The following is a 57671-nucleotide window of genomic DNA, read 5'->3' on the forward strand; positions in this document are numbered from 1 at the left end:
ATCGCTTGCCATTGTTCTTTCGTTCGACGCTCTCTGCGCATAATGTCTCCGACTGATCATCAAAAACGACATTGTGCGGTGCTAAATATGAACTGACGAGATGGTCTTTGCTAGACGCTCACAATAGACCTTTATAAAGAAGCATTCCCTGAAGCGAGGAAAGTGCCTAAATGGTTTCTTAAGTATACGTTGAGAAATGGTAAGGTCGGTTTTAGTGCTTTGTATGCTGAAGATAAGTGGATTGGTCTTATTTATATAACGGAATATGAGGATATTGTATTTATCCAATCAATTGCAATATTAGAATCTTGCCGTTCAAAAGGCTTTGGTAGTCAAGTACTCGAATCCTTCAAAAATGAACATTTAGATAAAAGGATAGTTTTAAATATTGAGGTCATAGATAAACAAGCAAATAATTATCAACAAAGAGTTAAACGTAAAGAATTTTATGAAAACAATGGTTTTTTACCTTCTGGTTTTATAGTTAAAGAACCAGGCGAAAATCTTGAAATGTTAATTTATGGTTCAGGTATTACTAAAAAAGAAATAGAGTATATGTATAAAAATCTTTTCGGAAGCATCCTAGGTTTGTTTATAAAGCCAGAGATCACAAAGATTTTATAAGTTTTGGTTTACCGTACTCATAACAAATCAATTCTGCACCATAAAAACAGTTGGTTTTACTCCTGCATCGCTAATTTTAATCAACTATTTTTTGCCATAGATTGAAGCGATATGTTTGCGCTTAATTTAGCGATACATTTTTTAAGGATATAAAAATGAAAGAAGAACCTATAATTTATGACAGATTTTCATGTGATAATTGTTCTGATAAAAGCAACCTTAACTTCGACTTCACAATGGCTTTTCAGCCAATTATCAACTGCAAAACTGAGCAAATTTATGGGTATGAAGCCTTAGTTCGAGGTTTAAATAATGAATCCGCATTTTCAATAATATCTAAAGTAAATGATGATAATCGTTATTTGTTTGATCAACGATGTCGAGTTAAGGCGATAGCACTTGCATCCGAATTAAAACTTGAATCAATACTTAGTATTAACTTTCTACCAAATGCCATATACAAACCCGAGCGTTGTATTCGAACGACCTTAGATGCGGCCAAGAAGTATAATTTTCCATCTGAGAAAATAATGTTTGAGTTTACAGAAGTTGAAAAAATTGAAGATAGTCATTTCGTTAAAAGCATAGTTGAATATTATATTAAATTAGGTTTTAAGACTGCAATTGATGATTTTGGTTCTGGTTACGCAGGTTTAGGGTTGTTAGCTGACTTTCAGACTAATATAGTAAAGCTTGATATGGGACTCATTCGCAATATTGATAAAGATCACGCTCGCCAATCAATAGTAAAAAACTGTTTAAATATATTTCGTGACTTAAAAATTACCCCTTTAGCGGAAGGTATTGAGACTAAAGAAGAATTCACCTGCTTGCGAGATTTTAGCATTGAATTAATGCAAGGGTATTTATTTGCTAAACCTGGTTTTGAAAGTCTGCCAAATGTAGATTTCAGTAAATTTTAATTTAGTGTATGAATTTAGCAAATAAAACAAGTCATTAAAGCGGGACAAAAAAGCAGTACCACCAGAAATGGTACTGAAGCTATCAACAGTATTAGGGCGAAGCCCAGAAAGTTGGCTTAGCATGCAAGACAAGTATGAACTTTGGCAAGCAAAGCAGAGCATTAATTTAGATAACGTGCAGCCAATAGATCTGCATACCGCCTAACAATCTGCCGCAGTCACTCGCAGGTTCGCTGGGACACAAACAGGCAGGCGGCTTCGCCATTATAGCCTGTCAGTTTGTGTAGCAAATTCGGACGTCAGGCATCCTAGAGACCACAGTAAATCAGTCCGAAGCCTCTACGTAGTTCTTCAATGCCTCAAGGCGGTTATCCCACTTGCGTTCCAATTGTGAAATAAAAGACTGAGCGATTTGGAGGGTTTTCGTGTTTAACGATACCTGTGTTTGCCTTCCACACTGCTCAAGATGCACAACATTCGCATTGACCAGAACCTGAAGTTGTTTTCTCGCCCCCTGTCTCGTTATCCCCAAATTCGTTGAAATATCTCCAACAGTGCTGGTTGATGTGACAGAAAGTCTTTTCACGATTTCCAGTCGAATAGGGTCGCCTAGCGCTTTGTAAATCGTTGCTTCAATCATTTACGAAGCTTCAATGTACTTTTCTAATCGGCCAAGCATGAAATCCCAACCACCGGAGTTCTGCTTAAACGAGGCTTCCATCAGTTCTGTTGGGAGGTCTGCAAAGCCAGATTCGGTTAGGGTCACTTTGCACGTTGCATCTGTCAGCTTGGTGATTCGGAACTCAACCAAGGTATTGGGAACGGTTAGTACATCTCCCAGAAAGTTGTTGGCACCGGGCACCCAACGATATGCGAAATAATCATGAGGTTGTGCAGCAATGATGCAGATTTGAGTCTTGCCATGATCACCGAATCCAAAGATCGGTTGTTCCCCCGTGTTATAGCTACCTTCAAGTGTTTCAGGAAACCACTTTGTTACATGTTCTGGATTGGCTATTGCCTCATAGGTGCGTTCTATCGAAGCGTTCATCGTTAATTCGCGTTGTATGATGTTTTGCATAATGACCTCAACCGGCAAGATTTTGAATCAGTGTGACGAGTAGAGCACAGCGATCACATAAATGCAACCAATTGGTTGCATTTATATGGTGAGAGCTACCATGAGATACTGGCTAACTGGCTAACTGGCTAACTGGCTAACTGGCGAACATAGAGTTAGTCTGCGGTTCTAGAGGGTTGGGGAAGGGGATGCCTAACAAATCACAGAAGAATTATGGGGTCAGAGTACATAATTCCGGATTAACGGGATTAATATATACCGACCCCTTTTTTCTTTTTTCGCCTCGCTGATCTTCATAATAAGCCACTACATGAAGTTCTTTGTGAGTATCTAATCCTAAAAAAAATTATGCTATGTTTGTTCATGTTAGTCTCCAAATTGATTGAGTATTGAATAAACTAATTATGGTTCCGGCCGGCGCTCCGGTGGATTTTTTAACTAATCCACGAAAATGCGGAGGCTAGCGTTAGCAAAGGGAGTCATTGTGTCTATATACCAAGGAATGTAATTTGAAATCAAAGTACTTTTTAATCGCTCTTTCTTTGTGTTGTCTGAGCCAAACCTTAAAAGCTGAAGGTATAGGTTATGACACCGTTGCAGTTGCTATTGAGCAATTGAAGCAAAAAGACGGTACCCAAACCTCAGTGCAAGGCGGCTGGACAATCATTGAGGACTCACAAGACACTAGCATGGTTTTATGGTCGTTTACTCCAGACATTCACCCAGCTCATCCAACAGCGGTTAAACGAAAGGTGGTAGAAAGAGACAATAAAATCTATATCCATATGACGGCGCTTTGTCAGGCAGAGCAATTTGCTTGCGACAAGCTAATGTCAGAGTTCGAAAAGCTAAATAAACAGATCATGGGTAGTGAATAAAGGATAAAAAACAGTGTTGTCATTTAATCTGCAAACGGCGCACATTAATCAACAGCGACTGTTTTTCTGGTTAGCAGAGCGTTATGTTCTTCATTTAGTCAGTCAGAGGTTCTATTGAAAAATTCCAAAGACACTATTTTAACCCTAGCGACTTTTTTGATTTTGGTTGTAGCTTTTTATCTTTTAGGGTTTTGGTTAATTTATCGAATGGGTCAAGCGACACCACTAATGTTGTCAGTTGGCGCTGCTACATTGGTAACTTGCCTTCTAAGAAAACGAAATTTATCGAGCTTAGGTTGGCAATGGGTTGAGTGGAAACATCAACGTACAAGCTATCTTTTGCCATTTATTATTGCGCTTATTTCCTATTTAATTATATGGGCGTGTGGCTTCGGTGAATTTTATAATGTTGAATTTCTGTCCAAGCAAAAAGAAAGCTATAACTTAGGTCATTGGAATGATCTTGCTATATTTCTTTTTCATTGCGGATTGATCGCGACTATTAGTTTTATTGTTTCATTACCGTCTATTTTAGGTGAGGAGATTGGTTGGCGTGGCTTTCTGGTGCCAGAACTTGCTAAAACGATGTCTTTTACTGGTGTTGGAGTAGTAAGTGGGTTTATTTGGGCATTATTTCACTGGCCTCTAATTATTTTAGGGTTATATGGTAATGACGTAACTCCATTATATTATCAGCTGTTTGTGTTCTCAGTTTTTATAACGGCTACAGGGGTAATTATGGCTTACTTTCGTATCAAAACTAATAGCCTTTGGCCTGCGGTTATTTATCATGCTAGTTCGAATATATTTATCCAAAAGTTATTCACACCTATTACAATAACAAACACAAACTCTGCTTGGTATATGGATGAGTTTGGAGCTGTCATAGCAATTGTAGCAACTTGTGTGGCTTTATATTTTTTAAGAAAAGGTAATGCTGAATTTAAGTTAGTCAGAACATAACATGCGCTTTAACAAAGAGCACAAAAAGCTTGGCTTGCGTCACTTCGTTCCTAATTTTAGCCAAGCCTCTTTCGCCTGCTAGGCGGGCGTTGTTAGTTTTCTGAGTACATATTTCCTTTTTTCAATGCTATTGTCTTAACAGAAATAGGAGATAAATATGTCCTATATTGATAAAGATGTCTTTGATGATGCACTCGCGCTATCCACTAACGAGCGCGTCGCTTTGGTTGAAAGGCTTTTAGAGAGCTTGGATGCGCCTAATGAAGAAATAAATGCAATGTGGTCTGAAGAATCTGATCGCCGAGTACAGGCATACGAGAAGAAGAACGCTTTCTCAAAACCAGTTTCAGAGGTCATGAAAAAATATAAATTAAGACTGAGATCTTAGATATTGCAGAGCTTGAATTAGACGATGCTTTTAAATTTTACGAGGATATCTATCTGGGGTTAGGGAAAAGGTGAGTGAGTAGTTTGAATCAACCTTGCATCGCGTCAAAATCAATCCTAAGGCGTGGCAGAAACTTAGTAAATTTACTCATCGGTGCTTACTCAATCGTTTTCCTTATTCAATCGTCTATCAAGTTAGGCCTGAGACTATTCAAATAATAGCTGTTTCATGTAATCATCAATAACCTAATTATTGGATTGAGCGGATTACAAACTAACAAACAAATGTTGCGGACACCAACTCACTGGCTGAGGCTTATTCTTCGACAAGTTTAGCCTACAAGTTTGTGCAGTAAATACGGGGCGTTAGCTGCCCATAAACTAAGAGGAAAATTCAAAATGGCAATTGAAAAGAAAACTTATCGAAGTGGCCCGTTCAAGGATTTTATTGCACAAGGTACTAGAGTTGGAAATATTCTTTATATGGCAGGACAAGTTGGGATAGATAGTAACGGTTCTGTTCCATTAGACATTGCCGAACAAACAGCTATCGCTTATTCAAATATGAAGGATGTTTTATCACAGTTTGGGGCGGATATGAGCAATATTGTTGATGAAACCTTCTTTGTTACTAATATGGATGAATTGATGGGAAACGTTGAAACTGTTTATGGACAAAGGGAATCAGCATATGGCGGTATGCCCGAAGTTAGTCAAACAGTTGTGCAAGTAGCGGCACTTGTTCAGCCTGAACTCAAAATTGAAATTAAATGTATTGCTCATCTTTAGAGTGGGCATCTAACAAAGCAATTCAAGGGAACACTGCCAAGAGCAGGCTGCGCTGCTTAATTGCTTGTCATCCCTATCAGTCATGAGCGAAAATCGGTTTAAAGAAAATAGAGAGCACCGCTTTACGATTAGCAAGCCTTCGTTAGATGATCCTGTGCTTGTTGTTTGTCCGAAGTGTAAAAGTAAGTCGTCAGTCGTCCCGCACGGAGAAGACCAAGTTAGGTGTGCCTGCTTTACCTGTGGTTACACTGTTTCGAAATCTACAAACCAACGCTCTTTTTACTGGCATAGCGAAAATCCAACCGATGGTTATTTTGGTTTTGAGCTTTGGCTGCAAACTGGATGCGTAGGGCATTCTCTCTGGGCATTTAATCTTAAACACCTCGAATTTCTCGAATCATATGTTGGAGCTACTCTGAGAGAGCGCAAGCCGCATGAAGAGTGGGGTTGGAGTAATTCATCCCTTGCGAGTAGGTTGCCTAAATGGCTCAAATCTGCCAAAAACAAGGCTCAAATACTGGTGGCTATTAGTGAGCTTAAGTCGAAGATATAACAGGGGGTGCCAACCTCATCTGCCCGCGGGCTGGATCGCCTTTTCGGTATTTTGTTGTGTTTTACGCTAGGCTAACACCGCCAAATACCTACATTACGGCGTTATGCCTCTGGAGAGATTTATGGATAAATACCTAATCACCAAAGAAGAAATTGAGAAATTTGAAGGTATATCTAAAACTCATTTTCTGAACGAAAACGCGAAGCGGATTAATAAATCCCTTGGAGATCTCACCGGTTTAACTGGATTTGGCTTTCATATCATTGAAATTCAGCCCGGTCATGAATCGACAGAGTTCCATAAGCACTATCATGAAGATGAGTGCGTCTATATCCTCGAAGGTGCGGCCGAAGCTCAGGTAGGATCGAAAATATATTCAGTGAAAGCGGGAGATTTTTTAGGTTATCGAGCTGGCGGAGAAGCTCATGCCCTCAGAAATACCGGTGATTCAGTATTAAAGTGCATTGTAGTTGGACAGCGCCTTGATCATGATGTGGGGGATTATCCAAAATTAAAGAAACGTATTTATCGTCAGAAAAATATGCCGTGGAATATTGTCGATATTGACAATATTGCCGAGCCCAATGCAGGCAAAAAAGTATAACAAATTGCAGCCGTACCTAACGTCGGTGCCGGACGCCCGTGCCTCGTGTTGCTTGCTGTAACGCTACCACGAGGGCTCCCGTCATTTCGTTTTGTACTTTAGCCCCTTCCTTGGGGGGAGACATCAGATTTAACCAGCATATAGCGTTTTTACTTTTCATTATTGCGGTCGTTTATAAACCTAGTAAACGAAATTCCTACGATCACTAATGCAAAAAATAAAATATGTAACCACAGTTTTGGACCAACCTGCGTGTTTAAATCAGACAAAGAGGATATTGTCGTGAGTTGACCGGTAGTTATAAATTTTACGACCCACTCATTTGCTGGCGTTGCGATGAGTGTAGTTACCCAGCCTAAAACGATTATTTGTAAAAAACTAACCAAAATAGAATGATTGATATTGTAAATTGAGAGTGAAATAAAAGTATAAAATACTGAAACACCTATATGTACAAGCCAGGATAAAGTCATCGCAATAATTGCACTATAATTACCTATTTCCATATAAGCAGTTGCATGTCTAGACGTTAAGGTAAGCATCCCAAATAAAGGTTGGATTAAAATAAATGCAATACTTGCAAAGATTCCAATAAAAAATGTGGTGATTAAAGTATTAAGATTCATTTTTAGCTCGATTCAATTGTGTTTAGAAGATTACTAGATAGGCTTTATTTGTTATTTATTTCAAAATTATTTACTTAATGAAAAAAAAGCCTGCAAAACGCTTATGTTTTATGGGTAAATCGGTTTTAAATGTAGAGCCTTACAAAGCTTTGGTGACTTAGTTGCGGTTTAAAATTAAAACCATACGGATTTGGTGCAAAAGCGCTGACAAGCAGTTTATTAAAGGTGTTATTAGTATGAATAGGCACTAACTATGGATCCCAAACAGCAAGCATCGAATTATGACAAAATTGCAGAGCATTGGAACAGCGATCGCTTTAACAGAGAAAATGGTATTTCTCAGCACCAAAGAGCGCTTAACTTTGCCCCAAAAGCGGGAAAGGCTATTGATATAGGCTGTGGTAGTAGCGGTCGTATAATCGATTTACTGTTAAAGCATGGATATGATGTTGAGGGGCTAGATCTTTCAGCCGAGATGCTAAGACTTGCTAAAATAAGACATCCCGACCTAAAATTCCATCATGCAGATATTTGCAACTGGTATCCGTGTGATAAATACGCATTCATAACCGCGTGGGATAGTATCTGGCATGTTCCGTTAGAAAGCCAAACAAAGGTAATTAGTAAGCTTCTTGAAAATCTGGAAGTGAATGGTGTGATTATATTTACCAGTGGTGCGGTTGATGAGAAGGGGGATGGAAGCAATCCATTTATGGGTCAAGAGTTATATCATGCAGCGCTTGGCATACCTGCAATTTTGAAGTTGTTGGAACGTCACAACTGCGTATGTCGACACCTGGAAAATGATGACTTCCCTAACAAACATTTATACGTGGTCGCGCAAAAAGGTGCCTAACAATGGCATAAACTCGCTGGGACCTGGGACAAAATACGCAGGCTTTCGGCGCTTCGCTCGGTATTGTAGTTTAGGTATTTTTGCAACTATGTAGAGCGTTATAGCGGATAAGGCTTTCAGATGATTGTTTAGTGAAAAAGTGGCGTTTTCTGGTGTTTATTCCGAATAAACTACTGCTTTTATCCGCATTCTGTCTGCGATTTATTCAACTTGCAATTATGTTCACCCAAACTAGTTTTATTAAAACCAGTTCACATTAATGTTGATCAATAGTTGCAGTTTTCTGGCGGTTTGGTTTAGTCTGGGGTAATAATTTCACCCATGTTGTGGTGTTATTTGCTTGTGGCGGCAAAGCCACGATAGTGAAGAGTACTAGAGTAGAGCAATAACAAACCTATGTTGCTGGCACCAACGTTTGGTCGGTGGTTTTTTCATTACCAAGTATAGTCAGCAAATTTACGCAGTTTAATCTGGGCTTTATACATCTAGAAGGAACTATTAAATGAATAAGACTTTATTAACCACCCTTATATTCTTTTCAATCTCTGCAACAACTGCGATATCGAAAGAGGTTTTTTCAGTATCATCGAAGGACAGGGGGATTACCGCGTTTGACTACGTTGTAACGGAAGTGGAACAAAGAGAAGGCGTTTCAATTTTAAACATTCCTAAGTTTCAAGAACGCTCGGCTCAAGCATCCCGTTGGTTGATGTGTGTCTATAGTGAACTGGCAATATCTAGAAACGCCGAATATTGGTCCAGTATTTACACGGATAATAGCGGGGATAAAGTCACCGTTGTTTTGCCGCAATCAGGTTCTCTACAAGACAAAGCTTTTACTGGGATCGACTTTTTGGGCACTCAACCCAAAATTACTCCGGTTGCAATGTTTAAAAAGTTTTGTGGTCTTAAGTGACCCGATGAATAATAAGGCGTTAAATGCGTTCCCTAGGGTCACTGGCACACGAACATGCGGCGGCTTCGCCGTTATCGCCGTATATTTGAGTCAGTTAGGGTAAAGTGAGGGATTCGCATGTTAGTTAAGTGCTTTCAGTTTCTTGGACTTTTATTTCCTGTCGTTGTCATCGCTACTGGTGAATACTTTTTACAAGATTTAACGCCAGAGACGCCACTTTACTCAGGTGCCGCTTCTTTTATGGGAGTTGTAGGTACAACTGTATTCGCTTTTATGATCTATGCTGTTACCGTAATTCCAACGTCTTTAATATTGCTTACAAAAAAGAACAGAGAATATTTTAGATTTCAATCTATCGGCTGGCAGACGATTATGTATTTTAATTGGGCGATAATCGTTTTTTGTGGCCTCTATGTTGTTATATCTGCATCGTTTGGGTTTTTTAATACAGGTTTATAGGTTTTGTCTGCCTGTCTTTAACAATAATCTAGGTAAAAAGAAACAATAGCCCGTAAGTAACAGGTCACAAACCAAGTATGCGAGACAATGATCTTCCCCAGTTTTAGTGTATATCTCCTCATCAGTCTATGCTCGTGGGTCAACAACTGTTAGATTGTTGCCTTTATAGACTTAAAACGTAATTGAATGAGTTAACTCGTAGAGGTATCGAAATGAAAAAACTAATATCATTAAGTATCATCCTATTTTCGGCATCATTTTTTGCAACTGCTTCTGATGGTTTAGTTAAATATGAAAGTCATTACTCGGTAAAAGAAACGGCTGACCGCTTTGAAAATTTAGCAAAAAGCAAAGGGTTAACCTTGTTTGCAAGGGTTGACCATCAAAAAAATGCTAACGGCGCGGATCTCGAATTACGACCAACAGAAGTTATCATTTTTGGTAATCCTAAAGTTGGAACGCCCTTAATGCATTGTGCGCAAGATGTCGCTATTGATTTACCTCTGAAGGTAATGGTGAGTGAGGACGCAAATAATAAAGTTTGGTTATCGTACAATAACCCAAGTTATTTGATGGAGCGCCACAAAATAAAAGGCTGTGATGAAGTCATTAGTAAAATCTCAGGCGTATTAAGTAAATTGTCAAAGGCAGCGATAGCCAAGTAAAAATTATTAAAGTTTTAAAGGGGGCAGAGTAAATTCCTGAATTTGACACTGACCCCTTTTATGTTTCTATTTATTGTATTTCAACCTAACAGACCTAAACTTGCTGACTGGTTTAGCATTGCTCGCGGTATTGCCTGGGGTCTGTGCTGGTTGTTAAGGGTAGCGGATGGGCATTCCAGATTACTGCTAAGATGGATTTTTGCGACATTTCTGCTATACCATTTCTATCAATTCAGTTCACCGTAACCTTGAACAATACTTGCAGTTTTCTGGCAGCTTAGTTTAGTCTAAGGCAGTAATTTTACCGTATTTTTACGCCAACAGTGTGTGGCAGCAAGACTACGATGGTGAAGTGGAGTAGGGCAATAACAAACCTATATCGCGGATGTATACTCGTTGATTGAGGTTTATTCTTCGCCAGGTTTAGCCAGCAAGTTTGTGCTGTTTATTTGAAACTTTATATAACTCAAAGAGGATTTTAATGGAACTAAGGATTGCTTCAGAAAAAATGATTAATGGGATTTCTACCAGAACCAATAATGCAGTTGAAATGAGCCCTAATGGGAAAATTCCCGCTTTATGGAGTTCATTTGATGCAACTATTCCTGTTGATTATAAAAATGGCGAGCGAGTATATGGGGTTTATTACAACTACGAGTCAGACCATAACGGAATGTTTACTGTCCTAGCTGGTTTTGATGGTCAGTCAATTCCGTCTAACCCTGACATTGAACAAATCATTATTCCAAAAGCAAAATATTTGGTGTTTAGTCACAAAGGAGAAATGCCTCAAATCGCAATAGATGCTTGGACAGAAGTTTGGGAATACTTTTCCAATGGACATGCTGAGCATCAAAGGTTATTCACGACGGACTTCGAATTCTACCCAAATGGTAATGAAATTGAAGTTCATATTGCGGTGAAATAATGACATAACAAGGGGTAAGGGCTTTTATTCCAGAACCCTTCGCCTCTGTCTGATTTGCCGCGACTCAGTCTAGCGCCTTAGTGCGTTAAAATTCACTTAAGTACGCCGATTAGGCTTGGCTGTTGATGGCTCCCAATCGCGCACGGTATGTTTGAGTCTGTTGTAATTTCTTGTGCTATTCCTGTAAGGTCAGATCCTCGAACCGCTCTATTGGCAACCCTTCCTGTAACCGGTAGTAAGTATCTTGTGCTAGGTAATCGGCCCAGACGTCGTCGGCCAGAGTACGTAAAGCTTTAGTGGCTTGCTGCTTGTCTGAGTCTGTGATTTTCACTTTGGCGGCGGCTGGTATCGGGCTTTCTTGCTTTTGGACGCAGGCGCTCAGAAGCAATACTAATATGGAAAAACCAAGCAAAAGATGGCGTTGTATGTTCATGGGGGGCAACTCCATTTACAGAATTGGGGTTATTTGAAGAGGTCTGCCAGTTTTCGCACTGTCAGCCCTCATTGTTAATTACCGCTTGTGAGGGGTAATGCTTCCTTAAAAACTATAACTGCAAAAGGCTAATGAGCAAGTATATGAAGAATTAATGTTATTTTCTCCGCTCTGTGAGCGCTGAATTTTTAACTAGATCAATTTGATTAAATAACCAATTGTCTAAGTTTTGTATGGCGTGTCAGTTGTCAACTTTAGGGGGAGATAGATCAATGAGCACTCACTTGGAAGGTTCCCATTAATTGCTGTAGGCGGCTAGCGGTGGTATTCACCTGTTCTGAACTCATGCTCAATTGTTGAATAGAGGTCGCCATGGCTTCTGTCACTTCTGTGACTTGTTGCGCAGTTTCACCGTTTCGTGCACTGTTTTGCTCTATTACACCAATGGTCTCAAACATTTTTTCTACAATGGCATGTAACTCAATATTTTCGCCTGAAGCCGCTTCTGTTAATTTTAAACTTTGGTCCACATTTTTAACCCCGGATTCCATAAAGTTAACGGCATGCAAAGTTTCTTGTTGCAAGCCTTGGATCATAGATTGAATATCTTTAGCTGCTTCAGCTGTTCTTCCCGCTAAGCCGCGCACTTCATCGGCTACCACGGAAAATCCTCGGCCATGGTCACCAGCTCGAGCGGCTTCAATGGCCGCGTTTAAGGCAAGTAAATTGGTTTGATTGGTGATATCGGTGATCACCTCAATAATGTTACCAATTTCCCCCATCCGCGAGTCAATAGATTGCACACTGGCAGCTGTGTTCTCAACGATATCGCGTATCGCTTGTGTACCGGCTCTGGCGTTTCGTAGTCAGACTTGGCTTTTTCAACTACGCTTGCCATAGATTGTTTCATATCTTGTGCGGTATGGGAGGCTTGCAAAATAACGTCGCGCTGTGTCTCAATTAATTCTTGCATGCGTAACATAGAGTCGTGCACTTGGTTTGAGCTGGAATACGCTTCTGCATTCTTATCCAGCATATCATCATTGGTTTTGCGAACATCGTGTGAAGCATGGATCACTTGTCCTACGACGGAGTCTAAATTATCGATAAAGCTGTTGATCCAACGGCTCATATCACCTGTTTCATCCTGCTTAATTCCGGCTTGATCCAGCCTCTGGGTTAAGTTACCTTCTCCTTCAGCTATGGTGCGGATCACCGACGTCATTTCGTTCAAGCGGTTTGATAGTTTATTGGTGGAAAACATGGCAAATAAACCACCGCTGAGTAACACGCCAGCGCCGGTGATCAAACTACTGGTCATCGACGACAAGTCGGTGTATTGGTGCAAACCAATATTCAAACCAACCACTGATGCGGTCAATGCGAAGTAGGTTTTCAGTAATGAGAAACTAATAGACCGACGTCGGTAAACTTCTTCTAGGTCGCCTTCACACATCATGCCCCATGTATCTAACGAACCATGTAGGTTAAAGGTAACGCCTTTACCAATGACTGGGATATGCCGGTAATCTGAATAAGCAGGGTAGGTAACAAATAAATTTTGGCCATTTTTAATGGTTTCACGCACCCCCGGATGCAATTCGCCTGTTGCCGGATCGGTAAACCGCACTTCCAACTCAGTGTGCTTCGCAACCTTAACCACACCAAAGTCGGTATGAACCCCTGCTTTTAGGTTTTCACCATGGCTAAAAGTACTGTCTTCGAAACGTGATCGTGATAATGCGATACCTGGTTTTATGTCAGGGTTAAATCTAGATTCCACCATAAATAAATAGTTGTCTCCAGATTCACGATAAACATGGCCAGCCTCGCGTTGTATCAAATCGCCCAATACATCATTTGGCACCCGTCCGCACAAAAGGGCAATGATTGTATCTTTATAGATAATGGGCTGATAAAACATCAGGGTTACTTCATCGTGGAAATTTGAGCTTGAGCTTCCAATTTTTAAAGTATCAGGATCGATATACGGGCCATGTAAAAACGGCCCTTGAATAGCTTTTTTAATTGCTTTTAGCTCACCATGACGGCGATTAACCCGCTGTTCATAGGTAGAGGTTAAAATTTTGCCTTGGGTATCAACAATAAATAGTTCAGAAAAGTCCTGCGCACTTTTTAAACCGTCTTGGAGTCTGATTTTACATGCAGCTAGATCATCAATATTGATTATATTGGCGGTAGAAGCCAAATGTTGCCATTGATTATTCGTCCAGTTTTGCAGCAGCTTTACGCGGGTAGCAGCAATCCCTTCAAAGGTCTGTTCAACGGCGGGGTAGGTAGAGCGATTGACAAAACATGACCAACCTAGTGATAACTTGCCATTGATACCAAACCAAGGTAACCAACGATGCTCTTTAGCAGACAACTGCATTGAATTACTTTTTAAATGCACAGCAACTCCCCAAAAACATGCAAATACACACAGCAAACACGTTTTACAGCAACATCAGTGCCTAAATGACAAAATTTATAAAGTTAATAAAAGTTGTCTCACTGTGAAGAATATATCCATGGATTTCGCAAATAAAATTAGAGAATTACTAGGTAAATACTGAGTTTTAATGCCAATTTGAGGGAAGTGCAAAACCGAATGAATAAAATAATTTAAGGGGGGTTTTAGGTACTTTATAATAACGTGCACTATAATGGAGTAAGGGCTGGGTCACTCAGTTTGTGCTGCTCATTATTGGTGCGTATTGCTATTTGAGGTGTTAACAATCTGTTCAACCCTTCTTCTTCTATGGAATCTCTGTCACTCACATTTAACAACAGGGTTAGTACAACAAATACTACTGAATTGTAGGGAATTTTTTGGTGTAAAAAATTTTGCAAAATAGCGGTTTCAAAGGCAAAGTTGTAATCAGGTCTAATTTCGACCAAAACCAAGTGGTAGGTAGTCAAACTCGACTTTTTTAGGGCCCGTTAGGGATAGAGTTATTTTTCTAGTGAGTTGAATCAACAAGAAGGAAAACGTGATGTCTTATGTAGATTGTTTTGTTGCTGCAGTACCAAGTGAAAACAAAAATAAATATTTAGAACATGCAAAAATAGCCGCAGAAGTGTTTAAGGAATGTGGAGCCTTAGAGATCGTTGAAAACTGGGGTAACGAAGTACCAGATGGTGAATTAACGTCTCTACCTCTGGCGGTAAAAGCCGAACAAAATGAAACTGTCGTATTTTCCTGGGTGGTGTGGCCATCAAAACAAATTCGTGACGAAGGCTGGGCAACTGTGATGGATGATCCGCGAATGTCGCCTGAAATTAACCCCATGCCCTTTGATGGCAAGCGCCTTATTTACGGCGGCTTCAACACGATATTGAAAGCTTAGGCGGGGCAGACTGACAAAGTGCTTAAACGGATCCTATACTTACACTTCGTCTAGTCTGTTGCTGCGTAATGACTCAACCTAAGCTACGTTTTTGGTTTAGTTAGAGGGTATCAGACTAATACAACTGTGGAGGTATGTTAATTGTCCCCTCAAAGCAATCATAACCAAGACAAAAGCGCTCTCAAAAAATGGGCAACCTGGGGTGTGGTGGTAGGAACCGCGATTTGGACAACGTTTTTCTTTGGTTTTTTAGTAATAAGCGCTTTGTTCCCAAAAATCATACCCGACAGTTGGTTTTTGAATATGATTAAAGAGCAGCCAGCAGGCACTATTGGTGTGGCGATCTGCGCGATTTCGTCATTTTCAGTGATTGTCGTTTTGGATATCTTTTCAAGAGATTCTATTTCCTTTAAGTTTTTTAATTTTGAATTCAAAGGTGCTTCCGGCCCCGTTATTTTATGGATTATGTGTTTCTTAGCATTTGTCATAGGCACGGGACTTTTGTGGGAAACAAGAAATACTGTCGTCTAATATCAAAGCACATCAATTTGATAAGTATTCAGAAAGTTGCTCCATTAGAATTGAACAACCAATAGACATGAATAAGCGCTGTGATTTTCTTATGCTAGTTGATGGAGTTGAGATCTTGACGAAAACTAGGGGGTTATCGTTGTGACTTGCCACTGAGATCAAAAATGAAAGAATGATACCAAATAAGGGTAAATTATGATTGTGAAACCATCGTAATGTATCAGGCTTATTCAGATGCTATTGCAGATCCGGCAATAAAGGAACAACGATTTGTAACGGCATTTTTGTTTACTCGAATGACGTTGATAAAGCCGTCATTTTTTGGGTTAATGCACTATTTGTTCAACCAACCTTTCACGGTAAAGGCATTGGAAAAGCGTTGATGGATAAAGCCCAAGAGATGCATAATGAACTGGAAATTGAGGTCTTTAAAAAAAACGTAATTGGCCGAAAATTCTATTCGCAATATGGCTTTGTGCACTTAGAAGAGAAGTGGCTTGAGCCTACTAAGCAGGCAGTTTTGCGACTAAAATTTAATACTAACAACCTGATTTAACCAAACAATAAGTGGCTGAGATTGGTAGCGTGGAAATGTTTAACTCCTTTATTTCCACCATTTTCATAAATGATAAGTTACCATTTAAGCTCAGGAGATAAGGGAGAACTTATGACTCAATACTTTGGTTCGTGCTTGTGTGGTACCGTAAAATTTGAAGTGCAGGGTGAATTCGAAAGTTTTTACCTGTGTCACTGTCAGTATTGCCAGAAAGACACTGGCTCAGCCCATGGTGCGAATCTTTTTTCTAAGTCTGCTAAGTTAAATTGGCTTTCTGGAGCTAATTCAGTAAATGAATTTATGCTTGCAAACACGGTTCATAACAAATGTTTTTGTAAAGTGTGTGGTTCAGCGTTGCCTAGCACACAAGTCGCGGGTTTGCTCGCCGTTCCTGCGGGCTGTCTCGACAGCAAAATTTCGATGCTCCCCAATGCACATATTTTTTGCGCGAGCAAAGCCCCTTGGGATAATGAATTGGATGATTTACCAAAATACGAAGGGCTGCCAAAGTGAATTTATATTTAATACCTGTTACATTTTCCCTAAGCAAATAAGTATTAAAAAATGTCTCTAGGGCAAGCATAAAAACGCAGTTAAATCTAACAAGAAGGTCGAGGTTAGTGGCGATTTTTTCATGCTGTTGATGGAAAGTAGTTAAATACCTTTTCTTGCAAGGTGATAATAATCAGGAGAAATAGTGTCAGTTTTCGTTAAAAAAAATATACCCATCTTCTTTTTTGCTGCTATCTGCTTTTTCTGGGGATTTTTCTATCAAACTTCTAATGCCTTAAACGAATATGGCACGCAAAAACCTGAATGGCTATTGCTCATTGATGGCTTAGTTGTATTACCCATTTTATGTTTTTTATGTGTTAAAGATAAAAAACAAGCTACCCTTAAAGCCGTGGTTTATGGGGGGTTGATTGTATTGCTAGGGAGTTATGTGATCCCAGAAAGTGCAAAGGTTGTCTGGCCTTATCTTGAATCATTGCGATACCTCGCAATTGCCGCTTTTATATTGCTAGAGATTTCTACTCTTTGTACTGTTATTTTTGCTATTAAAGGGGCGCTGAGCAAAGATAGCGATCCCGACATGGCAATATCTCAACCCATTGAAAGGATTTTGGGGAAGGGGACTGTGAGTTTGATACTTTCCTTCGAAGCTCGAGTGTGGACATACGCACTATTTTCAAAACAAATTAAACGTCAAAACTTTATGGGGGAGCATCATTTTAGCTACCATATGAAAGACGGTACGCAAAGCAATCAATTAGGCTTTATTTTGATAATGCTATTTGAATTACCCATTATGCATATGTTACTGCATTTTGTATGGTCGCCTTTTGCGGCCAATATCATATCCGGTTTAACTTTAATTGGCTTGGTCTTTTTTATTGCAGAGTATAGAGCAATGGCAATTCGACCCATTTCCATTACATCAAAGGGTCTGATTATTCGCTACGGGGTAGGTAACCCATTAGTCATTCCCTTTATTGAGATGGAGAATATCCAACTAAATGCTGAGGTGATACGCAGGTCGAATCTGGTGAAACGGTATAATTTAGCGGGGGCTCCTAATGTAGGGATCAAACTTAGTTCAGGTAAAACTATTTATTTAGGTTTAGATTCACCTAAGGATTTTATTTCAAGCCTAGAAAAGTGTCGAACAGCAAACCTGTAAGGCAAAGCAAGTCTCGTCATCATCTTTTTTCAAATTTAGACTATAATAGCTACCCACAATGTACGATTTTTTAACGTTATTAGTTTCCTATCAGCGTTGCTAACTAGTTGCTTTCGTTTGTCTAAAATCATGGTCGATAGTGTTATTCGAGTATCAGGAGATAGATATGAAACGACGGGAGTTTTTGAATAGTTTAGGTTTAGGGGTTGGAATGAGTGTGTTGGCACCTGGTGCCGCACTGGCCCATTCTTCACATACTGAACAGGGTATTTCTCCTGTTAAAGCTGGAGATTGGAAAGCCCTTCGAAATTTGTTCCCATTGACCCGCGACTATATACAATTATCTACCTTTCTATTGGCATCCCATCCAAAACCGGTCGCAGACGCCATAGAAAAACATCGGCGAGCTTTTGATGAAAATCCGTCTGATTACTGGCACCAAAACTTTTTAACTATCGATAGTGAAATCGCAAACAGTGCGGCTCAGTACATGGGGGGTAAAGGACAGAATATTGCCTTAACCGACAGTACAACTATGGGACTGGGAATGGTTTACAGTGGCTTAAAATTACAAGCTGGTGAAGAAATTTTGCAAACGGTTCACGATCACTATTCTACGGATAAGTCATTGGCCTATCGGGCGAAACGAAGTGGAGTAAAGGTGCAGCGCATAGCCCTTTATGACGATCCTGCAAAAGTGAGTGTTGAGCAGGTGTTGGCACGACTAAAAGCCGGAATAAACCCTAATACCCGCGTATTTGCAGCTACATGGGTACATTCTTCTACTGGAGTGAAATTACCAATACGAGCCATGGCTGACACTATTGAAGGTATTAATAAAACACGTAAGTCGGCTCAACAAATCTTATTCTGTGTAGACGGGGTACATGGCTTTGGTATTGAAAACCAAGATGTTGCTGAACTTGGTTGTGACTTTTTTATTGCCGGCACCCATAAATGGATTTTTGGTCCTAGAGGTACTGGGGTTGTCTGGGGAAACGATAAGGCCTGGGAACAAAGCGAAGTTGTTATTCCTAGTTTTAGTGGTTCCTACGAAGTTTGGATGGGGTTGATGGAACAAGAAAAGGTGCCCATAGGAGAACACATGTCACCAGGAGGCTTTCACTCATTTGAACATCGTTGGGCCTTACCTGAAGCCTTTAAATTGCATCTTCAATTAGGCAAAGAAAACGTACAAAAGCGCATCCATGAACTAAATCAGCAAACCAAAAGGGGCTTAGCAAACATGTCCCACGTTACCTTATATACACCTGAAAGTTCTGAACTTTCATCAGGGTTAGTGTGTTTTGATGTGCACGGAATAGAGCCTGATACCGTTGTGGATAGAATGCACAAAAAAGGCATTATTATGAGTAGTACGCCTTACCGAAAAATTTATGCTCGATTTGCCCCTTCTTTACTCAATAATGAACAGGAAATAGAAACCGCTTTAGCGGAAATTAGTAACATGGGCTGAATCGCATGTTCTGATACAGTGGTGTTGGTGATCTAAAGTTGTATTTCGCTACCATAGGCCTTACACCTGGTCTTACGGTAGTGTAGTTCGGTGTAAACTATTAAAATGGAAGACCTGCGGTGCTGGAAATACGTAGAGAAAATCAACGTGATATCAGTGCAATTTCAAGATTGATAACGTTGGCGTTTGAAAACCTTCCCATGAGTGATAAACGGGAAGCAGAAATTGTTGAGTTCATGAGAAAAGACGCTGCACTGTCAATTTCATTAGTCGCCATTAAAGATAATGAAATAGCAGGGCATATCGCATTCTCAAAAATTCATATTAATGATCAGTTTTCTGGTTGGTATGGTTTAGCTCCGGTAAGTGTTCTACCTTCCTTGCAAAATCAGGGTATTGGCTCAAAGCTTATAATGGAAGGTTTGTTACAATTAAAGCAAAAAAGCGCCAATGGATGCGTGTTACTAGGCGAGCCACGTTTTTACCAGAGATTTGGTTTTATTGCCCATCCCAATTTAGTTTTGCAGGGAGTCCCAGCGAAATATTTTCAGGTTTTATCCTTTGCTACTGACATCCCAAAGGGCAGTGTTAAATATCATCCGGCGTTTGGGTAATATTGCTTAAAACATGATTCCGTTAAAGAACCTGGCAGTTATTAGGTTTACACGCTGACAGTTATTGGGAACTTAACGCTCATCTAGGATATAAATAAGCATCGATCTTATTAATGGTAACGGTTTAAAAAAGTGAATTTCATATACATTAAGGTGGGAACGAACTGGAATGTGCTTTCAACATGGACATAATATCCATATTTAGTGGGCTATCCGCGGTTTTACTCGTCACGCTGTTAGCCATTCGACTCTATGATTGGCAAGCAGAACGTACACAGTGGACTAGGCTAAAATCTCTACAAGCAGAGCGCCCTCATGCCTATGATCCTAAAATGGTAGCTGAGCTGCCTGAGCCGGCGCGGCGATTTTTCAACTACGCTATATCCACCGGTACCGAATTACTTTCTGTGGCTGAAATTGACATAAGCGGGCAGTTTAGTTTAGGTAACAAACAACAGCCAAATTATCAAACTATGCACGCCCATCAAATCCTTGCATCACCTTATGGTTTTGTGTGGAAAATGAAGCTAGGGGGGATCGTACCTATATCTGGTTCTGATTCAGGGAAGTGGACACGCTTTAGAATTTTTGGACTGCTCCCTGTGGCACGGATAAATGACAATTTCGATCATCGGTTATCTGCCTATGGTCGTTATATTGCCGAATCTGTGTTTTGGACTCCTGCTGCAGTATTGCCGGGGCCGGGCGTTTCATGGGAAGCCATTGATGCAAACTCTGCGCAAGTGACAGTTTGCCACGGCTACCTTTCCCAAAGTGTTAAGATCAAGGTTGATGCTTATGGTCAACTTGTTGAGGTATCTTTTTTGCGCTGGAGTAATGCAAATGACAATAAAAAGTATCAGATACAACCCTTTGGAGGCAGATTGTCAGATTTTCGTGAGGTGCAGGGTTACCATCTTCCCTTTTATGTGGAGGGGGGAATATGTTCGGAACTGATGACTATTTCGCTTTTTACAAAGCAAAAATAAAGCAAATCCACTTCCCCCCAAAAAAAATTATTTAGTGGAGAAATGAATTTGAATACTGCATGTTGGGTTAGCCCTTCATATCTTTTTTATTGTCTTCTTTGAGATAGCTAATTAATTTATGAATAGGTTCAGGCGCTTGAAATAAAAAGCCTTGAACAAAGTCACAATCATATTGTGAAATAAAATCAAATTGTTCTTTTGTTTCCACTCCCTCAGCAATCGTTTTTAGGCCCAAGGCTTTGGCTATGGAAATAGTGGCCTTGACCACCTCTTCCGACTTTCTAATCTTACCAATTTGAGAGACAAACGAACGATCAATCTTGAGCATGTCAAATGGTTTATTTATGAGATAACCTAAGTTTGAGTACCCTGTACCAAAATCATCCATGGAAAAAAATACATCGAGCTTTTTATAACGTTCTAGGTGTTTATGATTTTTTTCATTGGACAAAATAACTTTTCGTTCGGTAATTTCCAATGAGATCAAATTGCCATTAATTTTAAATTGCTGTAAGTACTTTTTAAACGTATAGAACAATGCATCACTCTCTAAATCTTTCAGTGAGAAGTTAATGGCTATCTTGTACTGTTGGTTAGTATCACGGTTCAAGTCACTAATGGTTTTCATAACTTTGAAAATGACATACTTAGTAATTTCTGTAATGAGGTCAGATTCTTCCGCTAAAGGAATAAATTTATTTGGCATGACCAAACCAAGGCGAGGATGATTCCATCTAATTAGCGCTTCAAGGTGAGAAACTTTTCTCGTTTTTATATCAATAATAGGTTGGTAAAATACCTCGAACTCATCTTTATTTAGTCCCTCTCGAATCAAACTCTCCATTGAGGCTTTTTCAAACGCAAAAGAAGAAAGCTCCTCAGAGATGTAGCGATACATGTTTTTACCGTTCTCTTTAGCGTCATACATAGCAATGTCTGCTTGTCGAACTAATTCCTCAGCAGAGTGGCCGTCATTTGGATAGATACTGATCCCAATACTGGCACCAATATTAATTTTATGCTCATTGACACTGATTTCTTCTTTGACTGATTGAATTAAACTGGTGGCGATTTTAGAGACGTTTAAGGCGGTGTCTAGGTCCTGCACAATTATAATAAACTCATCCCCGCCCACGCGCGCAACGGTATCGCCGGAACGTAAAATATCGGTAAACCTTTTTGCAACCTCAATTAACACCGCATCGCCGACATCGTGTCCTAAACCATCATTCACAATTTTAAACCGATCTAGATCGACAAATAGAATTGCCAATTGTTTTTTATTACGACGCGATTCTTCTAAAGCGTGCTCTAACCGGTCTGCTAACAACGTGCGATTAGGTAGGCCGGTAAGGGCGTCGTGATTGGCCATATACTGTATTTTATTCTGTGATTGTTTAATCAAGGAAATATCGGTTATCACCCCAACATACTGAATAGTTTGACCGTGTTCGTTTTTTACGGCACTGATATTTAAGAAAACAGGAAATAATTCACCACTTTTCGATGTGTTGATTACTTCCCCTGACCAAAAACCACTTTGTTTGTATGAACGTTCCATTTCGCTAAAAAATTCAGAACTATGCTTATCGGATTTCAAAATACTAATTTTTTGACCTTTAATCTCATCTAAGGAATATCCGGTAAGATTTTCAAAAGCAGGGTTTACATTGATAACTCGTGTTTCATCGTCGGTGATGACAATACTTTCTTGGGTAGAGTTAAATACCATTTTCGCTTGAATATTCTCTAAGTTTGCTTGTTTTCTTTCATTTATATCTTCTACGACTGAGATAAAGTATAGAGGAACATTTTTATCTCTCACGTTGGCAACTGAAAGATTAGCCCAGAATATTTCACCATTTTTCTTGTGATAACGCTTTTCTAATTTGTAGGAATTCCGTTCACCGTTTAAGAGTTGTTGCATGAAATCTAAATCTTCTTTGAGATCATCTTTAAAGGTGATCTCTTGAAAGGTCAGTTTTAGCAACTCTTCGTTCGTGTAACCCAGCATACTAGACAAGGCTTTGTTACATGTGACCCATGAACCATCCAAAGCAACATGACTTATACCAAATTGGCATTATCAAAAGTTGCCTTGTATTTTTGTTGGCTTAAAGACAGCTCTGCAAGGGCGTTCTTTTCTTTTGAAATATCAGATGCGAAAGACCAGATTTGAGTATTACCTAAATCATCCTGACTGAGATAATCTTCAATCTCGAGTATTGTGTTTCCATTTCTGCTTGAGTTTAGTTCAATAATATAAGGCCCAAATGTGCCTTTCTCAATTAGTTCTTTTTGCCTATATAAAAAGGTTCCGCTGTCGTTAATGGGGTATATTTAGCTAAAAGTTGCTCTCTACTCAAACCTGTAAATTTTTGCATAGCACGGTTCGTTTTTAAAATCATGCCTTGCATATTTGTTATGATAACGCCGTCATGAATGTTTTCTAAAACTGATTCATAACGTCGGTTAAGGGAAACCAACTTTTCTTTAATTGCTGTATTTTCATTGAACATTTCCTTAAGTTCAGCATAAGCAGTTTGAAGCTCTTCATTGGTAGATTGAAGTTCTTCATTACTGGTTTCCATTTCCTCATTCGTTGCTTGCAACTCTTCATTTGAACTTTGTAACTCTTCGTTTGTTGATTGTAACTCTTCATTCGATGTTTCAAGTTCCTCAACAAGGGTTTGCATATGCTCTTTAATGCGTTGTAATTCAAATTCTAACTCTTGCGAGGAAGAGATATCAGCATCGTTAACATTGCTAGTAATAGAAGGTAAGTCAGCTTCTGAAATGCTTTGAAAATAAAAAATATACATTTGGTTACGGCCATTCATTACCGGCACAATGTAAATTTTAATAAGTCGCGCTTTACCATTTTTCAGAGGCAATGGTATATAACCGCTGGAATTCATTGCTGAGTTTCTTTTCGCATCACTTACTAATTTACGTAAATCAATGGCAAGGCGTGAGTCGATAATTTTATATATATCAAAAGAGACATACCCCTCTGGTACCTCAACAAAATCGAGGTTCCCTTTTTTATAAAATACATTCAGTTGCTCGTTAGTAACGATGACATTCGGCATTAATAACTTTGCTGCTTCTGTGATAATCGTCTCTTGAATGGGGGTGTCAGCGGGGACTTTAGACTGTTCCTGATGTTGATACTTAACAAATTTTGGCGGACTTACAGTGATTGATTGAAGATTTTTCTTACTGTTAACAACGGTTTTAAATATTTTGTTAGATTTATCAACAGGCGCAAACAAATGCTCAAAGTAAGTCGCATTTTCTGATTTTCCTAGAAACAGTAAGGCGTTTGGTTTGAGGGCATAATGGAATGCAGGCATTATCCATTTCTGTGCATCAAGATTAAAATAAATCAGAAGATTTCGGCAAACAATCAGATCTAAATCTTTAAATGGTGGGTCAGAAAGTAAGTTATGGTAAGAGAAAACAATGTTCTGTCTTAAACTTTTCTTCACTTCGAATTCATTGTTAGTGATACTGAAGTAATCTTTAACGTGAGAATCTGAAACCTCTGTCATTGAAGCTTGGCTATAAATACCTTGACGAGCAATTTTCAAGGCATCTTCGTCAATGTCTGTGGCAAAGATTTTTATGTCCAGTTGATGTTGACGGTCGTTTAATAACTCGTTCAAAATTATCGCGACTGAATAAGCCTCTTCGCCTGTAGAAGAGCCTGGCATCCATATTCTAAGCTCTTTTTCATCGGGGATCTCATCGAGATACTTATCTAGAAGAGTTTCAAGGGAATCGTAGGCATCGCGGTCACGGAAAAAGCTTGTGACGCCAATCAAAATGTCTTTGTAGAGTAATTCAACTTCGTGCTCATCTTTTTGAAGCAGGCTGACATACTCACTCAGGGTGGTAACTTTTAAGGCAACCATTCGACGTTCAATACGCCGACTAATCGTGGCTTTTTTATATACTGAGAAATCCACTTTTTTATATTTGTGAAGCAAACCAAATATGATCGTGTGATGATCATTGGCAGGTGTGATTTGATGCTTTTTTAATACTTTATTTCTAGGGAAATTAGCTAGTGCTACCAACTCTTCACCAATTTTCTCTGCTTCGATTAAGATATCTACCACTGAACCGTTAATCGAAGCCATGGGCATACCATCATATTTAGCCGTACTCGGTTCTTGCACAATAGTAATGCCTCCCTCGGCATTAATGGCTCGCATACCTTGACAACCATCGGATCCTGTTCCCGATAAAATGATACCGACTGATTTTTCTTTTTTGTATTTTGCGATTGAAATAAAGAGTTGATTGACCGAAGGCTTGGGGAGAAAGGAATGTTTCTCTGGTGCAGATAAAATAATCTGGTTGTCATTATTTATCTCTACGTTTTTACTCGGTGGCGTTATGTACAGCGTATCACTTTCAAGTACTTCGTTATGTTTAGCTTCTTTAATCATTAGGTTACTTTCTCTAGAAAGTAACTCTACAAGCATTGTATTGTGTTTAGGACTTAGGTGTTGGGCAATGATATATGCGGTATTATTGTTATTTGGAAGCCCTTTAATTAGTGTTGTTAGTGCTTCTAATCCACCTGCACTTGATCCTATGCCAACTACCATGAGTCCATCAGTGGTATGACTAATTTCCTCTTCATTGTCGTTAGACAAGCTTAATTTGTCGCCTAATATTTTTGCTTTTCCAATTGATTCTTGTTGTTTGGCTGCGGATAAAACCTGATCGATAATGTGCTTTAATTTTTTGTTATCAGTGGGTTTACTTATAAAACCATTAATTTGATCTTTCAGCACGTCTAAAATAAAATCTTCTTCAATATGAGCACTAAAAACGATAATCGGTATCTTTTTATCCGTAATACGGACTTCTTGAATGAGCTCAGGCCCGTTCATTTGAGGCATTTGAATTTCTGTTAAGATTATATTAGGTCTGTGGGTATGAAATTTAGATAAGGCTTGTCGACCATTCGTAGCCTCAATGACTGTTGTAAATATTTCACGCAGAAAGACTGCATATTGCGCACGGGTATCATCGTTGTTCTCTACATAGAGAATAGTTCCTTTAAACTTCATGTATTTTTGCCTCGTTTTTATTATTTTTGCGTGCGTGATGTGAAAGTTTTAGATTTTATTTCCTTTAACAAACAAAATATCGGTTTTCACTCAAGCACGCAATTAGTCTTTAGACTACGACAGTCCGATAAGTTTGATACATAAATTTGGTTATTAAAGATTAATAAAACCGTTTTCTCCTGCGATTTTTTAATGGAAAACCCCCTCAAATGATAGCAAATAGGATACACATTAAATGAAAGAGAACTTTTGGAAAATAATATTCGTTACTTGTCTAGTATTAAGTTTGCCTAGCTACGCCGATATTGCCGAAGGTGCTGATGGTGAAATTAAATATAATAAAGAGCTAGATGGGTTTGAATATCCATTTGCAGTGAATACCTTTGAATTGAACTCGCAAAATCAACCTTTGAAAATGCGCTATATGGATGTAGGTAAAAAATCAGCAGACAAGACAATCGTACTGTTACACGGCAAAAATTTTGCGGGTTATTATTGGGAAAGAGTGGCGAAGGATCTTGTAAAACAAAACTACAGAGTGATCATTCCAGATCAGATTGGGTTTGGTAAATCATCTAAACCTGATGCCTATCAATTTAGTTTTGCTCAATTAGCCTTAAACACCAAGAAACTAATGGATCATTTAACAATTGATAAATTTGATGTTGTGGGTCACTCAATGGGAGGCATGTTGGCGGTGACGTTTGTTACCAATTATAGTGATTCAGTGGATAAACTCATTTTGGTAAATCCAATAGGACTAGAAAACTACAGCGAATATGTTGAATTTAAAGATACTAATTTTTTCTACGAAACACAGCTTAAATCCACCTTGGCTGGTGCCATACGTTATCAAAAAAACAATTATTACGATGGTAAATGGTCACAGCAATATGAAAAATTACTGCTTCCTTTAAAAGGCATGTTAGCTGGAGATGACTGGGCGAGTGTTGCCTGGAACAATGCCCTGACTTACGGTCCAATCTTTTCTGAAAATATTGTCGCTAAGTTTCCACAAATAGACAATAAAACCATTTTAATTATTGGAACCCGGGATAAAACCGGTCCTGGAAGAGGATGGTTAAAACCCGGAGTCACTCGAACCTTAGGTGACTATGCAGCTTTAGGAAAAAATGCCCACAAGTTGATTAAAGATTCGGTTTTGTTTGAATTAGAGGGGCTTGGCCATATGCCACATTATGAAGATTACTCCGCTTTTATAGCAGCCTTCCAGAAAGCCTTAGCATTGTAATGTGCAATGGGAAGGGGGAGCTCGGGGCTTATGTAGTTTAAGATTTCATTAAGACTTCAACTTAATGGTAAAGGTTATTATTCAGGGCTTAATCGATTGTATGTAGTTTAATAAAAAGTAGGTCTTGCCGTTTCAAATTAACCTATATTTATATTAGAAAATTTAAAACTCTGTTAACAAGTGATTATTATTACCAATTGGTTAGCATTATTTTTACTTTGGTAATGACATATGGTTTTAGTTAACCTACAATGGTATGATAATTTGGTAATGACATTGCATTTGTTATTTTTTAACTTTGCTGATTGGTGTTGACGTCGGACTATCAAAATTGACTTTCATTAGTCGAGATATTGCTGCAGCAGGCTAACCTAGATTTTACGAATTTAGCGTTTCGTAACTGTTAGATTTACAGCTATCTATATGATTAGATCCATTTTTAATAACCGATTACGTCATTAAAGAATGGCAATTTTGTGAGCCGTTCGTCAATTGCTTAACATTTAACAGGTGTATATTCTTTATACTCAACTTTACATATCAAAACTCCAGGAGTTAGAAATGACAAAACCAGTAATCGGTTTCATCGGCCTCGGTCTGATGGGCGGCAATATGGTAGAAAATTTGCAGAACAAAGGCTACGAGCCAATCGTAATGGATTTGAACAAAGATGCTGTTGATGCAGTTGTTGCTCGTGGTGGTAAAGCCGCATCGTCTGCAGCAGAACTAGCTGCAGCTAGTGATATCATTATGCTTGCTTTAACTACCTCTGAAATTGTTGAAAAAGTTGTTTACGGCGATGAAGGTATCCTTGCAGGTATCAAAGAAGGCGCTGTATTAATTGATTTTGGAACATCGATTCCAGCATCAACTCGTAAGATTGGTGCTGACCTTGCTAAGAAAGGCGCGGGCATGATCGATGCACCATTAGGTCGTACTCCAGCTCACGCTAAAGACGGTCTTCTTAATATTATGGCTTCTGGAGATAAAGCGACTTTCGATAAAGTTAAGCCAGTATTGGATCAGCAAGGCGAAAATATCTTTTACCTTGGCGCACTAGGTGCCGGCCATACTACTAAATTAATTAATAACTTTATGGGTATGACTACTGTATGTACTATGTCACAAGCATTCGCTGTGGCTGACCGTGCAGGTGTTGACCGCCAACAGTTGTTCGACATTATGTCTACAGGACCTTCGAATTCACCTTTCATGCAATTTTGTAAAAACTATGCAGTTGATGGTGTAAGTGATTTAGGCTTTTCTATTGCCAATGCAAATAAAGACTTGGGTTACTTCCTTAAAATGGTTGAAGACCTTGGTACTCGTGCTGAAATAGCGGAAGGAACTTCTCATAACCTTCAAGCTGCTTTCGATGAAGGCATGGGTAGCGGTAACGTACCAGAAATCTTTGATTACTTTCTTAAGTTAGCAAAGTAAGATAGCCTAATATAATTGCAACTCTACGGAGCAGGCAATTCGCTATCAAAGTAAAATTTTGGGTTGTGAACTTGTCCAACGTGTTCACAACCTTTGAATCCGACAATAGTAATTGTGTTAGATGGAAGCTATTTTTAAGCATGCCATGTTTTACAAAGACTATTATCGGATTTTTTTGTGGGCGTAATTAAATAGCGAATAAAAAAGCATTACACCTAAGAACACGCGAAAAATGCTAATTTGATATATTGCAGTTATCTCGTCTTAACCGTAAACTGAGCCTAGTTTCAATGAGTTAAACTCAGATTCTCACCTTTAATCTCTAGCAACTAATAACCCTTTGTATCACTAATTGCTATTCGTTACTGCGGGTCGTTTTGGGGTTACTTGAGAGGTTAGGGGATATTAGGGTGAATGTTACATAACTGATAAGGAGTATTCACTATTTCTGCTAAATCGGTTAGTTCTGTCGTTATATGGAAAATTTCTCTTTCAATATTGCTACTCATTTGTGTTGTTGTTTTTGCCTTTTTCTGGAATGAAGCACGCAAAGAGGTGGTATTTCTATGTGGCAATTTTAGTCAGGGTGTCACTCAATCAAGTGTGCTAAAACAACTCAATACGCTGCATTTTTCACAATTTAGCGTTAAGGAAACAGGGACAGGTAGGTTGATCGTAATGGACAGCAAACTCAACTTTGGTTTCTATCAATGTATTATCGATATCAATACACAAGGGCGAGTTATTCAATCTCGTGTTGAGTAATATACAAGCACAGAGTCGTTAATTATCCAAAAACGTTTGTTTATAGGATCAACTTAAGGAGCTAATTTGCTCTCAGATTTAAATTTTGCATTACAAATTACCACTCCTATATTCTTCATTATTGGTCTTGGATTTTTGTTTAAACGAATTGGTTGGTTGAATGATGATTTTGCTAATATGGGCTCTGCATTGGTGTTTAAGGTTACCTTGCCGTGCTTATTATTTACAAAGTTATCGACTACTGATTTTACCCAAGGTTTGCCAACGGCCTTAGTGATTTATGGGTTTATTGCAACCTTGCTAATATTTCTATTGTTGGACGTTTTTGCTACCAAATTGATAGCACAAAAGGCTGACAAAGGGGTATTTGTTCAAGGTGCTTTTAGAAGTAATATGGGCATTATTAGCCTTGCTTTTGTGGTGAGTGCCTATGGAGAAAAAGCCTTAGGTATCGCGTCTATTTACTTAGCAGTATTAACCATAGTGTTTAATATTTTATCTGTGATTACATTAACACGGCATTTACCACCAAGAGGCACGAATCGTGTTGGCGGAATGTTGTTGAGTATCATTAAAAACCCATTGATCATCTCTATTGTTGCGGGTGTATTGGTGTCACTGTTAAATATACCAATCCCTGAGATTGCGTTACATACAGGGGAATATTTTGCCGGTATGACCTTACCTTTAGCGCTATTGTGTGCCGGAGCCTCTATTCGGATTAAAGAGTTTCATTCTTCCAGTGTGCTTTACTGGTCGTCCGCAATGAAATTGATTTTTGTTCCCCTCGTATTCACCACGGGTGGTTTTATTCTAGGATTCAGAGGGGAAGAGTTAGGTATTTTATACCTCATGTGTGCAGCTCCCACCGCGGCCGCCAGTTATCCGATGGTGCAAGCGATGCAGGGTAATCATTTTCTGGCTGCAGCTATTATTGCAGTTACCAGTACATTATCTTTAGTGACCACAACACTGGGGATATTTTTATTAAAAGTATTTGCTTTGATTTAGGTATAAAAGCATGGACAACAATAAAAGTGATAGTCAGATTAAATCTTGGTTTTTAATACACTGTGTTGTGTACCTAAGTGTGTGCTTAAGCTTTTCTGTGTATGGACAAGAGGCGCTTACTTTCGAGCAATTCAAGGTTCCTGAAGTTGCAGATAGCCCATTAAAAAAAGTTGATTTTAACAGTCATCCTGATGGTGTTTTTGTGGAGCAAAAGTGGCAATGGATGAAGGCGTCAGTTGTTGGCCAACAAGCTAATTTTGCTGGCCACTTTTATATTTTAAGCACAGGATGTGGCACTGGATGCCAATTTAATGTGGTTGTTCAGGTGGAAACCGGTAAAATCATGGATACCCTCACTTCGGGACTGGGGCTTTGTTACCAAGCCGACAGTGATCTGTTAATTATGAATCCAAAATTAGATGGGTTTGCTGAAAGCGTGCCAGACTGGGCTTATACCTACTACTATCAATTTGAAGAAGGTAAATTAAACCTGTTGAAAAAAGATCAGTTAGGGTTTGACGGGACATGTGATTTCGGTCAGTAAATTGTGACTAGACCAATTTTATTTTGATATCACCGAGGGCTATACAGCAACAGGGGAGGAATTCGTCATCATCAATATAGGCGAGGGGGTCGGTTTTGTAGTCGACTTCGCCACTGATTAGTTTACTTCTGCAAGCTCCACAAAACCCTTCACGACAATGATAGTGAACCTCGATATTTTGCTTTTCCAAGCTTTCTAAAATAGTGTCTGAATGGTCGGTAAGGATAGGAGGGTGATCACCATCAACAATGATCACCGTTGATTTCTTTTCGGACATTAAAGATCGAAATCGTCAAAGTCACCGGCGTTTACTTCGGCGTCAATTTGACCCACTAAGTAAGAGCTTATTTCAGATTCTTGTGGTGCAACTTGTACATTGTCAGAATTGAGGTAATTATTCATCCAAGGCAAAGGATTACTGGTGATATCAAAAGGTTGGCCCATGCCAATGGCGGACATGCGATGGTTCGCTATGTATTCCACATATTGACAGAGTATCTCTTCGTTCAATCCAATCATTGAGCCCTGTGCAAATAAATATCCAGCCCATTGTTTTTCTTGTTCGACCGCTTGCATAAATATTTCTTTTGCTTGGTCTTTACACTCTTCTGCGATCTCAGCCATTTCTGGATCATCTTTGCCTTTTTGCCAAAGGTTGATAATGTGTTGAGTCGAGGTGAGGTGGAGGTTTTCATCGCGAGCAATAAGACGGATTATCTTTGAGTTACCTTCCATTAATTCACGCTCTGCAAATGCGAAAGTACAGGCGAAGGAAACGTAGAAACGAATGGCTTCCAAGGCATTAACCGAGTTCATGCATAAATACAACTTCTTCTTTAACTCACGCATGGTGATGGTGTAAGCGACACCTTCAACTGTGTGAACGCCTTCGCCTTGGGTTTGCCACAGCTGGGTATAAAAAATCAAATCGTCGTAGTATTTAGAAATATCGCCAGCACGTTGTTTGATTTGTTCGTTAACCACAATATCATCAAAGATCGCACTCGGATCGGTAAATAGGTTGCGTAAAATATGGGTGTAAGAGCGAGAGTGTATGGTTTCGAAAAATGACCATGTTTCTGTCCATGTTTCTAACTCAGGTAATGAAATAATCGGTAGAAATGCAATATTTGGGCTTCTTCCTTGCACTGAATCTAGCAAAGTTTGATATTTTAAATTAGAAATAAAAATATGCTTTTCAGAGTCACTTAAAGACTGAAAGTCAACGCGGTCCTTACTGACATCTACCTCTTCTGGACGCCAGAAAAAACTGATTTGTTTTTCAATTAACTTTTCAAAAATACTGTGTTTTTGCTGGTCGTAGCGAGCAACATTCACTGGATTGCCGAAAAACATGGGTTCCAATAAAGGATTTGTAGGTTTTTGATTAAAAGTAGTGTATTTCATTTACCGTCAGTACTCTGTGAGGTTTAACACCAGGTGGCGTATTTTTACGCCACCAAACTTGTTTTTTGCCTATATTTTACATGCACCACCGGCACAATCGTCATCTTCTTCAATGACAACTTCTTGGGCCAATGGCGTCGCAACTTCCTTCTTCAATTCAAGTTGAGAGGTGTCTGAAGCACCATCTCGCGTGTTGTGGTAATACAAGGTTTTAATGCCCAATTTGTATGTGGTTAATAGGTCTTTTAACAACAATTTCATGGGCACTTTTCCACCTTCATATTTACCCGGATCGTAGCTGGTATTGGCAGAAATTGTTTGATCGATAAATTTTTGCATAATGGCACATAACTGTAAGTAACCATCATTGGAGTTGATGTCCCACAGCAATTCATATTGCTCTTTCAACCTTTCGTACTCAGGTACGACTTGTTTCAATACGCCATCTTTTGAAGACTTAATACTAATATGACCTCGAGGTGGCTCAATACCGTTCGTTGCATTGGATATCTGCGACGAGGTTTCTGACGGCATCAATGCAGACAGCGTACTGTTGCGTAATCCGTGTTCCACAATTTCTTTACGCAAGGTTTCCCAATCGTAGTGAAGAGGCTCATCGCATATTTTATCGAGATCCTTTTTATAAGTATCAATGGGTAAGATACCTTGTGAATAGGTTGTTTCGTTAAATTTAGGACAAGCTCCCTTTTCTTTCGCCAAATTATTTGACGCCTTGAGTAGGTAGTATTGCATGGCCTCAAAAGTTCTGTGAATGAGGGCATTACCACTGCCGTCGGAGTACTTCTTACCATTTTTCGCTAAATAATAAGCGAAATTAATCACGCCTATACCTAAGGTTCTTCTATCGATGGAAGCGCGGTATGCAGCAGGAACAGGATAGTCTTGGTAATCTAACAGGCTATCTAGTGCGCGTACTGCTAAGTCTGCCATCTCTTCGAATTCATCAAGGCTTTCAATTGCCCCTAAGTTAAATGCCGATAAGGTACACAGAGCAATTTCGCCATTTTCATCGTTAATGTGCTGCAATGGTTTAGTGGGAAGGGCTATTTCTAAACATAGATTACTTTGTCTAACAGGCGCAACTTTAGGGTCGAAAGGACTGTGAGTATTACAGTGGTCTACGTTTTGTAGATAAATACGACCTGTACTTGCACGTTCTTGCATAAACAAACTGAATAGCTCAACCGCTTTGATTTTCTTTTTACGAATTGAATCATCTTGTTCGTATTTCACATACAAAGCTTCAAACTCATCTTGATCGGCAAAGAAAGCATCATATAGTCCTGGCACATCAGAAGGACTAAACAAGGTAATGTATTGATCTTTGATCATTCGGGTGTACATGAGTTTATTAAACTGCACACCATAATCGAGGTGACGAACTCGGTTTTCTTCCACACCACGGTTATTTTTAAGTACTAGTAAGGATTCAACTTCTAAATGCCATGCTGGGTAGAATAAGGTTGCTGCACCGCCTCTGACACCACCCTGTGAACAACTTTTCACCGCAGTTTGGAAGTATTTATAAAATGGAATACAACCCGTATGATAGGCCTCACCGCCGCGAATTTCACTACCTAGGGCACGAATTCGGCCTGCATTCACACCAATACCTGCTCGTTGACTCACGTATTTAACGATGGCACTTGCAGTGGCGTTAATCGAATCTAAGCTGTCACCTGCTTCAATTAAGACACAAGAGCTAAATTGACGGGTAGGGGTTCTGACCCCAGACATAATCGGCGTTGGTAAGGAGATTTTAAATAAAGACGCAGCGTCATAAAAACGTTTTACATAGTCTAAACGTGTCTCTTTTGGATAGTTAGCAAACAAACATGCCGCGACTAGAATATACAAAAACTGAGCACTTTCGTAGATTTCACCGGTCACTCGATTTTGTACTAGATATTTACCCTCCAGTTGCTTCACTGCAGCATAACTGAAGTTCATGTCTCGCCAATGATCCATGTATTCGTCTAGCTCATTGAGCTCTTGCTCTGAATAGTCTTCTAATATGTGCTGATCATACTTGCCCTTTGCAACCATGCTTTTAACATGGGTAACTAACGCGGGAGGTTCAAATTGACCGTACGCTTTTTTACGTAAATGGAATACGGCTAAACGAGCAGCAAGGTATTGATAATCGGGTGTTTCCGTGGAAATTAAATCAGCCGCAGATTTAATTAAGGTCTCATGAATATCTTCGGTTTTGATACCGTCGTAAAACTGAATATGAGCTTTAATTTCAACTTGAGAAACAGAAACATTTTTTAAGCCTTTGGCCGCCCAAGTTATGACTTTGTGAATTTTGTCCAAATTTAAGACTTCACGTTCACCATCGCGTTTCGTGACATATAGAGAGTTATTCATGTATTTAATTTGCCGTTTAAATAATTAGCGTTACATACCCTGATAACTAAAATTATCGAGTACATTGTATTTTTAAATTAATTTTTAAAAGTATCGTTTTAAACTTTGTGCACACTTAAGGACGTAAAAAGGTCGCGTTTCTCAGCGTTTACTTCCGGTTATTTTTTGAGTAGTTAGAAAAAATGTGACTAGCACAAGATAGAGGTGTTTGCCCTCGTTTGCAACCCAATATCTGGTGGTTTTATCGCCAAAAAAACTTAACCAAATGGTAGGTTAGTATCGACTAACTTAGAAGGGGTATTCACGACGCAGTTAAGCCGATTGCAAGCATATTTTCGATTAAATTTTAAAGTTAAATTATTTTTAAAGGATCAGGTCTGTTTTTAGAATATCACGATATATAGTGTTAAAAATCTTAACAATCACTATATCTGGTATTTTTATGAGCACTCATCTTTATTTATGATAAAACAGAAGTGCATAAATACGATGAATCTATTAACTAGCCAATATCAAGCAACTCAGAGAACTGACTGACAACGTAATCCGCTTTCCAGTCTCTCACCTCGAGTGGATCTTTGATGTAACCATAGAGGGCGGTAACGCTTCCCATATTAGCGTTTTGAGCGGCTTCGATATCTCTTTTGGCATCGCCAACATAGAGGACTTTGTCAGGTGCGATGGACAAAATTCGCGCAGCCTCTAATAACGGCATAGGATGGGGTTTACGTTTGATATAGGTATCCCCACTGATTACCACTGCGCTAGTTTGCATTATCGGGAAGTGGGTCAGCAGTTGGGTCGTTAAAAAGCCTGGTTTGTTGGTGACTATTCCCCAAGGGATAGCATTTTGATTGAACCATTCCAGGGTCTCCATCACGCCATCAAAACAAGTGGTATCGACACAAACATTTTGTTCATAATGGTCGAGTAACATTTGTCGACATGTTTGTAATTCCGTTTCAGAAAGGTTTGCATAGTCATCACCAAACCCTAACTTTAATAAACCTAGGGCGCCATCTGAGGCGACACATCGATATGCATCGTAACTACAAGTTGGCCGGTCATAATGACGCAACACGTGATTCAAGGCATTGCCTAAATCCGCTGCTGTATCTAATAAAGTCCCGTCTAAATCAAATAAAATAGCAGCGTATTGATCATTTAAAAAACCCTTTGCCATGGCCTTGTTTATCCTTCAGGTTTTTGACAATGGACAATGTAATTGACATCGACATTTTGTTCAGAAAGGTAAAATTGTTTCGAAAAAGGATTCATATGCAGGCCAGTCATATGCTGGGTGATAAGATCCGTTTTATCAACCCAGGCTAATAGCTCAGAAGGCTGTATAAATTTTTCGTAATCATGAGTGCCTTTGGGCACTAGGTTTAGAATTTTTTCAGCGCCAACAATGGCCATTAAATAGGATTTTAGATTTCGATTTAAAGTAGAGAAAAATACGTGGCCACCGGGTTTAACTAGTGCCGCGCAAGCTCGCACTATGGAAGCAGGATCTGGCACATGCTCAAGCATCTCGAGGCAAGTTACAATGTCAAACTTATTGCTATGTTGGGCAGCCATTTGCTCTGCGGTTATTTGTTGATAGGTCACCTTTACGCCGGATTCTAGACCATGAAGACGAGCCACTTCTAAGGATTCAGAAGCCATATCAATGCCAGTGACCAGGGCCCCTTGTTTGGCTAAATATTCAGATAAGATACCGCCACCACATCCAACATCAATTATGTTTTTATCAAAAACACCATTGGTACGTTGTTGAATATAGTCTCCTCGAAGAGGATTGATTTCGTGCAAGGGTTTAAATTCTCCTTGCAAATCCCACCACCTAGACGCTAACGCTGAAAATTTATCTATTTCTGCAGCATCTACGTTTTGCTCGGTCATTGTGCACTCCTTTTTTATCTTATTGCTATTATAAGCTGGCATTAATTTAGATAACCAGACCTTTATACCCGAAGATATGCTAAAAAATTGTCTGATTGCACACTATATAAGCGAATGACGGCTATTTATTTTGTTTTCTCGGTGGTAGAATCCACAGTCGATTTAGAACCCACTATAACTAAAAGTGAAGTCGAACTTTTTAAACTGACTTGACCAGTTTCATCAGTAGATTCAGATAATAATTTAGGGACAAGGCTGTATATGACAGACAATGCCAACGAAATTCTCCCCATTAATATAGAGGAAGAACTTAAAAACTCTTACCTCGATTATGCAATGAGTGTCATTGTTGGACGTGCACTACCGGATGTGCGTGATGGGTTAAAACCTGTTCACCGCCGCGTATTGTTCGCCATGAATGAGTTAAAAAACGATTATAATAAACCATACAAGAAATCTGCTCGTGTAGTCGGTGACGTAATTGGTAAGTATCACCCCCACGGCGATACTGCGGTTTACGACACCATTGTTCGTATGGCGCAGCCATTTTCTTTGCGATATATGCTCGTTGACGGCCAAGGTAACTTTGGTTCAGTTGATGGAGACTCAGCAGCTGCAATGCGTTATACCGAAGTTCGTATGGCTAAAATAGCCCATGAACTTCTTGCGGATCTAGAAAAAGAAACCGTTGATTTTGTACCTAACTATGACGGTACGGAACATATTCCTGATGTACTTCCCACACGTGTTCCTAATTTATTAGTGAATGGTTCCTCAGGGATTGCCGTTGGCATGGCAACCAATATTCCACCTCATAACCTAACTGAAGTGGTAAACGGTTGTATTGCACTGATCGATAATCCAGATATGACTATCGAAGAGATCATGCAACATATTCCGGGACCTGATTTTCCCACCGCTGCATTAATTAGTGGTCGTAAAGGAATTGACGATGCCTACCGCACTGGCCGCGGTAAAATTTACATGCGTGCCCGGGCTGAAATTGAAACTGAAGATAGTGGTAAAGAAACCATTATTGTGCACGAGATCCCTTACCAGGTTAACAAAGCAAGATTGATTGAAAAAATTGCTGAACTGGTTAAAGAGAAGAAAATTGAAGGTGTTTCAGCACTTCGCGATGAGTCTGATAAAGATGGAATGCGTATTGTTGTTGAAGTGAAACGCAACGAGTCAGCAGAAGTGCTACTTAATCACTTGTATGCCCAAACACAATTACAAACCGTGTTTGGTATCAACATGGTTGCCCTCGACAACAACCAACCTCGGGTATTTAACCTCAAAGATATTTTAGAAGCCTTTGTACTGCATCGCAGAGAAGTGGTTACTCGCCGTACAGTTTATGAACTGAAGAAAGCACGCGACCGAGCCCATATCCTTGAAGGTTTAGCGATTGCACTAGTTAACATCGATGAAATTATCGAGTTAATTAAAGCATCAGAAAGTCCAAGTGATGCTAAGGCTTCTCTTGTGGCTCGCGGCTGGGCGTTAGGTGATGTTGCTGAAATGCTAGCACGTGCGGGTGATGATGCGGCTCGTCCTGATTGGCTAGAACCACAGTACGGTATATCAGAAGGCGAATATTTCTTAACCGAACAGCAAGCCCAAGCGATTCTAGACCTGCGCTTACACAAACTGACTGGTTTAGAACACGATAAAATCTTAGCTGAATACAAAGAGCTACTCGACGTTATTGCTGAATTATTGCTGATACTATCTAGCTCTGAACGTTTGATGGAAGTGATTAGAGAAGAGCTTGAACAAATACGTGATGAATACGGTGACGAAAGACGTACAGAAATCACAGCAGCAACTCATGACATCGACATGGAAGATCTTATTGAGCGAGAAGATGTTGTAGTGACATTGTCTCGTGAAGGCTACGTGAAATATCAGAAACTTTCTGACTACGAAGCCCAGCGTCGCGGTGGTAAAGGTAAATCTGCGACTAAGATGAAGAATGAAGACTTCATTGAAAAGTTATTGGTTGCCAATACCCACGATCACATATTGTGTTTCTCAACTCGTGGCCGTTTATACTGGTTGAAAGTGTATCAATTACCTTTTGCTAGTCGTAACGCCCGTGGACGTCCTATCGTGAACATTCTTCCTTTAGAGGAAGGCGAACGTATTACCGCTATATTACCTATTCAAGAATTTGAAGAAGGTAAATATGTATTGATGGCCACAGCTAACGGGACGGTTAAAAAGACCGCACTTTCACAATACTCACGTCCTCGTTCAAACGGTATTATTGCGGTGAACTTAAACGAAGGTGATGAATTAATTGGTGTTGATATTACCGACGGTGAAAGCGACATTATGTTGTTCTCGGATGCCGGTAAAGTGGTTCGCTTTAACGAAAAACAACGAGATTCTGAAACCGGCGCAGTGAAGCTTGATCCTGAAACCGGTGAAGAGCTTTTAGCATTACGCCCTATGGGTAGAACCGCTACTGGTGTTCGCGGTATTCGTTTACAAGACGGTCAAAAAGTGGTGTCACTTATTGTTCCTAAAGGTGATGGTGCTGTATTAACCGCTACAGAGAATGGTTTCGGTAAACGTACTCCAATTGCTGACTATCCAGCGAAGAGCCGAGCAACACAAGGTGTTGTTTCAATCAAGGTCTCTGAACGTAATGGTGCAGTAGTGGGTGCAGTACAAGTGTTCGAAGGTCAAGAGATTATGTTGATCAGTGACCAAGGTACATTGGTTAGAACACGAGTAGATGAAGTCTCCACAGTAGGTCGAAATACCCAAGGTGTTAGACTTATCCGCACAGGTGCAGACGAGCATGTTGTGGGTTTACAAAAAATTGAAGAGATTGAAGCAGAAGATTTAGAACTACTAGAAGGTGAAGACGTCGTTGCAGCGGAACAAGCTGAAGTGGCGGACGATAGCGCTGACGAAGTAGACTCTGATCCTACTGAATAAATCATAAACGCTAGTTTTTAATCATACTTAAAACGAGTGGCTTATTCCGCTCGTTTTTTTTCGGGAGAAAATCAAATTATGGCAGTTACTTATAATTTCAGTGCAGGTCCGGCGATGTTACCGACTGATGTTATGTTGAAAGCACAACAAGAGTTTATCAATTGGCAAGGTCAAGGGTGCTCGGTGATGGAAATGAGCCATCGTAGCAAAGCGTATATTGAGGTTGCTGAGCGTGCTACTCATAATTTGCGAAAGCTATTAGCCGTTCCCGATGATTATCAAGTACTGTTTACCCACGGCGGTGGAAGAGGGCAATTTTCAGCTGTGCCGTTAAATCTATCAGCTGTTGGAGATCATGCTGATCACTTAGTAACGGGCTCTTGGTCAAAAGGAGCTGTGAACGAAGGGAACAACTATTTAACTGCAGATGTTGTCGGCGGCATCGAAGAAGTCGATGGCCTTACTCAAGTTCAGTCTCAAAGCTCTTGGAAACTCAACGACAAAGCCGCATATTTCCATTATTGCCCTAATGAAACTGTGGAAGGTATTGAAATAAATGAAGTGCCCGATACACAAGGCGTGCCTATAGTAGCGGATATGTCTTCAAATATTCTGTCGAAACAAATTGATATCAATGATTACGCAGTGATTTACGGTGGGGCACAAAAGAACATTGGTCCGTCGGGTTTGTCAGTAGTCATTGTGCATAATAGGATGCTGGACAAAGCACGAATCGAGACTCCTTCGATCCTAAATTATAGTTTGATCGCGAAACACGATTCCATGTACAACACACCGCCAACATTTGCCTGGTATTTAGCCGGTTTAGTGTTTGAATGGTTGCTTGACTTAGGTGGTGTTGCCGAGATCGAAAAGCGCAATAAAGAAAAATCTGATTTGTTATATCACGCCATTGATAACAACGATTTTTACTCAAATCGCGTTGCAATTCAAAATCGTTCGCGGATGAATGTTCCTTTTCATTTAGCAGACACGAAATTAGATGCTTTATTTCTAGAAGAGTCGGAAGCTGCGGGTTTGAAGGCACTGAAGGGTCACAGAATAGTTGGCGGCATGCGCGCCAGTATTTATAACGCTATGCCCATTGAAGGGGTTAAAGCGTTAACCGACTTTATGAACGATTTTGCTAGAAGGAATGGATAAAACATGCAACAACTAAGACTTGAACCTATTTCAAAAGTACAAGGTACGGTAAATGTACCAGGTTCAAAGAGTTTATCTAATCGAGCACTTCTATTAGCCGCTTTGGCAAAAGGCGAAACCACGCTGACAAATTTACTTGATAGTGATGATATTCGTCACATGCTTGATGCATTGAGTCTGTTGGGGGTTTCTTATCAACTGAGCGAAGACAAAACCCAATGTATTGTGCAAGGTAACAATGGGGTATTTAATAGTGACGGCAAGATCGAAATGTTCTTAGGGAATGCCGGAACAGCGATGCGCCCCCTGTGCGCTGCATTAGCAGCCTCAAATGGTGAATATATTCTCACTGGCGAACCGCGTATGGAAGAGCGTCCTATAGGTGCTTTGGTTGATGCCTTATCTCAAGCTGGCGCTGAAGTACGCTACTTAAAAAATGATGGTTATCCGCCACTTAACATCAAAGGTAAAGCTTTATCAGGTGGTAAAATTCAAGTGGACGGTAGTGTTTCTAGTCAGTTTTTAACTGCAGTACTTATGGCGGCACCGTTATTTTCTGAAGATAGCGAAATTGAAATTATCGGAGACTTGGTTTCAAAACCTTATATTGACATTACACTAGACACTATGGCCAAATTTGGTGTTAAAGTTGAAAATAACGACTACCAAAGTTTTAAAATAACCGGTAATCAAACCTATCAATCCCCGGGCACATTTTTAGTTGAAGGGGATGCGTCATCTGCGTCTTACTTTTTAGCTGCAGGTGCGATTAAGGGCGGTACGGTAAAAGTTACAGGGGTAGGCGCGAAAAGTATTCAGGGTGATATCAAGTTTGCGGATGTATTATCGGCAATGGGCGCAAAAGTGACTTGGGGTGATGACTTTATCGAAGTGACAGGTGCACCGTTGAAAGCCATTGATATGGATATGAATCATATTCCAGATGCTGCAATGACCATTGCCACTGCTGCTTTGTTCGCCACTGGTACCACCAAAATGACGAATATTTATAACTGGCGTGTAAAAGAGACTGATCGTCTCGCGGCTATGGCCACTGAATTACGTAAATTAGGCGCTACGGTTAATGAGGGACATGATTTTATTGAAGTTACCCCTCCAACACAATTACAAGAAGCGGAAATAGATACTTACAATGATCACCGGGTTGCCATGTGTTTTTCATTGGTAGCATTAAGTGACACTGCTGTGGTGATCAATGATCCAGCTTGCACCGCAAAAACGTTTCCTGATTACTTTGAGCGATTTGCTAGCATCAGTGACTAAAATCAATACACTAAAACTACATCAGAGATGACTTAGGTCATCTCTTTTTTATTATAAGTCCTAATTGTTTCGTTAAAATTGTGCTTTATATCAATGCTTTATACGCTAAATAGATAGCTTGCATTGCTTAAGTTTTGTTAACGAGTATAATTCCGCCCGATTTTTTAATATAGCTCAGGAGAGCACATGCAAGTAACACCTGTCATCACCATCGATGGCCCTAGCGGTGCAGGAAAGGGAACATTGAGTGCATTATTGGCAAAATCATTGGGTTGGAACTTTCTGGATAGCGGTGCGATTTATCGAGTATTAGCCATTGCGGCAATTCATCATCAAATAGAAGCCGATGATGAAGACGCATTGTTGCCTTTAGCCAGTAGTTTAGATGTTAATTTCACTACTTCTGATAAAGGTAGTAAAATTATCCTTGAAGGCGAAGATGTAACCTATGAAATTCGTACAGAAGAAGTAGGCAGTATCGCTTCTCAGGTGGCCTCTTTGCCGAGAATTCGTGAAGCGTTATTAAGACGCCAACGCGCTTTTCGCGAAGAACCCGGTTTAGTTGCTGATGGTCGTGATATGGGAACCGTGGTATTTCCTAATGCAGAAGCCAAGATTTTCCTTACCGCCAGTGCTGAAGAACGGGCGCAGAGACGCTATAACCAGTTGAAAGATAAAGGCCATGATGTTAATATTGCGCGCCTTTTGACCGATATCAAAGCCAGAGACGATAGAGACGCTAACCGAAGTGTTGCTCCTTTAGTACCTGCTGATGACGCATTAGTACTTGATTCTACCCATATGAATGTAGAGCAAGTCCTTGAAAAGGTTAAAGAATTCGTTGGTTCAAAACTTAGTGTCCAATGTGCTCTTTGATTGCTCTACCCGCCAGATAAAGGATGAAGCTGGTTTTGAATAACAACCCCACGTTAATCGGATTTTTCGTGGATACACTTAAAAGTAACTATTAAAGTAATCTATGACTGAAAATTTTGCTGATCTATTTGAAGAAAGTTTAAAAGAACTTGAAACACGTCCTGGTGCCATCGTTAAAGGTACTATCGTATCAATTGATAAAGACATAGTTCTTGTTGATGCAGGTCTTAAATCTGAAAGCGCAATTCCCGTTGAGCAGTTCAAAAACGCTGAAGGCGTGCTTGAAGTTGCTATTGGCGACCAAGTAGATGTTGCTCTAGACGCGGTTGAAGACGGTTTTGGTGAGACTATCCTTTCCAGAGAAAAAGCTAAGCGTCATGAAGCTTGGGTTGAACTGGAAAAAGCTTACGAAGAAAAAGAAACCATCATTGGTGTAATTAATGGCAAAGTCAAAGGTGGCTTTACTGTTGAAGTGAATACAGTGCGTGCATTCTTGCCTGGTTCATTGGTTGATGTTCGCCCAGTACGCGACACAACTCACCTTGAAGGTAAAGAATTAGAATTTAAAGTTATCAAGTTAGACGCTAAACGTAACAACGTTGTTGTTTCTCGTCGTGCTGTTATCGAAGCTGAAAGCAGTGCAGAGCGCGATCAAATACTTGCTAACCTTGAAGAAGGCCATGAAGTTAAAGGTATCGTTAAGAACCTTACTGACTACGGTGCATTCGTTGACCTAGGCGGTGTAGACGGTCTACTTCACATTACAGATATGGCTTGGAAACGCGTTAAGCATCCAAGTGAAATCGTTAACGTTGGTGACGAAATTAACGTTAAAGTATTGAAGTTCGACAAAGAGAAATCACGCGTTTCTCTTGGTATGAAGCAAATGGGCAGCGATCCTTGGCAAGAAATTGCAAACCGTTACCCTGAAGGCTCTAAACTATCTGGTGCGGTTACTAACCTTACTGACTACGGTTGTTTCGTTGAAATCGAAGACGGTGTTGAAGGATTGGTTCACGTTTCTGAAATGGATTGGACTAACAAGAACATCCACCCATCTAAGGTTGTTAACCTAGGTGATGTTGTTGAAGTAATGGTTCTTGAAATTGATGAAGAGCGTCGTCGTATTTCTCTTGGTCTTAAGCAATGTAAAGCTAACCCTTGGGAAGAATTTGCGAAGTCTCACGAGAAGAATGACAAAGTTAGCGGTAAGATCAAATCTATCACTGACTTCGGTATCTTCATCGGTCTTGACGGTGGCATCGATGGTCTAGTTCACTTGTCTGACATTTCTTGGAACAAGACTGGCGAAGACGCTGTTCGTGAATACAAGAAAGGTGATGAAATCTCAGCTGTGGTACTACAAGTTGACCCAGAGCGTGAGCGTATTTCACTAGGTGTTAAACAAATTGAAGAAGATCCGTTCAATAAGTATCTGACAGATAACAAGAAAGGTGCTATCGTTACTGGTAAGGTTACCGCTGTAGACGCTAAAGGTGTTACGGTTAACTTGGCAGAAGAAGTAGATGGCTACGTTCGTGTTGGTGATTTGACTGTAGAACGTTTAGAAGATGCTTCTGAAGTTGTTAACGTTGGTGATGATCTTGAAGCCAAATTTATGGGCGTAGATCGTAAAAACCGCGTTGTTAACTTGTCAGTTAAAGCGAAAGACCAAGCAGACGAAAAAGAAGCTATCGAGAAAGTAAATCAACAGCCAGATGATGCTGGATTTGCTAACGCGATGGCAGAAGCATTCAAAGCTGCTAAAGGCGAAGAATAAAGCTCATACTCAGGCACTTGAACTAAAGTGCCTGTTTGTCAGTCTCATCGGTATAGTATTTTTTGAGTAACGGAGATTTCCAATGACTAAATCTGAACTTATTGAAAGACTTGCCGATAAAGCTCGTCACGTTCCTGCTAAGGATGTTGAGTCTGCAATTAAAGAAATGCTAGAGCAAATGGCGCAAACTCTGCAAAAGGGTGAACGCATAGAAATTCGAGGCTTTGGTAGTTTTTCGTTGCATTTTCGTGCTCCTCGCATAGGGCGTAATCCTAAAACTGGTCAAACTGTTGAACTTGAGGGAAAATATGTTCCTCATTTCAAGCCTGGTAAAGAATTACGTGAACGCGTTAACGAAGGTCTGGCACATTAAGCTTATTTATTTAAAAAAACGGCACTCTTTTTAGAGTGCCGTTTTTGTTTGGGTGACAAATAGGTGAATAGTTTTGTACTATAACCCTTGCTAGACTTAAATAGCGTCTTCCCCTAACAATTTGAGGTTTAAGATTGAAAATATTCCTGATCGTTATCATTTTCATTATTATCATGCTAGTAGCATCACTCTTAGGTGCTAAAAATGATCAAGCAGTCATGTTTGATTATCTAATGAGCTCTATGGAAATGCGCCTTTCAATTTTATTAATGGCTTTTTTCGCTGCTGGCGTTATTTTCAGTTCGTTGGTTTTCACCCTGATCTGGCTTAAATTAAAATGGCGTATCAACAGGTTACAAAAACGTAATCGTACAACCGACATTGCAAGTAGTTAATCTGGATGCTTGAATTACTTTTTTTACTCTTACCTGTTGCTGCCGGTTATGGTTATGTTATGGGGCGCAATAGCGTTCGACAAGCACAACGAAAACAGTCCAGCATTCTTTCCCGTCATTATTTTAAGGGGTTAAATTTTTTATTATCTGATCAACCGGATAAAGCCGTTGATACCTTAATGAAAATGATGAGCCTAGACAGTGATACCGTCGAAACCCATATCGCCATGGGCAATTTCTTTAGACATCGAGGTGAGCTCGATCGAGCTATTCGTGTCCATCAAAATTTGGTCAGTAAACAAGAACTTTCCGAATCTCAAAATAGGCAAGCTCTTCGCGAACTGGGCAAAGATTACATGATGGCCGGTTTTTTAGAGCGTGCAGAAAATGCGTTTTTAGAACTTTTAGACAGTGACAAACATTTTTTAGACGCTCAGCAACAATTATTTAGTATCTATCAAACCACTAAAGAATGGGATAGAGCCATAGAGCTAGGCGAGCGCATGATGGATTGCCATGGTGACACTGACGAGTTGTGCGTTCGTATTTCGCATTTTTATTGTGAGCAAGCTTTAAAAATGATTAAAGCAGAACAATATGCTGAAGCCGAAAATTCTCTTCAAAAAGCGATATCAGCCTACGAGCATGGAGTACGACCTTGGTTAATTTTGGGTGATCTGGCGATACAACAAGCGGATTACCAAAAAGGTTTTGATTATTTGAAAGAAATTCCTGTTCGTGATATCAGTTGGTTTAGTGAGGCTGTGCCTAAATTAGAAGAGTGTGCAGCTAAACTAAATGATGACGATCAGTTAGAAGCGGTTTTAGATTTATATTGGCAGCAGTGTGCGACATCCTATCTTGCAAAAGTCAAATTGTTAGCTAAAAAGGAAAATACTGAAACAGCCGAAACGGTATTGTTCGATCAGTTGAAAAAAACACCTACCATGAAAGGCTTCAAAACCTTAATGGGCTTTTTCATTGAAGACGAAGTAGATGACAAAACCCACGAAAGCCTAACCATGGTTAAGGGATTAGTAGAAGAACAGATTAACATGCGGCCAAAGTATCGTTGTTTGAGTTGCGGATTTTCGGGACGTCAAATACATTGGTTGTGTCCATCATGTAAAAAATGGGGCGTGGTCAAACCAATAAAAGGATTAGACGGAGAATAGTCGATTTATGAGTGATACAAGAGTCATCGTTGCTTTAGATTTTGATAATCGAGCCAAAGCGTTAAATTTAGTGAGTCAACTTGATAGTGATTTATGTAAACTTAAAGTTGGCAAAGAAATGTTTACTTATTTTGGACCTGAATTTGTTAAGGAGTTGGTGAAAAGAGGGTTTGATGTATTTTTGGATCTTAAATTTCATGATATTCCCAATACAGTGGGTAAAGCCTGTTTAGCGGCAGCGGATTTGGGAGTATGGATGTTGAATGTACACGCTTCTGGTGGTCCGAAAATGATGGAGAATGCCAAAACTCAATTAGCTTCCCTTGGTGATGACCAACCTAAACTCATTGCGGTAACTGTGCTGACAAGTATGGAGCAAACCCAACTTAGTGCTATTGGTATACAAGATTCTCCAGAACAACAAGTTTTACGTCTTGCAAAGTTAACCAAAGAGTGTGGATTAGATGGGGTTGTGTGCTCTGCACAAGAAGCGCCGATTTTGAGAAATTCATTAGATAACGACTTTCTGTTAGTTACCCCGGGTATTCGACCGATGGGAACCGACAAAGCTGATCAGCAACGAGTTATGACACCTCCAGAGGCTATTTTAGCTGGTGTAAATTACATGGTAATTGGTCGGCCAATTACCCAAGCAATAGATCCACTTAGGGCGCTGCTTGATATAAACTTATCCATCGCTTAATTGAATGTATATGGAAACAAAAAAGCTGCATTAAAAATGCAGCTTTTTGAATCTTTAGAACCTATACATGTTTTAGCAATGCATTACATCTCTAATGCCGCACTTGCATCCATATATTCTAGGTTTAATTCTTCACCTAATGCATCAACAACTGCTTTGTAGGTGACTTTACCTTTGTGCACGTTTAAACCATTTAACAAGTGAACATCGTCTAACATCGCTTGCTTAGGCCCTTTATTTGCCAAGGCTAAACCGAAGGGCAAGGTTGCATTGTTTAATGCCATAGTCGAAGTTCTAGCGACACCGCCTGGCATGTTTGCAACGCAATAATGTACAACGCCATCAACGACATAAACAGGATCTTGGTGAGTGGTGGCTTTTGACGTGGCAAAACAACCACCTTGATCAATTGCTACGTCAACCACGACAGAACCTTCTTTCATATTGGTGATGTGTTCTTTGCTTAAAAGCTTCGGAGCTGCTGCACCAGGAATTAAAACGGCTCCAACCACTAAATCTGCTTTTGACGAATAGTAATCGATAGCATCAATGGTTGAATAAACGGTTTTTACTTGGTTGGCAAAGATATCATCTAATTCACGTAGACGGGGTAATGACCGATCTAGAATAGTAACATCTGCACCCAGACCAATGGCCATTTTCGCAGCATTGGTACCAACTACACCGCCACCAATAACTAAGACTTTGCCAGGCGCTACACCGGGTACGCCACCAAGTAGTGTACCGCTGCCACCTTGTGCTTTTTCAAGATAATGGGCACCGGCTTGCACAGCCATTCGTCCAGCTACTTCACTCATGGGCGCTAACAAAGGCAATCCGTTTCTATTATCTGTCACTGTTTCATACGCGATACAGGTTGCGCCAGAAGCAACTAATAACTCTGTTTGCACAGGATCTGGGGCAAGGTGCAGGTAAGTATACAGGGTTTGTCCTTCACGAAGCATCTTACATTCGTTTGGTTGTGGCTCTTTAACCTTCACAATCATCTCAGCTCGTGCAAAGATTTCTTCTGCGGTATCAATAATCACACCGCCAGCCGCAACGTACTGCTCATTATCAAATCCTATTGAAGCACCGGCATTGTTTTCTATCAGTACTTCGTGCCCATGTGTGACAAATTCTTTAGTCGCAGCAGGTGTTAGACCAACACGGTACTCATGATTTTTAATTTCTTTAGGAACTCCAATTAGCATTTTTAACCCAACCTTTTTTATTGTAAGAATTAGTGCGCAGTATATGCGACATTAAAAGAAGTTTTGTCCTGTAATTAATCAATTTGCAGTGTATTATATGGTGAAAAGCTTATTTCACGGATTAATATAATGTTAGTTAAGACCCCAAAACACCTCGATAGAATTGATCGTAACATTCTGATTGCATTGCAGAAAAATGGCAAACTCTCGAATGTTGATCTGGCTAAATCTGTTGGTCTTAGTGCTAGCCCATGCTTAGAGCGCGTAAAACGCCTAGAACAACAAGGATATATCACAGGATACTATGCGCAAGTGGATCCGCAAAAATTAGGTGCTGCGATGTTAGTGTTTGTAGAGATAACGTTAACAAAAACCAGTGTAGATATTTTTGAAGAATTTTCTGCGGCAGTGAAAAAACATGATGATATTCAAGAATGTCATTTGGTTTCTGGCAATTTTGATTTTCTGCTTAAAGCTAGGGTGGCAGACATGTCGAGTTATCGTAAGTTACTTGGTGATACTTTACTGCGATTGCCAGGGGTAAGTGAGTCTCGCACTTACGTAGTAATGGAAGAAGTGAAGCATACTGCTCAAATTAAAATCAATCTGAAGTAAATCACGCCGATTGGTAATGCATTAGCTAGGATTTTGAGACTGTCACTGGTAAGGTATGGGTATAAAAATAATACCTAGAATTGAATTAAAGTTTTATGGCGCGTCTGACCGGAATACAACGAATAATGGAAGTGGGCATGATTTTATCATGTTCGTTCGCATTTTTTATTCTGCTTGCTTTAGCATCTTTTAATAGTGCAGACCCGAGTTGGTCGCAAGCGGGTTTTCAAGGAAATATCCATAATTGGGTAGGGCCAATTGGTGCCTGGTTTGCTGATGTGCTGTTTTTCAGTTTCGGGCGCTTTGCTTATATATTACCGTTTATAATTGCTTTCACAGGGTGGTTTTTATTTCAGCAAGTTAAACGAATAGAGCAAATTGACTATTTCACCATTGGCCTACGTATTATCGGTTCAATATTATTTTTAGTGGGTATCTCAGGTATTTTGAGCATTAACTTTGATGATATTTTCCACTTTTCCGCAGGCGGAATGGTTGGTGATGTCATAAGCAGTTCGTTGATCCCTTATTTCAGTCTAGTCGGCACGACTTTATTATTATTATGTTTTTTATTAACCGGTTTAACCCTTGTAACGGGGATTTCTCTTATTACGGTGGTTGATAAATTAGGTGAACTGAGCATTAGATCTGGAATATTTTTGTATCGCGCGCCTAAGCTTATCGAACAGAGCCCGATAGCAAGATTGTCTTTTAAGCCTTCCAATAAAGATGATAAAGAAAACGAGGTGGAAATTACCACCTTCAAAGCCGCTGAGCGCGCGACGCCAGTAGAACCATCCATAAGCATTCCTGATGAAATTTTTGAACAGTCTGCACCAGAACCAGAGCCTAAGCCTAGTATTTTGTCTGTGTCCGAGCTTAAGAAGAAAATAACAGGTAAAAAAGATAAGCAAAGGGATGAACAAGAGGGCGGCACTCAACAAGCGACTAATGATCATCCAAGCAAAGTCAAACCTAAACCTGCACAGAGCTCACATTCCGCCAACTTAAATGGAAATACACATTCTGCAACAGCAGGGGAGGGGGACGAATCACTAGGCCCACTACCATCTTTCGATTTATTGGAACGAGCAGATAAAGTTAAAAATCCGATTACTCAAGAAGAGTTGGATATGGTTTCGCGTTTAGTCGAAGAGAAATTACTCGATTTTAATATTGAAGCTAAAGTTGTGGGCGTCTTTCCAGGTCCGGTGATTACTCGCTTCGAGCTAGAACTCGCGCCTGGTGTTAAAGTTAGCCGCATCACTGCTTTGTCAAAGGATTTAGCCCGTGCTATGTCGGCAATGTCTGTGCGTGTGGTGGAGGTTATCCCGGGTAAATCGGTAATTGGACTTGAGTTACCTAATAAAAATAGAGAAATGGTGCGGTTAAGTGAAGTGATTTCGTGCCAAGCATTTCAGGGCAACGAGTCCCCTTTGACTATGGTGTTAGGCGCTGATATATCGGGTAAACCTGTCATAGTTGATTTAGCAAAAATGCCCCATTTGTTAGTCGCAGGTACAACAGGCTCAGGTAAATCGGTGGGGGTTAATGTGATGATCCTTAGTCTGTTATACAAGTCTTCCCCAGAAGATGTGCGCATGATCATGATTGACCCGAAAATGCTGGAACTTTCGGTTTATGAAGGTATACCGCATTTATTATCAGAAGTTGTTACCGATATGAAAGAGGCGGCCAATGCCCTGCGTTGGTGTGTTGGAGAGATGGAACGCCGTTATCGACTCATGTCAGCGTTGGGGGTGCGAAATCTTAAAGGTTATAATGCGAAGGTTAAACAAGCCATTGAAGACGGCAATCCCATAAAAGATCCCCTTTGGCGCTTTGAAGAAAGCATGGAAACCATAGCGCCAGATCTTGAAAAACTACCCGCCATAGTGGTCGTAGTAGATGAATTTGCTGACATGATGATGATTGTTGGTAAAAAAGTGGAAGAATTGATTGCTCGTATCGCACAAAAAGCACGTGCCGCGGGGATCCATTTAGTGCTTGCTACTCAGCGTCCTTCTGTGGATGTAATAACAGGGTTAATTAAAGCCAATATCCCCACCAGGATTGCCTTCCAAGTTTCCTCGAAAATTGACTCTCGTACTATTTTAGACCAACAAGGTGCGGAGTCACTGTTAGGTATGGGTGACATGTTGTATTTGCCCCCTGGCACTGGCGTACCTACGCGAGTCCATGGTGCGTTTGTGGATGACCATGAAGTGCACGCAGTTGTTGCTGATTGGAAAAAACGTGGCGAACCCAATTATATTGATGAAATTCTCAACGGTGAAAGCAGTGCTGAAGTATTACTGCCCGGAGAACAGCCTGAAGGTGCAGATCAAGAGTTCGATGCGTTCTACGATGAGGCTGTGGCATTTATTACTGAATCTAGGCGCGCATCGGTATCGAGTGTGCAACGTAAATTCAGAATTGGTTACAATCGCGCAGCACGATTAGTTGAACAAATGGAACAAAGTGGCGTCGTAAGTGCAGCGGGTCATAATGGTACTCGTGAAGTCTTAGCACCACCGCCACCGAAGGATTAAGTAAAATGAGAAGTAAATTAATCAAAATACCACATCTGTTCATTGGATTTTTGATGCTGATGTTAGTTATTACCGGTCAAGCTTTGGCCAATCAAGAAAATAGTCTTGAAGCCAGTGAACGTTTAAAACAAAAATTGTTATCGTTAAAAACCTTTACTGCGGCATTCGAACAACAGGTCACAGACGGTCAAGGAGAGTTGGTTCAAGAGTCCTCAGGTCAAATGACATTAAAACAACCCAACTTAATGATTTGGCAAGTGAATTCCCCAGATGAAAACTTAATGGTGGCAGATGGCACAACACTCTGGTATTCCGATCCTTTTGTTGAGCAAGTTACCGCGATTAATCAGGCCGATTCAGTATCTAACAACCCTATTGTATTATTGACTAATCCAAGTAACCAGCAGTGGTCAGAATTTACGATTACCTATTCTGATGATGTGTACAGCATTATTGCAATCTCTCCCGAGTCGCAAATTAGTGAACTAAAACTAAAGTTTGAAAATAATCAATTGAGTCAATTAAGCTTTATCGATCGTCAGCAGCAAACCAGTAAATTGACATTTTCTGATGTAAAACAAAATATTAAAATTAGTGAAGAGCAATTTATTTTTACCATCCCAGATGGCTTTGATTTGGACGATCAACGATAAAAATGGAATTGGACTTTAACGACACGCCATCATTTGAACCCTTAGCGGCAAGAATGCGCCCTAAAACCGTAGCTCAATATGTGGGTCAACAACATATTATTGGGCCGAATAAGCCGTTACGAAAATCGCTAGAAAATGGTAATTGCCATTCAATGATTTTGTGGGGACCGCCAGGGACAGGTAAAACCACACTAGCAGAGATTATTGCCAGTCATTGTGATGCCCACATCGAACGAATTTCCGCAGTAACCTCTGGTGTGAAAGACATTCGAAGTGCCATCGAAGTCGCCAAACAACACGCCATGGTAAAAAGTAAACGAACTATATTGTTTGTGGATGAAGTTCATCGGTTCAACAAGGCCCAGCAGGACGCTTTTTTACCTTTTATCGAAGACGGCACTGTGACTTTTATTGGCGCAACCACGGAAAATCCCTCCTTTGAACTAAATAACGCGTTGTTATCTCGGGCCAGAGTGTACGTTCTTCAAGCTCTGAGTACTGATGACTTACAGCAAGTTATTGAGCAGGCATTGCAAGACAAAGTGAATGGGTTAGGCAATCAATCTATTCAAATAGATACAGTTGCTCAGAAGCGACTAATTGAACTAGCCGGTGGTGATGCCCGTCGACTACTTAATTATTTAGAACTCAGTGTCGATTTTGCCGAAAATGGTATAGTGACTATTGACACTGTTGCCCTGGCAGTGGGAGAGAAAGTTTCTCAGTTTGATAAGGGCGGTGATTTATTTTATGACATGTTGTCAGCGTTTCACAAATCCGTTCGTGGGTCATCTGCCGATGGTGCTTTATATTGGTATGCTAGAATATTAACCGCCGGTGGAGATGCACTCGCTGTTGCAAGACGACTACTCGCCATTTCCACCGAAGATATTGGTAATGCCGATCCTAGGGCCATGCAGGTGTGTTTAAATGCTTGGGATATCTACCACAGGGTAGGCGCTGCTGAAGGTGAAAGAGCCATCGCTCAGGCCTCCATTTATTGTGCATGCGCAGCAAAGAGTAATGCTGTGTACACTGCTTTTAAAGCGGCGATGGCGGACGTTAAAGATAAACCAGACTATCCCGTTCCAGCCCATCTACGCAATGCGCCCACTAAAATAATGGCTGATCTGGGCTATGGTAAAGATTATCGATATGCTCATAATGAACCCCATGCTTATGCGGCGGGTGAAAGCTATCTGCCAGAAGAAATGCTGGATACTGAATATTATCAACCCGTTGAACGTGGACTTGAGACAAAAATTAAGGCTAAATTACGCTTTCTCAAAGATTTAGATGATAAACAGTAAAAAGGGCAATAAATGACGCACAGTATGGCTATTTATGGTTACATCGCTGCAGGTGGGGCAGTTGGTGCGTGTATGCGCTTTTTTCTTTCACAAATGATGTTGCAATGGTTTGGTAAAGGCTTTCCTTTTGGTACACTGCTGGTCAATGTAGTTGGTTCGTTTTTACTTGGCCTGGTATACGCTTTAATTGAACAGGGGCTAATAGAAATAGTTGTTTGGCGAACTGCAATTGGTATCGGTTTACTCGGTGCATTTACTACCTTCTCAACGTTCTCTGTGGATACTTTGTTGCTGATGCAACAAGGGCTTTGGTTGAAAGGGATCCTTAATATCGTTTTAAATATAACCTGTTGCTTGTTGGCAGCATGGTTAGGAACGCAATTGGTTAAAGGTTAATAATTAACAGATGTTAGATCCAAAATACTTACGTAATGACATAAATGAAACAGCGGAAAAATTAAAACGTCGTGGTTTCACCCTTGATGTAGACGCATTTAATGCATTGGAAGAACGCCGTAAATCGTTACAAATGCATACCCAGGAATTGCAAAACGAACGTAATGTACGTTCTAAGTCTATTGGTAAAGCAAAAGCATCTGGCGAAGATATTGCTCCTTTGCTCGCTGAGGTTGGCAAATTAGGGGATGACTTAGATGCGGCAAAATCTGAATTAGCAGAATTGTTAGACGAGATCGCTGCTTGGTCTCAGGGGATCCCAAACCTGCCTGACGATTCGGTTCCTGTTGGCGTGAATGAAGACCAAAATGTTGAAGTGAGTCGCTGGGGAACGCCTCGGGAATTTGACTTTGAGGTAAATGATCACGTAGATGTGGCAGAAAAACTGGCAAAAGGCTTAGACTTTGAAACCGGAGTTAAACTTTCAGGTTCTCGTTTTGTTGTTATGCGTGGGCAAATTGCTCGTCTAAACCGTGCCCTTACACAGTTTATGTTAGATTTACATACCACTGAGCACGGTTACACTGAAATGTACGTTCCTTATTTGGTTAACGAAGCCAGCATGTTTGGTACAGGCCAGTTTCCAAAATTTAAGGAAGATGCGTTCCACACTATGCCTGCAACCGAAGAAGGCCAGGGGTTATCGTTAATTCCTACTGCAGAGGTTCCTTTAACGAATACCGCACGTGATGAAATATATAGCGCTGCAGATTTACCGATTAAATTGACCGCTCATACGCCATGCTTCCGCAGCGAAGCCGGTTCTTATGGTAGAGATACCAAAGGACTTATTCGTAATCATCAGTTCGATAAAGTCGAAATGGTTCAGTTGGTTAAAGCAGAAGATTCTTTTGATGCATTGGAAGAGTTAACGGGGCACGCAGAAAAAGTGCTGCAGTTACTTGAACTACCTTATCGTAAAATGTTGTTGTGTACTGGCGATATGGGTTTTGGCTCCTGTAAAACTTATGATTTGGAAGTTTGGTTGCCGGCACAGAATACCTATCGTGAAATTTCTTCTTGTTCCAATATGTTGGACTTTCAGGCGCGTAGAATGCAAGCCAGGTATCGTAACCCTGAAACCAATAAACCAGAATTATTGCATACCCTAAATGGTTCGGGTTTGGCGGTAGGTCGAACACTAGTGGCTATTCTTGAGAATTATCAGCAGCAAGATGGGTTTGTCACCATCCCTAAGGTATTGGTACCTTATATGAATGGTTTAGACGTGATTTCAGTCAACTAAGTTAACCGCCATTATTAAAACAAAAATGCAGCATGGTTTATGCTGCATTTTTTATTTTAAGCCACGAAATCTGTTTGAATAACTACAAACATTTGGCTGGTTTAGGTAATCCTGCAATCTTGGTAGCTTGCTTCGCTGGACCTTTGGGAAACAAACGCTGTAAATAGCGGCTATTGCCTTTTTCAGGACCGTATTCGTTGGCCATGGCTTTCACTAGTGCACGAATAGCAGGGCTGGTGTTAAATTCTAAATAAAAGTTCCTTACAAAGTTAACCACTTGCCAACGATTTTCGTCCAACTCAATATTTTCACCTGCAGCAATAATTTCAGCTAGTTCTGGCTCCCAATCATCTACAGATAATAAGTATCCCATTTTATCGGTGGCTATTTTTTTACTATTAAATTCGATGTAATGTTCCATTTATATTCTTTTACCAAGATATGACGTTATCGTACTCAAGCGTTAGGGCAACAAAACCACTATAATCGATTTGAGTAATTATTTTTTCAGCACACTCTACACCTCTAGCAATGCAGTCTGAGTTCAGGGCATAAACTTTTGAGGTACGTTGTAAAATGGGCTCTAATATAAGCTTAGAAGTTAACCCATAGACCGCATCTTCTACTAATAATATGCCGTCAGGGGGTTCAACACGGGCTAACACGCTTATTAGATTCGATTGCGAAAATGGGCTGGCTGAAAATTTATGTAGGATCATGATAGTGTAATTGTATTATCAGATTTTAGAAGTTGAGCATTTAACTCTGATGGGGTTAAAAGCTGGCAACTTACATTTAACTGAGCTTTTTTAAGCCCCCGTGTGTGTAAACTTTCTTTGCAAACAAATATATTCTCTACGTCGTAGAATTCAAAGGCCCCGAAACTTTTAGTAAAATGTTTGTGTTCCACTTCACCTGGATTTTGTGAGTTGAGCAACTGAAATACCCCGTCATCGACAAAAAACACACTGACATTTTGGCCAAAACTAGCAGAAGCAAGAACTAAGTCCACCGACTCTTGACCGGCATGATTGGCCATTGGCGCAGATTGATTAATGATTGCCAGAGACTTCAAAATTGGATACTCCTGTCACTTTCATTAAGCATGCTAACAAGTTCTCCAATGCCCACAGATTGAAATGGAGGATTAAGGTTATACTGGTTAGGTGTGTCATTTTGTATTGCATCTTGCTGGCTTAAAATGCCACGTCGATTAGCTGCTGTAACACATACCTGTAACGGGATCGTATATTTATCCGCTAATTTACACCATTTAGGATAAAGCGCTAATTCATCAGACAACATAGTTTGAAATGCATTAGCTACTTCCACGCCTGACTGATAAAAGAAAACGCCGGTTATACTGTGGCCGTTTTCTAGTGCCGCTTGAACAAAACGGTAGGCGCTGTAACAGCCTTGAGATTCAAGTGGGGAAGAGGTAACTATGATGCTGAAACTAGCCAAAAAACTGCTCCGTTGTTGTGGTGGCTTTTCTCGCCACATAAAAAAACACCCCAGCAAAGCTGAGGTGTTTTAGCATATCAAAAAATATTAATCGTCGCCGCCAAATGCACCAAGTAAGTGTAAAATAGAGGTGAACAAGTTATAAATGTTTAAATACATAGAAACAGTTGCACGGATATAATTGGTTTCGCCACCGTTCACAATTCGACTTGTATCGAACAAGATCAAACCTGACATAATAAACACGATTGCTGCGCTAATTGCTAAACTTAGCACTGGAATGCCTAAGAACAAATTAGCAAGACTGGCTACAACAGCAACAATTAGGCCGACCATTAAGAAACCGCCCATAAAAGAAAAGTCTTTTTTAGTGGTCAATACATAAGCCGATAAACCAAAAAACACCAACGCAGTGGTACCTAATGATTGCATAATGAGTGCTGAGCCACCCGGGAAAGCTAAGTAGTAATTTAGCATGGGCCCTAAGGAGCCGCCTAGCAAACCAGTAAAAGCAAAAACAAATAGAATTCCTTTCGAACTGTTTTCAACTTTATTTAAGAAAAATATCATAACCAATGCAGCCAGACTCATCATCATTGCTGCGCCTTGGCCAAGGCCCATCGCCATTGCTGCGCCAGCGCATACAGCACTAAATGCCAATGTCATTGCTAGCAGCATGTAAGTATTGCGAAGAACCTTATTGGTCTCCAATACTGACGGGCGTGAGCCGACCCTGTCTATATGAGCATAACGATCTTGATCCATAAAAAAACC

60 protein-coding genes and 3 pseudogenes are annotated in these 57671 nt (G+C 40.1%); 43 read left to right on the forward strand and 20 right to left on the reverse strand.

All coding sequences use genetic code 11. The features are described from left to right. The first annotated feature begins 123 nt into the window (after positions 1-123). The 3 genes from ACYVIL_RS07080 to ACYVIL_RS07090 all read left to right on the forward strand — a co-directional run bounded on the left by ACYVIL_RS07080 (position 124) and on the right by ACYVIL_RS07090 (position 1752). The gene (locus tag ACYVIL_RS07080; RefSeq protein WP_460312062.1) at positions 124-624 is read left to right on the forward strand and encodes a GNAT family N-acetyltransferase; all 501 of its coding nucleotides are present in this window, start codon (positions 124-126) and stop codon (positions 622-624) included. A gap of 155 nt (positions 625-779) precedes the next feature. Further along, complete coding sequence (locus ACYVIL_RS07085; RefSeq protein ID WP_460312018.1) at positions 780-1547, forward strand: EAL domain-containing protein; 768 nt, start codon at positions 780-782, stop codon at positions 1545-1547. A 67-nt stretch (positions 1548-1614) separates the two neighbouring features. Continuing rightward, complete coding sequence (locus ACYVIL_RS07090) at positions 1615-1752, forward strand: helix-turn-helix transcriptional regulator (RefSeq protein ID WP_460312019.1); 138 nt, start codon at positions 1615-1617, stop codon at positions 1750-1752. Positions 1753-1872: 120 nt separating this feature from the next. Here ACYVIL_RS07090 and ACYVIL_RS07095 read toward each other — a convergent pair whose 3' ends face one another. Beyond that, entirely contained in the window at positions 1873-2187 is a 315-nt protein-coding gene (locus ACYVIL_RS07095; protein WP_303472286.1) for an ArsR/SmtB family transcription factor, read from the reverse strand. After that, the gene (locus ACYVIL_RS07100) at positions 2188-2598 is read right to left on the reverse strand and encodes an SRPBCC family protein (protein ID WP_460312020.1); all 411 of its coding nucleotides are present in this window, start codon (positions 2596-2598) and stop codon (positions 2188-2190) included. 539 nt (positions 2599-3137) lie between these two features. Between ACYVIL_RS07100 and ACYVIL_RS07105 the strand changes: the two genes are divergently transcribed. The 5 genes from ACYVIL_RS07105 to ACYVIL_RS07125 all read left to right on the forward strand — a co-directional run bounded on the left by ACYVIL_RS07105 (position 3138) and on the right by ACYVIL_RS07125 (position 6802). After that, a complete protein-coding gene (locus ACYVIL_RS07105; RefSeq protein WP_460312021.1) occupies positions 3138-3506 on the forward strand; it encodes a molecular chaperone DnaJ in 369 nt (122 codons plus the stop codon). Between the two features lie 114 nt (positions 3507-3620). Beyond that, a complete protein-coding gene (locus ACYVIL_RS07110) occupies positions 3621-4469 on the forward strand; it encodes a CPBP family intramembrane glutamic endopeptidase (protein ID WP_460312022.1) in 849 nt (282 codons plus the stop codon). A gap of 157 nt (positions 4470-4626) precedes the next feature. Then, positions 4627-4857: an addiction module protein gene (locus ACYVIL_RS07115; RefSeq protein WP_460312023.1), complete on the forward strand. Its 231-nt coding sequence runs from the start codon at positions 4627-4629 to the stop codon at positions 4855-4857. Between the two features lie 398 nt (positions 4858-5255). Continuing rightward, the gene (locus ACYVIL_RS07120; RefSeq protein ID WP_303472278.1) at positions 5256-5645 is read left to right on the forward strand and encodes a RidA family protein; all 390 of its coding nucleotides are present in this window, start codon (positions 5256-5258) and stop codon (positions 5643-5645) included. 674 nt (positions 5646-6319) lie between these two features. Next, a complete protein-coding gene (locus ACYVIL_RS07125; protein WP_460312024.1) occupies positions 6320-6802 on the forward strand; it encodes a cupin domain-containing protein in 483 nt (160 codons plus the stop codon). 149 nt (positions 6803-6951) lie between these two features. Here ACYVIL_RS07125 and ACYVIL_RS07130 read toward each other — a convergent pair whose 3' ends face one another. Further along, positions 6952-7428: a hypothetical protein gene (locus ACYVIL_RS07130; protein ID WP_303472274.1), complete on the reverse strand. Its 477-nt coding sequence runs from the start codon at positions 7426-7428 to the stop codon at positions 6952-6954. Between the two features lie 253 nt (positions 7429-7681). Here ACYVIL_RS07130 and ACYVIL_RS07135 point away from each other — a divergent pair, with 253 nt between their 5' ends. The 5 genes from ACYVIL_RS07135 to ACYVIL_RS07155 all read left to right on the forward strand — a co-directional run bounded on the left by ACYVIL_RS07135 (position 7682) and on the right by ACYVIL_RS07155 (position 11252). Next, entirely contained in the window at positions 7682-8284 is a 603-nt protein-coding gene (locus ACYVIL_RS07135; RefSeq protein ID WP_460312025.1) for a class I SAM-dependent DNA methyltransferase, read from the forward strand. Between the two features lie 502 nt (positions 8285-8786). Beyond that, positions 8787-9200: a hypothetical protein gene (locus ACYVIL_RS07140; protein WP_460312026.1), complete on the forward strand. Its 414-nt coding sequence runs from the start codon at positions 8787-8789 to the stop codon at positions 9198-9200. 117 nt (positions 9201-9317) lie between these two features. Continuing rightward, positions 9318-9659, forward strand: coding sequence for a hypothetical protein (locus ACYVIL_RS07145; RefSeq protein WP_460312027.1), 342 nt, complete (start codon positions 9318-9320; stop codon positions 9657-9659). A gap of 212 nt (positions 9660-9871) precedes the next feature. Beyond that, complete coding sequence (locus ACYVIL_RS07150) at positions 9872-10324, forward strand: DUF302 domain-containing protein (RefSeq protein ID WP_460312028.1); 453 nt, start codon at positions 9872-9874, stop codon at positions 10322-10324. Between the two features lie 481 nt (positions 10325-10805). Further along, positions 10806-11252, forward strand: coding sequence for a GyrI-like domain-containing protein (locus ACYVIL_RS07155; protein ID WP_303472264.1), 447 nt, complete (start codon positions 10806-10808; stop codon positions 11250-11252). A gap of 175 nt (positions 11253-11427) precedes the next feature. Here ACYVIL_RS07155 and ACYVIL_RS07160 read toward each other — a convergent pair whose 3' ends face one another. The 4 genes from ACYVIL_RS07160 to ACYVIL_RS07175 form a co-directional block, all read right to left on the reverse strand. Then, positions 11428-11685, reverse strand: coding sequence for a hypothetical protein (locus ACYVIL_RS07160; RefSeq protein ID WP_460312029.1), 258 nt, complete (start codon positions 11683-11685; stop codon positions 11428-11430). 269 nt (positions 11686-11954) lie between these two features. Beyond that, the gene (locus ACYVIL_RS07165; protein WP_460312030.1) at positions 11955-12488 is read right to left on the reverse strand and encodes a methyl-accepting chemotaxis protein; all 534 of its coding nucleotides are present in this window, start codon (positions 12486-12488) and stop codon (positions 11955-11957) included. Then, positions 12437-14098: a methyl-accepting chemotaxis protein gene (locus ACYVIL_RS07170; protein ID WP_460312031.1), complete on the reverse strand. Its 1662-nt coding sequence runs from the start codon at positions 14096-14098 to the stop codon at positions 12437-12439. Before ACYVIL_RS07170 ends, ACYVIL_RS07165 begins: the two co-directional genes overlap by 52 nt. A 248-nt stretch (positions 14099-14346) precedes the next feature. Beyond that, positions 14347-14607 (reverse strand): hypothetical protein, encoded by a 261-nt coding sequence (locus ACYVIL_RS07175; RefSeq protein ID WP_460312032.1) that lies wholly within the window; start codon positions 14605-14607, stop codon positions 14347-14349. 74 nt (positions 14608-14681) lie between these two features. Between ACYVIL_RS07175 and ACYVIL_RS07180 the strand changes: the two genes are divergently transcribed. The 9 genes and pseudogenes from ACYVIL_RS07180 (at position 14682) to ACYVIL_RS07220 (ending at position 20883) form a co-directional block, all read left to right on the forward strand. Further along, on the forward strand, positions 14682-15035 hold the full coding sequence (locus ACYVIL_RS07180) for a DUF1428 domain-containing protein (protein WP_460312033.1): 354 nt from the start codon (positions 14682-14684) through the stop codon (positions 15033-15035). Positions 15036-15176: 141 nt separating this feature from the next. Further along, positions 15177-15566, forward strand: coding sequence for a hypothetical protein (locus ACYVIL_RS07185; protein WP_460312034.1), 390 nt, complete (start codon positions 15177-15179; stop codon positions 15564-15566). A 215-nt stretch (positions 15567-15781) separates the two neighbouring features. Continuing rightward, positions 15782-15841, forward strand: a pseudogene (locus ACYVIL_RS07190) (hypothetical protein); the annotation flags it as partial. A gap of 5 nt (positions 15842-15846) precedes the next feature. Next, positions 15847-16122, forward strand: coding sequence for a GNAT family N-acetyltransferase (locus ACYVIL_RS07195; RefSeq protein ID WP_460312063.1), 276 nt, complete (start codon positions 15847-15849; stop codon positions 16120-16122). A gap of 111 nt (positions 16123-16233) precedes the next feature. Beyond that, complete coding sequence (locus tag ACYVIL_RS07200) at positions 16234-16635, forward strand: GFA family protein (RefSeq protein ID WP_460312035.1); 402 nt, start codon at positions 16234-16236, stop codon at positions 16633-16635. Between the two features lie 184 nt (positions 16636-16819). Continuing rightward, a complete protein-coding gene (locus tag ACYVIL_RS07205) occupies positions 16820-17803 on the forward strand; it encodes a hypothetical protein (RefSeq protein ID WP_460312036.1) in 984 nt (327 codons plus the stop codon). Between the two features lie 166 nt (positions 17804-17969). Then, positions 17970-19280 (forward strand): aminotransferase class V-fold PLP-dependent enzyme, encoded by a 1311-nt coding sequence (locus ACYVIL_RS07210; RefSeq protein WP_460312037.1) that lies wholly within the window; start codon positions 17970-17972, stop codon positions 19278-19280. A 119-nt stretch (positions 19281-19399) separates the two neighbouring features. Further along, on the forward strand, positions 19400-19894 hold the full coding sequence (locus ACYVIL_RS07215; protein WP_460312038.1) for a GNAT family N-acetyltransferase: 495 nt from the start codon (positions 19400-19402) through the stop codon (positions 19892-19894). Positions 19895-20076: 182 nt separating this feature from the next. Further along, a complete protein-coding gene (locus ACYVIL_RS07220) occupies positions 20077-20883 on the forward strand; it encodes a DUF6544 family protein (RefSeq protein WP_460312039.1) in 807 nt (268 codons plus the stop codon). Between the two features lie 67 nt (positions 20884-20950). On the opposite strand, the gene ACYVIL_RS07225 is transcribed toward ACYVIL_RS07220, so the two are convergent. Next, positions 20951-22954: a sensor domain-containing protein gene (locus ACYVIL_RS07225; protein WP_460312064.1), complete on the reverse strand. Its 2004-nt coding sequence runs from the start codon at positions 22952-22954 to the stop codon at positions 20951-20953. Positions 22955-23171: 217 nt separating this feature from the next. Next, entirely contained in the window at positions 23172-25970 is a 2799-nt protein-coding gene (locus tag ACYVIL_RS07230) for a CheR family methyltransferase (RefSeq protein ID WP_460312040.1), read from the reverse strand. Between the two features lie 235 nt (positions 25971-26205). Between ACYVIL_RS07230 and ACYVIL_RS07235 the strand changes: the two genes are divergently transcribed. From ACYVIL_RS07235 to ACYVIL_RS07255, 5 genes are all read left to right on the forward strand, one after another. Beyond that, a complete protein-coding gene (locus tag ACYVIL_RS07235) occupies positions 26206-27222 on the forward strand; it encodes an alpha/beta fold hydrolase (protein WP_460312041.1) in 1017 nt (338 codons plus the stop codon). Between the two features lie 537 nt (positions 27223-27759). Continuing rightward, positions 27760-28662, forward strand: a complete 903-nt coding sequence (locus ACYVIL_RS07240) for an NAD(P)-dependent oxidoreductase (RefSeq protein ID WP_303472324.1) — start codon at positions 27760-27762, stop codon at positions 28660-28662. Between the two features lie 603 nt (positions 28663-29265). Then, positions 29266-29427, forward strand: coding sequence for a hypothetical protein (locus ACYVIL_RS07245; RefSeq protein WP_460312042.1), 162 nt, complete (start codon positions 29266-29268; stop codon positions 29425-29427). A gap of 66 nt (positions 29428-29493) precedes the next feature. Further along, positions 29494-30438: an AEC family transporter gene (locus ACYVIL_RS07250; RefSeq protein ID WP_303472233.1), complete on the forward strand. Its 945-nt coding sequence runs from the start codon at positions 29494-29496 to the stop codon at positions 30436-30438. 10 nt (positions 30439-30448) lie between these two features. Beyond that, positions 30449-30982: a hypothetical protein gene (locus ACYVIL_RS07255; RefSeq protein WP_460312043.1), complete on the forward strand. Its 534-nt coding sequence runs from the start codon at positions 30449-30451 to the stop codon at positions 30980-30982. A 7-nt stretch (positions 30983-30989) separates the two neighbouring features. Here the strand turns inward: ACYVIL_RS07255 and yfaE are convergent, their stop codons facing one another. The 5 genes from yfaE to ubiG form a co-directional block, all read right to left on the reverse strand. Beyond that, complete coding sequence (gene yfaE / locus ACYVIL_RS07260; RefSeq protein WP_303472230.1) at positions 30990-31259, reverse strand: class I ribonucleotide reductase maintenance protein YfaE; 270 nt, start codon at positions 31257-31259, stop codon at positions 30990-30992. Then, entirely contained in the window at positions 31259-32389 is a 1131-nt protein-coding gene (gene nrdB / locus ACYVIL_RS07265; protein WP_303472228.1) for a class Ia ribonucleoside-diphosphate reductase subunit beta, read from the reverse strand. The genes yfaE and nrdB overlap by 1 nt, the downstream gene beginning before the upstream one ends. Positions 32390-32458: 69 nt before the next feature. Then, on the reverse strand, positions 32459-34780 hold the full coding sequence (gene nrdA / locus ACYVIL_RS07270; RefSeq protein ID WP_303472226.1) for a class 1a ribonucleoside-diphosphate reductase subunit alpha: 2322 nt from the start codon (positions 34778-34780) through the stop codon (positions 32459-32461). 502 nt (positions 34781-35282) lie between these two features. Continuing rightward, positions 35283-35963: an HAD-IA family hydrolase gene (locus ACYVIL_RS07275; protein ID WP_460312044.1), complete on the reverse strand. Its 681-nt coding sequence runs from the start codon at positions 35961-35963 to the stop codon at positions 35283-35285. Positions 35964-35971: 8 nt separating this feature from the next. Beyond that, on the reverse strand, positions 35972-36685 hold the full coding sequence (gene ubiG / locus ACYVIL_RS07280) for a bifunctional 2-polyprenyl-6-hydroxyphenol methylase/3-demethylubiquinol 3-O-methyltransferase UbiG (RefSeq protein ID WP_460312045.1): 714 nt from the start codon (positions 36683-36685) through the stop codon (positions 35972-35974). Between the two features lie 261 nt (positions 36686-36946). Between ubiG and gyrA the strand changes: the two genes are divergently transcribed. From gyrA to pyrF, 9 genes are all read left to right on the forward strand, one after another. Continuing rightward, on the forward strand, positions 36947-39637 hold the full coding sequence (gyrA, locus tag ACYVIL_RS07285; RefSeq protein ID WP_303472220.1) for a DNA topoisomerase (ATP-hydrolyzing) subunit A: 2691 nt from the start codon (positions 36947-36949) through the stop codon (positions 39635-39637). A gap of 78 nt (positions 39638-39715) precedes the next feature. Further along, on the forward strand, positions 39716-40801 hold the full coding sequence (gene serC, locus ACYVIL_RS07290; protein ID WP_460312046.1) for a 3-phosphoserine/phosphohydroxythreonine transaminase: 1086 nt from the start codon (positions 39716-39718) through the stop codon (positions 40799-40801). A 3-nt stretch (positions 40802-40804) separates the two neighbouring features. Beyond that, on the forward strand, positions 40805-42085 hold the full coding sequence (gene aroA, locus ACYVIL_RS07295; protein ID WP_460312047.1) for a 3-phosphoshikimate 1-carboxyvinyltransferase: 1281 nt from the start codon (positions 40805-40807) through the stop codon (positions 42083-42085). Between the two features lie 186 nt (positions 42086-42271). Further along, on the forward strand, positions 42272-42961 hold the full coding sequence (cmk, locus tag ACYVIL_RS07300) for a (d)CMP kinase (protein WP_460312048.1): 690 nt from the start codon (positions 42272-42274) through the stop codon (positions 42959-42961). 103 nt (positions 42962-43064) lie between these two features. Next, entirely contained in the window at positions 43065-44741 is a 1677-nt protein-coding gene (rpsA, locus tag ACYVIL_RS07305) for a 30S ribosomal protein S1 (protein ID WP_303472214.1), read from the forward strand. Positions 44742-44823: 82 nt separating this feature from the next. Continuing rightward, positions 44824-45114, forward strand: coding sequence for an integration host factor subunit beta (gene ihfB / locus ACYVIL_RS07310; protein WP_303472213.1), 291 nt, complete (start codon positions 44824-44826; stop codon positions 45112-45114). 134 nt (positions 45115-45248) lie between these two features. After that, positions 45249-45509 (forward strand): LapA family protein, encoded by a 261-nt coding sequence (locus ACYVIL_RS07315; protein WP_303472211.1) that lies wholly within the window; start codon positions 45249-45251, stop codon positions 45507-45509. A gap of 5 nt (positions 45510-45514) precedes the next feature. Continuing rightward, positions 45515-46684, forward strand: a complete 1170-nt coding sequence (gene lapB, locus ACYVIL_RS07320; RefSeq protein ID WP_460312049.1) for a lipopolysaccharide assembly protein LapB — start codon at positions 45515-45517, stop codon at positions 46682-46684. Between the two features lie 7 nt (positions 46685-46691). Then, on the forward strand, positions 46692-47387 hold the full coding sequence (gene pyrF / locus ACYVIL_RS07325; protein ID WP_303472207.1) for an orotidine-5'-phosphate decarboxylase: 696 nt from the start codon (positions 46692-46694) through the stop codon (positions 47385-47387). A gap of 83 nt (positions 47388-47470) precedes the next feature. On the opposite strand, the gene ald is transcribed toward pyrF, so the two are convergent. Further along, positions 47471-48601, reverse strand: a complete 1131-nt coding sequence (gene ald, locus ACYVIL_RS07330; RefSeq protein ID WP_303472206.1) for an alanine dehydrogenase — start codon at positions 48599-48601, stop codon at positions 47471-47473. A gap of 129 nt (positions 48602-48730) precedes the next feature. On the opposite strand from ald, the gene lrp reads away from it, so the two are divergent. The 7 genes and pseudogenes from lrp to serS all read left to right on the forward strand — a co-directional run bounded on the left by lrp (position 48731) and on the right by serS (position 55433). After that, positions 48731-49216, forward strand: coding sequence for a leucine-responsive transcriptional regulator Lrp (gene lrp, locus ACYVIL_RS07335; RefSeq protein WP_303472204.1), 486 nt, complete (start codon positions 48731-48733; stop codon positions 49214-49216). Between the two features lie 137 nt (positions 49217-49353). After that, positions 49354-49788, forward strand: a pseudogene (locus ACYVIL_RS07340) (DNA translocase FtsK 4TM domain-containing protein); the annotation flags it as partial. 207 nt (positions 49789-49995) lie between these two features. Continuing rightward, a pseudogene (locus ACYVIL_RS07345) lies at positions 49996-51768 on the forward strand (DNA translocase FtsK); the annotation flags it as partial. A 5-nt stretch (positions 51769-51773) separates the two neighbouring features. Further along, positions 51774-52421 carry an outer membrane lipoprotein chaperone LolA gene (lolA, locus tag ACYVIL_RS07350; RefSeq protein WP_460312050.1) on the forward strand — a complete coding sequence of 216 codons (648 nt, stop codon included), beginning with the start codon at positions 51774-51776 and terminating at the stop codon, positions 52419-52421. 2 nt (positions 52422-52423) lie between these two features. After that, complete coding sequence (locus tag ACYVIL_RS07355) at positions 52424-53731, forward strand: replication-associated recombination protein A (RefSeq protein WP_460312051.1); 1308 nt, start codon at positions 52424-52426, stop codon at positions 53729-53731. A gap of 12 nt (positions 53732-53743) precedes the next feature. Beyond that, positions 53744-54127, forward strand: a complete 384-nt coding sequence (crcB, locus tag ACYVIL_RS07360) for a fluoride efflux transporter CrcB (protein WP_303472198.1) — start codon at positions 53744-53746, stop codon at positions 54125-54127. A 10-nt stretch (positions 54128-54137) separates the two neighbouring features. Next, on the forward strand, positions 54138-55433 hold the full coding sequence (gene serS / locus ACYVIL_RS07365; RefSeq protein ID WP_460312052.1) for a serine--tRNA ligase: 1296 nt from the start codon (positions 54138-54140) through the stop codon (positions 55431-55433). 82 nt (positions 55434-55515) lie between these two features. Here the strand turns inward: serS and ACYVIL_RS07370 are convergent, their stop codons facing one another. The 5 genes from ACYVIL_RS07370 to ACYVIL_RS07390 form a co-directional block, all read right to left on the reverse strand. Then, entirely contained in the window at positions 55516-55854 is a 339-nt protein-coding gene (locus tag ACYVIL_RS07370; protein ID WP_303472194.1) for a TusE/DsrC/DsvC family sulfur relay protein, read from the reverse strand. A 10-nt stretch (positions 55855-55864) separates the two neighbouring features. After that, the gene (tusB, locus tag ACYVIL_RS07375) at positions 55865-56152 is read right to left on the reverse strand and encodes a sulfurtransferase complex subunit TusB (RefSeq protein WP_460312053.1); all 288 of its coding nucleotides are present in this window, start codon (positions 56150-56152) and stop codon (positions 55865-55867) included. Beyond that, a complete protein-coding gene (tusC, locus tag ACYVIL_RS07380; protein ID WP_460312054.1) occupies positions 56149-56508 on the reverse strand; it encodes a sulfurtransferase complex subunit TusC in 360 nt (119 codons plus the stop codon). The genes tusB and tusC overlap by 4 nt, the downstream gene beginning before the upstream one ends. Further along, positions 56505-56897, reverse strand: coding sequence for a sulfurtransferase complex subunit TusD (tusD, locus tag ACYVIL_RS07385; RefSeq protein WP_303472191.1), 393 nt, complete (start codon positions 56895-56897; stop codon positions 56505-56507). Before tusD ends, tusC begins: the two co-directional genes overlap by 4 nt. Positions 56898-56984: 87 nt before the next feature. Next, positions 56985-57662 (reverse strand): Bax inhibitor-1/YccA family protein, encoded by a 678-nt coding sequence (locus tag ACYVIL_RS07390; RefSeq protein ID WP_303472189.1) that lies wholly within the window; start codon positions 57660-57662, stop codon positions 56985-56987. Between the last annotated feature and the right edge of the window lie 9 nt (positions 57663-57671).

The organism is Aliiglaciecola aliphaticivorans (assembly GCF_054782055.1).

Bases quoted from the DNA above. Each gene is read 5' to 3' on its own strand.
- ACYVIL_RS07085 (WP_460312018.1), top strand. From the start codon at position 780: ATGAAAGAAGAACCTATAATTTATGACAGATTTTCATGTGATAATTGT.
- ACYVIL_RS07090 (WP_460312019.1), top strand. From the start codon at position 1,615: ATGGTACTGAAGCTATCAACAGTATTAGGGCGAAGCCCAGAAAGTTGG.
- ACYVIL_RS07095 (WP_303472286.1), bottom strand. From the start codon at position 2,187: ATGATTGAAGCAACGATTTACAAAGCGCTAGGCGACCCTATTCGACTG.
- ACYVIL_RS07100 (WP_460312020.1), bottom strand. From the start codon at position 2,598: ATGAACGCTTCGATAGAACGCACCTATGAGGCAATAGCCAATCCAGAA.
- ACYVIL_RS07115 (WP_460312023.1), top strand. From the start codon at position 4,627: ATGTCCTATATTGATAAAGATGTCTTTGATGATGCACTCGCGCTATCC.
- ACYVIL_RS07120 (WP_303472278.1), top strand. From the start codon at position 5,256: ATGGCAATTGAAAAGAAAACTTATCGAAGTGGCCCGTTCAAGGATTTT.
- ACYVIL_RS07125 (WP_460312024.1), top strand. From the start codon at position 6,320: ATGGATAAATACCTAATCACCAAAGAAGAAATTGAGAAATTTGAAGGT.
- ACYVIL_RS07130 (WP_303472274.1), bottom strand. From the start codon at position 7,428: ATGAATCTTAATACTTTAATCACCACATTTTTTATTGGAATCTTTGCA.
- ACYVIL_RS07135 (WP_460312025.1), top strand. From the start codon at position 7,682: ATGGATCCCAAACAGCAAGCATCGAATTATGACAAAATTGCAGAGCAT.
- ACYVIL_RS07140 (WP_460312026.1), top strand. From the start codon at position 8,787: ATGAATAAGACTTTATTAACCACCCTTATATTCTTTTCAATCTCTGCA.
- ACYVIL_RS07145 (WP_460312027.1), top strand. From the start codon at position 9,318: ATGTTAGTTAAGTGCTTTCAGTTTCTTGGACTTTTATTTCCTGTCGTT.
- ACYVIL_RS07150 (WP_460312028.1), top strand. From the start codon at position 9,872: ATGAAAAAACTAATATCATTAAGTATCATCCTATTTTCGGCATCATTT.
- ACYVIL_RS07155 (WP_303472264.1), top strand. From the start codon at position 10,806: ATGGAACTAAGGATTGCTTCAGAAAAAATGATTAATGGGATTTCTACC.
- ACYVIL_RS07160 (WP_460312029.1), bottom strand. From the start codon at position 11,685: ATGAACATACAACGCCATCTTTTGCTTGGTTTTTCCATATTAGTATTG.
- ACYVIL_RS07180 (WP_460312033.1), top strand. From the start codon at position 14,682: ATGTCTTATGTAGATTGTTTTGTTGCTGCAGTACCAAGTGAAAACAAA.
- ACYVIL_RS07200 (WP_460312035.1), top strand. From the start codon at position 16,234: ATGACTCAATACTTTGGTTCGTGCTTGTGTGGTACCGTAAAATTTGAA.
- ACYVIL_RS07210 (WP_460312037.1), top strand. From the start codon at position 17,970: ATGAAACGACGGGAGTTTTTGAATAGTTTAGGTTTAGGGGTTGGAATG.
- ACYVIL_RS07220 (WP_460312039.1), top strand. From the start codon at position 20,077: ATGGACATAATATCCATATTTAGTGGGCTATCCGCGGTTTTACTCGTC.
- ACYVIL_RS07230 (WP_460312040.1), bottom strand. From the start codon at position 25,970: ATGAAGTTTAAAGGAACTATTCTCTATGTAGAGAACAACGATGATACC.
- ACYVIL_RS07235 (WP_460312041.1), top strand. From the start codon at position 26,206: ATGAAAGAGAACTTTTGGAAAATAATATTCGTTACTTGTCTAGTATTA.
- ACYVIL_RS07255 (WP_460312043.1), top strand. From the start codon at position 30,449: ATGGACAACAATAAAAGTGATAGTCAGATTAAATCTTGGTTTTTAATA.
- yfaE (WP_303472230.1), bottom strand. From the start codon at position 31,259: ATGTCCGAAAAGAAATCAACGGTGATCATTGTTGATGGTGATCACCCT.
- nrdB (WP_303472228.1), bottom strand. From the start codon at position 32,389: ATGAAATACACTACTTTTAATCAAAAACCTACAAATCCTTTATTGGAA.
- nrdA (WP_303472226.1), bottom strand. From the start codon at position 34,780: ATGAATAACTCTCTATATGTCACGAAACGCGATGGTGAACGTGAAGTC.
- ACYVIL_RS07275 (WP_460312044.1), bottom strand. From the start codon at position 35,963: ATGGCAAAGGGTTTTTTAAATGATCAATACGCTGCTATTTTATTTGAT.
- ubiG (WP_460312045.1), bottom strand. From the start codon at position 36,685: ATGACCGAGCAAAACGTAGATGCTGCAGAAATAGATAAATTTTCAGCG.
- gyrA (WP_303472220.1), top strand. From the start codon at position 36,947: ATGACAGACAATGCCAACGAAATTCTCCCCATTAATATAGAGGAAGAA.
- serC (WP_460312046.1), top strand. From the start codon at position 39,716: ATGGCAGTTACTTATAATTTCAGTGCAGGTCCGGCGATGTTACCGACT.
- aroA (WP_460312047.1), top strand. From the start codon at position 40,805: ATGCAACAACTAAGACTTGAACCTATTTCAAAAGTACAAGGTACGGTA.
- cmk (WP_460312048.1), top strand. From the start codon at position 42,272: ATGCAAGTAACACCTGTCATCACCATCGATGGCCCTAGCGGTGCAGGA.
- rpsA (WP_303472214.1), top strand. From the start codon at position 43,065: ATGACTGAAAATTTTGCTGATCTATTTGAAGAAAGTTTAAAAGAACTT.
- ihfB (WP_303472213.1), top strand. From the start codon at position 44,824: ATGACTAAATCTGAACTTATTGAAAGACTTGCCGATAAAGCTCGTCAC.
- lapB (WP_460312049.1), top strand. From the start codon at position 45,515: ATGCTTGAATTACTTTTTTTACTCTTACCTGTTGCTGCCGGTTATGGT.
- pyrF (WP_303472207.1), top strand. From the start codon at position 46,692: ATGAGTGATACAAGAGTCATCGTTGCTTTAGATTTTGATAATCGAGCC.
- ald (WP_303472206.1), bottom strand. From the start codon at position 48,601: ATGCTAATTGGAGTTCCTAAAGAAATTAAAAATCATGAGTACCGTGTT.
- lrp (WP_303472204.1), top strand. From the start codon at position 48,731: ATGTTAGTTAAGACCCCAAAACACCTCGATAGAATTGATCGTAACATT.
- lolA (WP_460312050.1), top strand. From the start codon at position 51,774: ATGAGAAGTAAATTAATCAAAATACCACATCTGTTCATTGGATTTTTG.
- ACYVIL_RS07355 (WP_460312051.1), top strand. From the start codon at position 52,424: ATGGAATTGGACTTTAACGACACGCCATCATTTGAACCCTTAGCGGCA.
- crcB (WP_303472198.1), top strand. From the start codon at position 53,744: ATGACGCACAGTATGGCTATTTATGGTTACATCGCTGCAGGTGGGGCA.
- serS (WP_460312052.1), top strand. From the start codon at position 54,138: ATGTTAGATCCAAAATACTTACGTAATGACATAAATGAAACAGCGGAA.
- ACYVIL_RS07370 (WP_303472194.1), bottom strand. From the start codon at position 55,854: ATGGAACATTACATCGAATTTAATAGTAAAAAAATAGCCACCGATAAA.
- tusB (WP_460312053.1), bottom strand. From the start codon at position 56,152: ATGATCCTACATAAATTTTCAGCCAGCCCATTTTCGCAATCGAATCTA.
- ACYVIL_RS07390 (WP_303472189.1), bottom strand. From the start codon at position 57,662: ATGGATCAAGATCGTTATGCTCATATAGACAGGGTCGGCTCACGCCCG.